This is a genomic window from Streptomyces sp. NPDC090106, from assembly GCF_044747265.1.
Classification (GTDB): Bacteria; Actinomycetota; Actinomycetes; order Streptomycetales; family Streptomycetaceae; genus Streptomyces.
This window is the reverse complement of record NZ_JBIVDS010000005.1, coordinates 556040-612101: the sequence shown is the minus strand read 5'-3', so window position 1 is coordinate 612101 and position 56062 is coordinate 556040. Positions and strand designations below refer to the sequence as shown.

The 56062-nt window shown below is 71.6% G+C and carries 51 protein-coding genes and 1 pseudogene (2 of these 52 cut by a window edge); 15 read left to right on the top strand and 37 right to left on the bottom strand.

Features of this window, described 5'->3' with window-relative positions; genetic code table 11:
- The 6 genes from ACIPSE_RS19810 to ACIPSE_RS19785 all read right to left on the bottom strand — a co-directional run.
- A protein-coding gene (locus ACIPSE_RS19810; protein ID WP_401664347.1) for a maleylpyruvate isomerase family mycothiol-dependent enzyme crosses the window boundary here: on the bottom strand, positions 1–173 show its beginning. It extends 856 nt beyond the left edge of the window; only the first 173 of its 1029 coding nucleotides appear in the window; its start codon is at positions 171–173; the stop codon falls past the left edge of the window.
- Between the two features lie 24 nt (positions 174–197).
- Complete coding sequence (locus ACIPSE_RS19805; RefSeq protein WP_401664346.1) at positions 198–806, bottom strand: RNA polymerase sigma factor; 609 nt, start codon at positions 804–806, stop codon at positions 198–200.
- A gap of 73 nt (positions 807–879) precedes the next feature.
- Positions 880–1926: an aminotransferase class V-fold PLP-dependent enzyme gene (locus ACIPSE_RS19800; protein WP_401664344.1), complete on the bottom strand. Its 1047-nt coding sequence runs from the start codon at positions 1924–1926 to the stop codon at positions 880–882.
- A gap of 96 nt (positions 1927–2022) precedes the next feature.
- The gene (locus ACIPSE_RS19795; RefSeq protein ID WP_401664343.1) at positions 2023–2742 is read right to left on the bottom strand and encodes a DsbA family oxidoreductase; all 720 of its coding nucleotides are present in this window, start codon (positions 2740–2742) and stop codon (positions 2023–2025) included.
- A 156-nt stretch (positions 2743–2898) separates the two neighbouring features.
- Positions 2899–3507, bottom strand: coding sequence for a DUF1349 domain-containing protein (locus ACIPSE_RS19790; protein WP_401664341.1), 609 nt, complete (start codon positions 3505–3507; stop codon positions 2899–2901).
- Between the two features lie 55 nt (positions 3508–3562).
- On the bottom strand, positions 3563–5092 hold the full coding sequence (locus ACIPSE_RS19785; protein WP_401664339.1) for an aldehyde dehydrogenase (NADP(+)): 1530 nt from the start codon (positions 5090–5092) through the stop codon (positions 3563–3565).
- Between the two features lie 132 nt (positions 5093–5224).
- On the opposite strand from ACIPSE_RS19785, the gene ACIPSE_RS19780 reads away from it, so the two are divergent.
- From ACIPSE_RS19780 to ACIPSE_RS19770, 3 genes are all read left to right on the top strand, one after another.
- On the top strand, positions 5225–5998 hold the full coding sequence (locus ACIPSE_RS19780; RefSeq protein ID WP_401664337.1) for an IclR family transcriptional regulator: 774 nt from the start codon (positions 5225–5227) through the stop codon (positions 5996–5998).
- Positions 5999–6002: 4 nt separating this feature from the next.
- Positions 6003–6482, top strand: a complete 480-nt coding sequence (locus ACIPSE_RS19775) for a GNAT family N-acetyltransferase (protein ID WP_401664335.1) — start codon at positions 6003–6005, stop codon at positions 6480–6482.
- Between the two features lie 164 nt (positions 6483–6646).
- Entirely contained in the window at positions 6647–8098 is a 1452-nt protein-coding gene (locus ACIPSE_RS19770) for a peptidoglycan D,D-transpeptidase FtsI family protein (protein ID WP_401664333.1), read from the top strand.
- Between the two features lie 56 nt (positions 8099–8154).
- Here the strand turns inward: ACIPSE_RS19770 and ACIPSE_RS19765 are convergent, their stop codons facing one another.
- The gene (locus ACIPSE_RS19765; RefSeq protein WP_401664331.1) at positions 8155–9609 is read right to left on the bottom strand and encodes an NCS2 family permease; all 1455 of its coding nucleotides are present in this window, start codon (positions 9607–9609) and stop codon (positions 8155–8157) included.
- Positions 9610–9896: 287 nt separating this feature from the next.
- Here ACIPSE_RS19765 and ACIPSE_RS19760 point away from each other — a divergent pair, with 287 nt between their 5' ends.
- From ACIPSE_RS19760 to ACIPSE_RS19750, 3 genes are all read left to right on the top strand, one after another.
- Positions 9897–10463, top strand: coding sequence for a SigE family RNA polymerase sigma factor (locus ACIPSE_RS19760; RefSeq protein ID WP_401664329.1), 567 nt, complete (start codon positions 9897–9899; stop codon positions 10461–10463).
- Positions 10460–11350 carry a hypothetical protein gene (locus tag ACIPSE_RS19755; protein WP_401664327.1) on the top strand — a complete coding sequence of 297 codons (891 nt, stop codon included), beginning with the start codon at positions 10460–10462 and terminating at the stop codon, positions 11348–11350. Before ACIPSE_RS19760 ends, ACIPSE_RS19755 begins: the two co-directional genes overlap by 4 nt.
- 83 nt (positions 11351–11433) lie before the next feature.
- Positions 11434–12264 (top strand): pectate lyase, encoded by an 831-nt coding sequence (locus ACIPSE_RS19750; RefSeq protein ID WP_401664326.1) that lies wholly within the window; start codon positions 11434–11436, stop codon positions 12262–12264.
- A gap of 150 nt (positions 12265–12414) precedes the next feature.
- On the opposite strand, the gene ACIPSE_RS19745 is transcribed toward ACIPSE_RS19750, so the two are convergent.
- Positions 12415–13569, bottom strand: a complete 1155-nt coding sequence (locus tag ACIPSE_RS19745; protein ID WP_401664325.1) for a right-handed parallel beta-helix repeat-containing protein — start codon at positions 13567–13569, stop codon at positions 12415–12417.
- Positions 13570–13688: 119 nt separating this feature from the next.
- Here ACIPSE_RS19745 and ACIPSE_RS19740 point away from each other — a divergent pair, with 119 nt between their 5' ends.
- The gene (locus ACIPSE_RS19740; protein WP_401664324.1) at positions 13689–15812 is read left to right on the top strand and encodes a family 43 glycosylhydrolase; all 2124 of its coding nucleotides are present in this window, start codon (positions 13689–13691) and stop codon (positions 15810–15812) included.
- Here ACIPSE_RS19740 and ACIPSE_RS19735 read toward each other — a convergent pair.
- The 20 genes and pseudogenes from ACIPSE_RS19735 to ACIPSE_RS19640 form a co-directional block, all read right to left on the bottom strand.
- Entirely contained in the window at positions 15805–16602 is a 798-nt protein-coding gene (locus ACIPSE_RS19735; RefSeq protein WP_401664323.1) for an HAD family acid phosphatase, read from the bottom strand. The two genes, ACIPSE_RS19740 and ACIPSE_RS19735, sit on opposite strands and share 8 nt — an antisense overlap.
- 137 nt (positions 16603–16739) lie before the next feature.
- Positions 16740–17852, bottom strand: coding sequence for a pectate lyase (locus tag ACIPSE_RS19730; RefSeq protein WP_401664322.1), 1113 nt, complete (start codon positions 17850–17852; stop codon positions 16740–16742).
- A 53-nt stretch (positions 17853–17905) separates the two neighbouring features.
- Positions 17906–18967, bottom strand: coding sequence for a dienelactone hydrolase family protein (locus tag ACIPSE_RS19725; protein WP_401664321.1), 1062 nt, complete (start codon positions 18965–18967; stop codon positions 17906–17908).
- Positions 18954–19985, bottom strand: a complete 1032-nt coding sequence (locus ACIPSE_RS19720) for a pectinesterase family protein (RefSeq protein ID WP_401664320.1) — start codon at positions 19983–19985, stop codon at positions 18954–18956. Before ACIPSE_RS19720 ends, ACIPSE_RS19725 begins: the two co-directional genes overlap by 14 nt.
- 1 nt (position 19986) lies before the next feature.
- Positions 19987–21117, bottom strand: coding sequence for a pectinesterase family protein (locus tag ACIPSE_RS19715; RefSeq protein WP_401664319.1), 1131 nt, complete (start codon positions 21115–21117; stop codon positions 19987–19989).
- A gap of 299 nt (positions 21118–21416) precedes the next feature.
- The gene (locus ACIPSE_RS19710; RefSeq protein ID WP_401664318.1) at positions 21417–22742 is read right to left on the bottom strand and encodes a polysaccharide lyase family 1 protein; all 1326 of its coding nucleotides are present in this window, start codon (positions 22740–22742) and stop codon (positions 21417–21419) included.
- 95 nt (positions 22743–22837) lie between these two features.
- Positions 22838–23632: a rhamnogalacturonan acetylesterase gene (locus ACIPSE_RS19705; protein WP_401664317.1), complete on the bottom strand. Its 795-nt coding sequence runs from the start codon at positions 23630–23632 to the stop codon at positions 22838–22840.
- 85 nt (positions 23633–23717) lie between these two features.
- On the bottom strand, positions 23718–25061 hold the full coding sequence (locus tag ACIPSE_RS19700; protein WP_401664316.1) for an ABC transporter substrate-binding protein: 1344 nt from the start codon (positions 25059–25061) through the stop codon (positions 23718–23720).
- A gap of 54 nt (positions 25062–25115) precedes the next feature.
- Positions 25116–26180 (bottom strand): annotated as a pseudogene (locus tag ACIPSE_RS19695) (polysaccharide lyase family 1 protein); the annotation flags it as partial.
- Positions 26181–26347: 167 nt separating this feature from the next.
- Positions 26348–27871, bottom strand: coding sequence for a family 43 glycosylhydrolase (locus ACIPSE_RS19690; RefSeq protein WP_401664459.1), 1524 nt, complete (start codon positions 27869–27871; stop codon positions 26348–26350).
- Positions 27872–27909: 38 nt separating this feature from the next.
- A complete protein-coding gene (locus ACIPSE_RS19685; protein ID WP_401664314.1) occupies positions 27910–28755 on the bottom strand; it encodes a PmoA family protein in 846 nt (281 codons plus the stop codon).
- Positions 28752–29912, bottom strand: coding sequence for a Gfo/Idh/MocA family protein (locus tag ACIPSE_RS19680; protein WP_401664313.1), 1161 nt, complete (start codon positions 29910–29912; stop codon positions 28752–28754). Before ACIPSE_RS19680 ends, ACIPSE_RS19685 begins: the two co-directional genes overlap by 4 nt.
- A 652-nt stretch (positions 29913–30564) precedes the next feature.
- Positions 30565–31461, bottom strand: coding sequence for a carbohydrate ABC transporter permease (locus tag ACIPSE_RS19675; protein ID WP_401664311.1), 897 nt, complete (start codon positions 31459–31461; stop codon positions 30565–30567).
- Positions 31458–32393, bottom strand: coding sequence for a carbohydrate ABC transporter permease (locus ACIPSE_RS19670; protein ID WP_401664310.1), 936 nt, complete (start codon positions 32391–32393; stop codon positions 31458–31460). The genes ACIPSE_RS19675 and ACIPSE_RS19670 overlap by 4 nt, the downstream gene beginning before the upstream one ends.
- Before the next feature lie 199 nt (positions 32394–32592).
- The gene (gene araD, locus ACIPSE_RS19665) at positions 32593–34365 is read right to left on the bottom strand and encodes an L-arabinonate dehydratase (RefSeq protein WP_401664308.1); all 1773 of its coding nucleotides are present in this window, start codon (positions 34363–34365) and stop codon (positions 32593–32595) included.
- Complete coding sequence (locus ACIPSE_RS19660) at positions 34362–35273, bottom strand: dihydrodipicolinate synthase family protein (RefSeq protein WP_401664307.1); 912 nt, start codon at positions 35271–35273, stop codon at positions 34362–34364. Before ACIPSE_RS19660 ends, araD begins: the two co-directional genes overlap by 4 nt.
- Positions 35270–35926: a GntR family transcriptional regulator gene (locus ACIPSE_RS19655; RefSeq protein WP_401664305.1), complete on the bottom strand. Its 657-nt coding sequence runs from the start codon at positions 35924–35926 to the stop codon at positions 35270–35272. The genes ACIPSE_RS19660 and ACIPSE_RS19655 overlap by 4 nt, the downstream gene beginning before the upstream one ends.
- Positions 35927–36108: 182 nt before the next feature.
- Entirely contained in the window at positions 36109–36702 is a 594-nt protein-coding gene (locus tag ACIPSE_RS19650) for a TIGR03086 family metal-binding protein (protein ID WP_401664304.1), read from the bottom strand.
- A gap of 111 nt (positions 36703–36813) precedes the next feature.
- Positions 36814–37980 carry a hypothetical protein gene (locus ACIPSE_RS19645; RefSeq protein ID WP_401664302.1) on the bottom strand — a complete coding sequence of 389 codons (1167 nt, stop codon included), beginning with the start codon at positions 37978–37980 and terminating at the stop codon, positions 36814–36816.
- Positions 37977–38936 (bottom strand): 5-dehydro-4-deoxyglucarate dehydratase, encoded by a 960-nt coding sequence (locus tag ACIPSE_RS19640; protein ID WP_401664300.1) that lies wholly within the window; start codon positions 38934–38936, stop codon positions 37977–37979. Before ACIPSE_RS19640 ends, ACIPSE_RS19645 begins: the two co-directional genes overlap by 4 nt.
- 142 nt (positions 38937–39078) lie before the next feature.
- Here ACIPSE_RS19640 and ACIPSE_RS19635 point away from each other — a divergent pair, with 142 nt between their 5' ends.
- The 6 genes from ACIPSE_RS19635 to ACIPSE_RS19610 all read left to right on the top strand — a co-directional run bounded on the left by ACIPSE_RS19635 (position 39079) and on the right by ACIPSE_RS19610 (position 45188).
- Positions 39079–39900: an NAD-dependent epimerase/dehydratase family protein gene (locus ACIPSE_RS19635; protein WP_401664299.1), complete on the top strand. Its 822-nt coding sequence runs from the start codon at positions 39079–39081 to the stop codon at positions 39898–39900.
- Between the two features lie 309 nt (positions 39901–40209).
- The gene (locus ACIPSE_RS19630) at positions 40210–40977 is read left to right on the top strand and encodes a DeoR/GlpR family DNA-binding transcription regulator (RefSeq protein WP_401664298.1); all 768 of its coding nucleotides are present in this window, start codon (positions 40210–40212) and stop codon (positions 40975–40977) included.
- Between the two features lie 77 nt (positions 40978–41054).
- A complete protein-coding gene (locus ACIPSE_RS19625; RefSeq protein ID WP_401664297.1) occupies positions 41055–42425 on the top strand; it encodes an ABC transporter substrate-binding protein in 1371 nt (456 codons plus the stop codon).
- The gene (locus ACIPSE_RS19620; RefSeq protein WP_401664296.1) at positions 42422–43360 is read left to right on the top strand and encodes a carbohydrate ABC transporter permease; all 939 of its coding nucleotides are present in this window, start codon (positions 42422–42424) and stop codon (positions 43358–43360) included. Before ACIPSE_RS19625 ends, ACIPSE_RS19620 begins: the two co-directional genes overlap by 4 nt.
- Positions 43357–44202 carry a carbohydrate ABC transporter permease gene (locus tag ACIPSE_RS19615; protein WP_401664294.1) on the top strand — a complete coding sequence of 282 codons (846 nt, stop codon included), beginning with the start codon at positions 43357–43359 and terminating at the stop codon, positions 44200–44202. Before ACIPSE_RS19620 ends, ACIPSE_RS19615 begins: the two co-directional genes overlap by 4 nt.
- Entirely contained in the window at positions 44199–45188 is a 990-nt protein-coding gene (locus ACIPSE_RS19610; protein WP_401664293.1) for a zinc-dependent alcohol dehydrogenase family protein, read from the top strand. Before ACIPSE_RS19615 ends, ACIPSE_RS19610 begins: the two co-directional genes overlap by 4 nt.
- On the opposite strand, the gene ACIPSE_RS19605 is transcribed toward ACIPSE_RS19610, so the two are convergent.
- Entirely contained in the window at positions 45172–46230 is a 1059-nt protein-coding gene (locus ACIPSE_RS19605; RefSeq protein WP_401664292.1) for a helix-turn-helix domain-containing protein, read from the bottom strand. The genes ACIPSE_RS19610 and ACIPSE_RS19605 overlap by 17 nt on opposite strands.
- Positions 46231–46353: 123 nt before the next feature.
- On the opposite strand from ACIPSE_RS19605, the gene ACIPSE_RS19600 reads away from it, so the two are divergent.
- Positions 46354–47403, top strand: coding sequence for a saccharopine dehydrogenase family protein (locus ACIPSE_RS19600; RefSeq protein WP_401664290.1), 1050 nt, complete (start codon positions 46354–46356; stop codon positions 47401–47403).
- Between the two features lie 165 nt (positions 47404–47568).
- Positions 47569–48759, top strand: a complete 1191-nt coding sequence (locus tag ACIPSE_RS19595; protein ID WP_401664458.1) for a TerD family protein — start codon at positions 47569–47571, stop codon at positions 48757–48759.
- 206 nt (positions 48760–48965) lie between these two features.
- Here ACIPSE_RS19595 and ACIPSE_RS19590 read toward each other — a convergent pair whose 3' ends face one another.
- The 8 genes from ACIPSE_RS19590 to ACIPSE_RS19555 all read right to left on the bottom strand — a co-directional run.
- Entirely contained in the window at positions 48966–49235 is a 270-nt protein-coding gene (locus ACIPSE_RS19590) for a hypothetical protein (RefSeq protein WP_401664288.1), read from the bottom strand.
- 24 nt (positions 49236–49259) lie between these two features.
- Complete coding sequence (locus ACIPSE_RS19585; protein ID WP_401664286.1) at positions 49260–49994, bottom strand: VanZ family protein; 735 nt, start codon at positions 49992–49994, stop codon at positions 49260–49262.
- Positions 49995–50081: 87 nt separating this feature from the next.
- The gene (locus ACIPSE_RS19580; RefSeq protein WP_401664284.1) at positions 50082–50951 is read right to left on the bottom strand and encodes a carbohydrate ABC transporter permease; all 870 of its coding nucleotides are present in this window, start codon (positions 50949–50951) and stop codon (positions 50082–50084) included.
- Positions 50941–51960, bottom strand: a complete 1020-nt coding sequence (locus tag ACIPSE_RS19575) for a carbohydrate ABC transporter permease (RefSeq protein WP_401664282.1) — start codon at positions 51958–51960, stop codon at positions 50941–50943. Before ACIPSE_RS19575 ends, ACIPSE_RS19580 begins: the two co-directional genes overlap by 11 nt.
- A 1-nt stretch (position 51961) precedes the next feature.
- Positions 51962–53263: an ABC transporter substrate-binding protein gene (locus ACIPSE_RS19570; RefSeq protein WP_401664281.1), complete on the bottom strand. Its 1302-nt coding sequence runs from the start codon at positions 53261–53263 to the stop codon at positions 51962–51964.
- A gap of 266 nt (positions 53264–53529) precedes the next feature.
- The gene (locus tag ACIPSE_RS19565; protein ID WP_401664278.1) at positions 53530–54573 is read right to left on the bottom strand and encodes a LacI family DNA-binding transcriptional regulator; all 1044 of its coding nucleotides are present in this window, start codon (positions 54571–54573) and stop codon (positions 53530–53532) included.
- 29 nt (positions 54574–54602) lie between these two features.
- Complete coding sequence (locus ACIPSE_RS19560; protein WP_401664275.1) at positions 54603–55619, bottom strand: 1-aminocyclopropane-1-carboxylate deaminase; 1017 nt, start codon at positions 55617–55619, stop codon at positions 54603–54605.
- Between the two features lie 18 nt (positions 55620–55637).
- A protein-coding gene (locus ACIPSE_RS19555; RefSeq protein WP_401664272.1) for a GntR family transcriptional regulator crosses the window boundary here: on the bottom strand, positions 55638–56062 show its 3' portion. The gene runs 226 nt beyond the window's last position; only the last 425 of its 651 coding nucleotides appear in the window; the start codon falls outside the window, past its right edge; it ends in the stop codon at positions 55638–55640.

Here is a 56062-nt window from a genome sequence, read left to right as displayed (position 1 = left end):
AGCCGTACCGTCGCGCGCAGCCGCTCGGCCTCGCTCGCGCAGCTCTCGCAGGTGGCCAGGTGGGCGGGCACCGTCCGGCGTTCGGCGGGCTCCAGCGCCCCGAAGGCCCAGGCGGCCAGCAGCTCCCGCACGTCCTCGTGTTCGGCGCGCACGCCCTCGTGTTCAGCGCTCACCGCAAGCACCTCCCCTACGGGCCATCATGCGCCCCTTTCGAGCGCCGGGTCGGGCGGGTCGGCCAAAGTCTCGGCCAAGGAGCGCAGCGCGGTGCGCAGCCGGGTCTTGGCGGTGCCCTCGGGGATGCCGAGTTCGACGGCGGCCTGCCGGTAGGTGCGGCCGGCGAAGTAGGCGAGGTGGACGACCTCCCGCTGGTGCTCGGGGAGTCCGGCGACGGCGGTGTGCAGGAGCAGGGAGCGTTCCCGGTCGACGACGGTCTCGTCGGGGCCGGGTCCGGCGTCGGGGATGGCCTGGAGGGCGGTGTCGTCGGCGCCCGGGTCCTTGCGGTGCCGGGCCTCGCCGCGCACCCAGTCCACGGCCCGCCGGTGGGCGAGCACGGACAGCCAGGTGCGCAGCGTGCCGCGGCCGGCGTCATAGGCGTAGGGCCTGCTCCACAGCTGGGCGAAGACCTCCTGGGCGACGTCCTCGGCGGCGGCCGGGCTGCGGGTGACGCGCACGGCGACGGCGCGCACCAGGGCGCCGTACGCCTCGTAGGCGTCGGCCAGCGCGGACTCGTCGCCGTACACGAGCCGCCGGTGCAGCTCCGTGTCGCCGGGCAGCCGCCCGGCCGTCGTCCCGTCCGTGGACTCCACGGCACCACCACCCCCGGTGCCCTTCCTAGCGTTCCGGCGGGGCCCGCGCCAGTGGTTCGGGAAGACAGCGACGTCAGGACAGGGCGTCCAGGAGGCGGTCCACGTCGTCGGCGGTGTTGTACAGGTGGAACGCGGCGCGCAGGTTGCCCGCGCGGTGGGACACCTCGATGCCTGCCTCGCTCAACTGCGGCTGTCGTGAGCCGAGTTGGGGGACGGAGACGATCGGTGAGCCGGGCGCGGGGACGGGCCGGTGGCCGAGGGTGTCAAGGCCCGCGCGGAACCGGTCGGCGAGGGCGAGGTCGTGGGCGCGCACCCTGTCCACGCCGAGCTCCTCCAGCAGGGCGAGGGCGTGCCGGGCGCCCGCGTAGGAGAACAGGGCGGGGCTCTCGTCGAACCGGCGGGCGGAGCGGGCGAGTTCCTCGACGGGGCCGTAGCAGGAGTCCCAGGGGCGCTCCCCGGCCACCCAGCCCGCGAACAGCGGGGTGAGCGCGCCGAGGTCCTGCGGGACGACGAGGAAGGCCACGCCGCGCGGGCAGCCGAGCCACTTGAATCCGACGCAGGTGACGTAGTCGTGGCCGTCCGCGTCGAGGTCGAGCCAGCCGGCGGACTGGGAGGCGTCGACGAAGGTGCGCGCTCCGTGCGTGCGGGCCGCCGCGCGGATCGCGGGCAGATCGGCGACGCGTCCGTCGGCGGACTGGGCGGCGCTGACCGCGACCAGCGCGGTGCCCGGGCGGACGTTCTCGGCGACCCGTTCCAGCGGCACGGTGCGGACCTTGAGGCCGGCGCGGACGTGGAAGGGGTTGACCAGGGAGCTGAAGTCGCCCTCGGCGGTGAGCACTTCGGCGCCCTCGGGCAGGGAGGCGGCGACCAGGCCGCTGTAGACGGCGACCGAGGCGCCGGCCGCGACGCGGCTCGCGGGCACGCCCAGCAGCCGGGCGAAGGAGGCGCGGGCGGCCTCGACGTCGCCGAACATGTCGGTCGGCCGCCCCTCGGCCGCCGCCGCCACGGCGGTGCGCAGGGCGGCGACGGTGCGGGCGGCGAGCAGGCCGCTGCTCGCGGTGTTCAGATAGGTGTTCTTCGGGGCGAACTCGGAACGGACGAGGCTCTCGAAGGTCTCCATGGCTCCACTGTGGGCCCGGCGGACCTCAAGGTCCATTGCCGACTTCTGCGTGGATCCGGTAAGAACCGCTTATACAAGGGCCCTGATCAGCGGTTATCAGGACTGCTGCGGCACCGCGCACCCGTCGGGTCCGCAGGCCTCCGCGTCCGCCTGGTCGATGAGCCGGAGCGGCGAGCGGGCGCCCCACGCCTGGGTGAGGGCCTGGGTGAAGACCTCGGCGGGCTGGGCGCCGGAGACGCCGTACTTGCGGTCGAGGACGAAGAACGGGACGCCGTTCGCGCCGAGCTCGGCGGCCTCGCGCTCGTCGGCGCGGACCTCGTCGGCGTAGGCGGTGGGGTCGGCGAGGACCGCGCGGGCCTCGTCGGCGTCGAGTCCGGCCGCGACGGCCAGCCCGACGAGCCGCTCGTCGCCCTCGGTGAAGACGGAGCGCTCCTCGGCGAAGTTCGCCGCGTACAGGCCCTGGACCAGCTCGTCCTGCCGGCCGCGCTCCTTGGCGAGGTGCAGCAGCCGGTGCATGTCGAAGGTGTTGCCGTGGTCCCGGCCGCGGGTGCGGTAGGGCAGCCCCTCGGCGGCGGCCTGGGTGCCGAGGTTGTCCTCGGCGGCCTCGGCCTGGGCCTCGCTCATGCCGTACTTCTTCGCCAGCATCGGGATGACCGGTCCGGCGTCGTCCTTGGCGCGGCCGGGGTCCAGCTCGAAGGACCGGTGGACCACCTCGACCTCGTCGCGGTGCGGGAAGGCCGCGAGCGCCTTCTCGAAGCGGGCCTTGCCCACGTAGCACCACGGGCAGGCGATGTCGCTCCAGATCTCGACGCGCATGTTCTCGGCTCTCCAGGTCGGACGGTCCGGAGACGCCCTCCGGTTACTCGGTGAACATTCAAGGAGTCCGGTTCATTCCCAGGTCGGGGGTCATCCCCAGATGGTGCTCCCCGGCCTCCGGCGGACGGCACCGGCCCCCTCCCGGTTCCCCGGGGTTCAGCTTCCGTCTCTGAGGTCCTTCGGCCAGGCGGGCAGGAACTTCAGGTGGTCGTAGGTCACCACGCAGCCCTCGCCCATCGGGGACTGGGTCATGAAGCCGACGAGCGCGGCGTCGCTCTCCTTCTCGTCGCCGAGCGTGAACAGCCGGACGAACGTCCAGTGCTCGCCGTCCCGTGAGGCGTGGAAGGCGAAGGCCCGTCCGGTGCGGCTCACCCGGAGCCAGACGGAACTGCCGTCCACGGTGAAGGAGTTGGCGTCGTCGGAGTGCCCCCGGGTGACCACCGTGCACACGGTGGCCACGTCCGGGGAGTACTCGAGGCAGAGCTTCGCCCAGGCACGGTCGCCGACATGGACGTACAGCACCCCGGCGTCGAAGGCCGCGGCGAAGCCCACGGTGACCCGTGCGATCAGCTGGAAGTCCCCCTCGGGCGCCCCGAGGAGCCGGGGCGCGTCGGAGGCGGGGTCGAGCGCCTCGGCGGTCGGCGGCACGAACCGGTCCTGTCGGGGACCGGCCCAGCCGCTGAGCACACCGCCGTCATGGGACCAGTGCCCGTCGGGTCCGTATGTGCGCAGGGCGAAGGGGAGTTCGGGGAGTTCGACGTCCATCAGCCGATTGTCCCAGGTTCGGCCGGCGGTGAACCGGCCGCCCCTGGTACGGAGTTCAGCGCTCCAGCCGTCCGTTGAAACGCCGGGGCAGACCGAGCGCGTTCTCGTCCCGCAGTTCGACGGGCAGCAGGGCCTCGGGCACCGTCTGGTAGGCGACCGGCCGCATCCAGCGCTCGATCGCGGTCCCGCCCACCGAGGTCGAGGTGGACGTCGTGGCCGGGTACGGGCCGCCGTGGTGCTGGGCCGCCGCCACGGCGACACCGGTGGGCCAGCCGTTGACGAGCACACGGCCGGCGAGCGGCGTCAGCTCGGCCAGCAGCTCGGTGCCGCGCCCCGCGCCGGCGGTCTCCTCCTCGGAGAGGTGGACCGTCGCGGTCAGGTTGCCCGGCAGCCGCGACAGCACGGCACTGGCCTGACCGGCGTCGTCGTAGCGGACCACGACGGTGACCGGGCCGAAGCACTCCTCCAGGAGCAGGTCGTAGGCGCCCTCGGCCGCGAGCTTCTCGGCGGGGACGGTCAGGAAGCCGGGGCTCACCGTGTGCTCGCCGCCCGCGCCGGGGGTGACGGGCGAGTCGACGTCGGTGAGTTCGGCGCGCTCGGCGACCCCGGCGATGAAGTTGTCGCGCATGCGGTGGTCGAGGAGGACCCCGGCGTCGACGTTGCTGACGGCGTCGGTGAGGGACTTGAGCAGGCCGTCACCGGCGGCGCCGGAGGGGACCAGGACCAGGCCGGGCTTGACGCAGAACTGGCCGACGCCGAGCGTCATGGAGCCCGCGAGGCCGGTGCCGATGGCCTCGCCGCGCTCGGAGGCGGCGGCCTCGGTGACCACGACCGGGTTCAGGGAGCCCAGTTCACCGTGGAACGGGATCGGCACGGGGCGCGCGGCGGCGGCGTCGAAGAGGGCGCGGCCCCCGCGGATCGAGCCGGTGAAGCCGGCGGCGGCGACCAGCGGGTGCCTGATCAGCTCGACGCCCGCCTCGAAGCCGTGGACGAGCCCGACGACGCCCTCGGGGATGCCGTGCTCGGCGGCGGCGGTGCGCAGCACCTTGGCGACCAGCTCGGACAGGGCCGGGTGGTCGGGGTGGGCCTTGACGACGACCGGGCAGCCCGCGCCGAGCGCGCTCGCGGTGTCGCCGCCCGCCACGGAGAAGGCGAAGGGGAAGTTGGAGGCCGAGTAGACGGCGACGACCCCGAGGGGCACCTTGTAGCGGCGCAGGTCGGGGACGGGCGGCGTCGCGGTGTCGTCGGGGTGGTTGATGACGACGTCGAGGAAGGCGCCCTCGTCGACGATCGAGGCGAAGGCCCGCAGCTGGTAGCAGGTGCGGGCGAGCTCGCCGGTGAGCCGGACGGGGCCAAGCGCGGACTCCGCGTCGGCGGCCTCGACGAGCTGTTCCCTGGCCGCCTCCAGCCGGTCGGCGGCGGTGCGCAGGAAGGCGGCGCGGACGGTGCGGTCGGCGAGCGCGGACCGTGCGTCGTGCGCGGCGCGGACGGTGGCGTCGACCTCCTGGGCCGTGGCCTCCACCGCAACCTGTTCACGCTGCTTCCCGGTTCGGGGGTCGACACTCCAGACTGGTGCTGCTGCCACCGCGGGTCCCTCCACGTATATCTGGGTCACCCACCAGAGCCGGTACGGAGTCGTTCGATATACTGAACGCCGTCTCTGATGGTGAATATGCTGTTGGAGAGTATTTCCCGCCGAACGAAGGGGTCAAGGGCGATGTCGGCTGGCGAGACGGGGGGCGGCGCGCAGGTCAAGTCCGCCGTACGGACGGTTGAACTGCTCGAATACTTCGCCGGAAGCCCCGGTATGCACTCCCTCGCCGCGGTCCAGGAGGCCGTCGGATACCCCAAGTCCAGCCTCTACATGTTGCTGCGCACCCTGGTGGAACTGGGCTGGGTGGAGACCGACGCGACGGGCACGCGGTACGGCATCGGGGTGCGGGCGCTGCTCGTGGGCACGTCGTACATCGACGGCGACGAGGTGGTGGCCGCCGCCCGGCCGACGCTGGACCGGCTCTCCGACGACACCACGGAGACCATCCACCTCGCGCGGCTGGACGGGACCAACGTGGTCTATCTGGCCACCCGGCAGTCCCAGCACTACCTGCGTCCCTTCACGCGCGTGGGACGCCGGCTGCCCGCGCACTCGACCTCGCTGGGCAAGGCGCTGCTGAGCACGTACCCCGACGAGCAGGTCCGCAAGATGCTCCCGGAGACGCTGCCCGCGCTGACCGAGCACACGATCACCGACCGGGAGAAGCTCATCGAGGAGCTGCACCTGGTCCGTGAGCAGGGCTTCGCCGTCGACCGCGAGGAGAACACCCTCGGGCTGCGCTGTTTCGGCGTGGCGATCCCCTACCGCACGCCCGCGCGGGACGCGATCAGCTGCTCGGTGCCGGTGGCCCGGCTGACGCCCGCGCACGAGCAGATGGTCAAGGACGCCCTGTTCGACGCCCGCGACCGGCTGACACTGGCGACCCGTAGGCTCTGACGCCATGGACGTCGTACTGCGTGAGGTGCACGACAGCGATCTGCCCGTCTTCTTCCGGCAGACGAACGATCCGGAGTCCGCGCACATGGCGGCCTTCACCGCCCGGGACCCGGCCGACCGGGACGCCTTCGACGCGCACTGGCGGCGGGTCCTGGCCTCCGACGCCGTCACGCGCGCGGTCCTCGCCGACGGGGACGTGGTGGGGACGGCGGCGGTGTACGGGGAGCCGGGCGAGCGCGAGGTGACGTACTGGATCGACCGCGCGTACTGGGGGCGGGGCATCGCGACGGCCGCCCTGCTCGGGCTGCTGGCCGAGGTCCCCGAGCGCCCGCTGTACGCGCGGGCCGCGGCGGACAACGCGGGCTCGCTGCGGGTCCTGCGCAAGTGCGGCTTCCGGGACCGGGAACACACGCGGGGGTTCGCGAACGCGCGGGGCGAGGAGATCGACGAGATCGTCCTGGCCCTCGGACTCCCGGCCCTCTGACTCCCGGCCCCTCTGACTCCCAGACTTCTGACGCTCGCCCCGCCCCTGACGTCCGGCCACGCCCGCACGAACGTGCCGACATGAACGTGCCGGCATGAACGTCCCATGAGAAAACCGGACGCTTGGGAACGATTCGCTCCCGCCCGCTCGTCTGACCTGTCGGAATGAACAAGACGATCAGGCGCACTTCGGTCTTCGTGCTGCTCCTGGTGTTCGCCCTGCTGGCGCGGGCGACCTGGGTGCAGTTCTACGACGGCCAGGCACTCGCGGACGACACCGACAACCGGCGGAACGCGATCGAGACGTACTCGTCGCCGCTGGGGAACATCATCGTGGCCGGTGAGGCGATCACCGGTTCCGCGAAGACGACAGGGAGCGACCTCAAGTACAAGCGCACCTACAAGGACGGCGAGCTGTACGCCGCGGTGACGGGCTACGCCTCGCAGGCGTACGCCCCGACCCAGCTGGAGGGCATCTACCAGGACCTCCTCAACGGCACGGACAGCCGGCTCAAGGGCGTGATGGACACCGTCACCAACCAGCGGGCCGAGCCGGGCAACGTGATCACGACGATCGACCCGGACGTCCAGAAGGCCGCCTACGAGGCGCTCGGCGACAAGTTGGGCGCGGCCGTCGCGATCGACCCGACGACCGGCCAGATCCTCGCGGTCGTGTCCACGCCGTCCTACGACCCCTCCTCGCTGACGGACGCCAACACCGCGGGCAGCGCCTGGAAGAAGCTCACGACGGACTCCGACAAGCCGCTGACCAACCGCGCGCTGCGCCAGCCGGTGGCGCCGGGTTCGACGTTCAAGCTGGTCGTGGCCGCCGCCGCGCTGGAGAACGGGCTGTACGACTCGGTCGACGAGAAGACCGACAGCCCCGACCCGTACACGCTGCCGGGCACCACCACGGACCTGAACAACGAGAGCGCGTCCGCGCCCTGCGAGAACGCCACGATCCGGGTGGCGCTCCAGTACTCCTGCAACAACGTCTTCGCGAAGATGGCCTACAACCTGGGCCAGGACAAGCTGAGGGCGATGGCCGAGAAGTTCGGGTTCAACGACAGCGAGCAGGACGTGCCGGTGCGCGCGTACACCAGCGTCTACCCCTCGGACATGGACGACTCGTCCACGGCGCTGACCGGTATCGGCCAGTTCGACGTCACCGCGACGCCGCTCCAGATGGCGATGGTGTCGGCGGCCCTCGCCAACGACGGCAAGATGGTCTCGCCGCACATGGTGTCGCAGATCACCGACAGCGGCGGCGACGTCCTCCAGGACTACGACAGCGAGGCGTCGACCGAGCAGGTCGTCAGCTCCGGCACGGCCGAGCAGCTGCGCTCCGCGATGCAGACGGTCGTCGAGGACGGCACGGGCACCAACGCGCAGATCGCCGGCGCCACGGTCGGCGGCAAGACGGGTACGGCCCAGCACGGCGAGAACAACAGCGAGACGCCGTACGCCTGGTTCACCTCCTACGCCGAGTCGGGCGACAAGAAGGTCGCCGTGGCGGTGCTGGTGGAGCAGTCCGACGCCGCCCGCTCCGAGGTCAGTGGCAACGGGCTGGCGGCGCCGGTGGCGAAGGCGATGATGAAGGCGGCGCTCAAGAAGTGAGCCGCGACCCCCGGGGCTTCACGAAGTGAACCGAGGCCTCAGGGGCCCCAGGGGCCTCACTTGACGCCGAGGAGCTGCTCGATCGGGTCGATGGCGAAGTAGATCAGGAACAGCGCCGAGGTTCCCCACAGGAGCCAGTGGATCTCCTTCGCCTTCCCGAGCACCGCCTTGATCACGACGTAGGCGAGGAAGCCCGCGCCGATGCCGTTGGTGATCGAGTAGGTGAACGGCATCACGGCGATGGTCAGGAACGCCGGGATGGCGATCTCGTACTTGTCCCAGTCGATGTTCTTGACCTGGGTCATCATCAGGAAGCCGACGGCGACCAGCGCGGGCGCCGCGGCCTGGAGCGGGACGATGGTGAGCAGCGGGCCGAGGAACAGGGCGAGGCCGAAGAGGCCGCCGGTGACGAGGTTGGAGAAGCCGGTGCGCGAGCCCTCGCCGACACCGGCCGCGGACTCGATGTACGAGGTGGCGGAGGACGCGGAGGCGGCGCCGCCCGCGACGGCCGCGGCGCCGTCGATGAGCAGCACCCGGCCGAGGTTCGGGACCTTGCCCTCCTCGTCGAGGAGTCCGGCCTCGGCGCTGATGCCGACGACGGTGCCCATGGTGTCGAAGAAATCGCTCAGCACGAGCGTGAAAATGAGCAGGACGACGGTGATGACGCCGACGTCGGCCGCGCCGAAGGCGCCGAACAGGCTGAACTGACCGAGCAGCCCGAAGTCCGGGGTGTCGACGACCTGGTCGGGCCAGGCGGGGGTCGTCAGGCCCCAGCTCTTCACGTCCGCCACGGCGTTGATGATCATCGCGAGGACCGTCATGGTCACGATGCTGATCAGGATGGCGCCCTTGACCTTGCGGGCGAGCAGCCCGATGGTCAGCAGAACTCCCAGGCAGAACACCAGGATCGGCCAGCCGCCGAGGGTGCCGGTGCCGCCGAGCTGGACCGGGACGGTGGTGTTGGCGGCGTCGGGGATGCGGCTGACGAACCCGGCGTCGACGAAGCCGATGAACGCGATGAACAGGCCGATGCCCACGCTGATCGCCTGCTTGAGGCCCTGCGGGATCGCGTGCATCACCGCCTCGCGCAGACCGGTGACGACCAGGACGCAGATCAGCAGCCCCTCCAGGACCACCAGGCCCATCGCGTCGTCCCAGCTCATCAGCGGCGCGATCTGGAAGGCGACGACCGCGTTGAGGCCGAGTCCGGCGGCGAGGGCCAGGGGCAGATTGCCGCCGACGCCCATGACGACGGTCATCACGGCGGCCACCAGGGCGGTGGCGGTGGTGAGTTGGACCGGGTCGAGGGTGTCGCCGAACTTGTCCTTCGCGCTGCCCAGGATGATGGGATTCAGGACGAGGATGTAGGCCATGGTGAAGAACGTGGCGAGACCGCCGCGTATCTCACGGCCGAACGTGGACCCCCGTTCGGAGATCCTGAAGTACCGGTCGACGCCGTTCACCGCGGTCGGTGGGGATGTGCTGTCGGCCGCCTTCTGGGTATCGGACATGGCTGTGCTCCCTGATGCCTGAATGATCGGTGCGCGGATGCTGGCTGGATTGTTCCCGCGTTGAACCTGTTTCAGGTTTTCTCCGTGTTACGGAATCGGGGTCGGGCCCACGCACGTTGTTCGAAGCCACGTACGAACCGCGCGGATGATCACTGCTACGCTTCCGGATCTCGTCCCGGCGAGCCCCGGACGGCCACATGTCATTCACATGACACTCACAGCCGGAGCGAGCGGCGCCCGCCGATGCGGACGGCACCGTCAAGCGACAGCAAGGAGAGGGGCATCCCGTGGGCACAGTCGTCGACGACGCGGCCTCCGTGGAGTTCCATGTCTTCTTCGAACGTCACTACGCCGAACTCTCGCGCCTGGCCCACCTGCTGACGGGTGAGGCGGACGCGGCCGACGATCTGGCCGCGGACGCGCTGCTCGCCCTGTGGCACCGCTGGGACCGGGTGCGCGCGGCCGACCATCCGGTGGCGTACGCCCGGGGTGTGGTCGCCAATCTGGCCCGGACCCGTATACGCAGCGCGGTGCGTGAGCGCCGCCGGGTCGCCCTGTTCTGGTCGCAGCGCGAGGAGCGCACGGAGAACCCGGACATCGCGGGGGTCGTCGACGTCCAGGAGGCCCTGCGCAGGCTGCCGTTCCGCAAGCGGGCCTGTGTGGTACTGCGGCACGCGTTCGACCTGTCGGAGAAGGACACCGCGCTCGCCCTCGGTGTGTCCGTGGGTACGGTTAAGTCCCAGACGTCCAAGGGGATGGCCGAACTCCAGCGGTTGCTGGGCTCCCAGGGCGTACCCCAGAAGGTGCACGCGGCGATGGCGCGCGGCGGCGAGACCGGAGGACGGAACCGATGAGGCAGCAGGACGTGCACGACGAGCTGCGCGCCCGGCTGCACGAGGCGGCCGGGGAGCACGAGCCGGACCGGGCCTACATGCTGGCGCGGATCGAACGCGGGATGGCCGCGCAGGACCGTCCCGGCCACCGGGCCGTCCTGCCGCCCGTGTGGGGCTGGCTGCGGGTGGCGGGCGCCACGGCGGCGGTCGCGGGGATGCTCGCGGCCGGAGGGTACGCGGTGGCGTCCGCGGTGAAGGACGACGACCGGGTCGAGCAGACGGTGGCCGTCTCCCCGACGCCCGAGGACTCCCCCGGCGCGACGAGCCGGCCCCCCGCCACCCCGCAGGCGACGCCCAGTTCGGGCTCGGCCGACGGCGCCGCCTCGGCCACGCCGCGGCGGCCCAGCGGTTCCGCGTCCGCCCCCTCCTCACCGTCCGCGTCCGCCCCCTCGGTGGTGCTGCTGCCCGGCACCGACGACGATGACGACGGCCCGCTGTGGTCGGACGGCTCCGTGGACCCGCACAGCAACGAGTTCTGGGCGCAGAGCAACGTCACCATCAGGGCCAAGCAACCGGCCACGAAGCTGACGGTGCAGCTGCGGATCGCGCAGACCGGCGGCGTGACGGACGCCGGTTCCTGGCGCTCGCTGCCCGAGGACGACTTCGACCTCACGGTCACCGAGCAGGGCGGCTACCTCGTCTACACCTGGGTGCTGAAGGCGGGCCGCACGGTCCCGGTCGGCGAGTGGGTGTTCGCGGGACAGTACGACCACGACCGCGGCGGCCGGGACGCGAACGGCGACAGCTATGTCGTCACCGGCCGGTCGGACGACCGGGACCGGGTGCTGGGCGGTGACTTCGCGGTCCACGACGACGACGTGGACGCGTCCTCGACCGGGGACTCGTAAAAAGATCCGGACGTGCGGCAACCCTTTCCCGTTCCGCGGCGACCAGGAGACGCGAAGACCATCTCCCCACGCAAGGAACGGGCATGACTGCACGAGCTGAACACCGCGTCCGCCACCGTCGCCGGGTCACCGGACGGCGGGCGGTGATCGCGGGCGTGTCCGCCCTCGGCCTCACGGGCGCGGCCCTCGTCACCACGACGCTGCTGTCCACGGCGGGCGCGGCGACGGCCTGGCCGACGGCGACCGGCAGCAAGGCCGTCTCCTCCACCATCAAGGTGTCCGGCACCCTCGACGGCAAGAACGTGAAGTACTACGGCTCCGGCGATCTGGGCAGCGACAGCCAGGACGAGGACCAGGGCCCGATCTTCGAACTCGCCGACGGCGCCACCCTGAAGAACGTCGTCATCGGCACCCCCGCGGCGGACGGCGTCCACTGCAAGGGCTCGTGCACGCTCCAGAACGTGTGGTGGCTGGACGTCGGCGAGGACGCCGCCAGCTTCAAGGGCACGTCCTCCTCGGCCGTCTACACGGTGTACGGCGGCGGCGCGAAGAACGCCTCCGACAAGGTGCTCCAGTTCAACGGAGCGGGCAAACTGGTCGTCACCAAGTTCCAGGTGGAGAACTTCGGCAAGCTGGTGCGCAGTTGCGGCAACTGCAAGAAGCAGTACCGCCGCACGGTCGTCATCAACGACGTCGACGTCACCGCGCCCGGCAAGTCGATCGTCGGCATCAACCAGAACTACGGCGACACCGCCTCGCTGCGCAACGTCCGTATCCACGGGGACAGCGGCAAGAAGATCAAGACGTGCACGCGCTTCAAGGGCAACGCCACCGGGGCGGAGCCGACCGAGATCGGTTCGGGCCCCGACGGAACGTACTGCCGCTTCACTGCGTCTGACATCTCGTACGAGTGATCGAGTGACCCCAGGAACCTGCTGAACCGAGCCCCCCTCGGTCGGCAGCGGCCGGCGAGCCCCCCTCGGCCGGCACGGGGAACGCCCCGCCGGTGACGACCGGCGGGGCGTTCTCGGTCCGTGAGGCGTTCTCGGTCCGCGGGGCGGCGCTCAGTCCATCGTCGAGCCGATCGCGGTCGAGCCGGTGGTGAGGAAGGTGGTCGCCGGCAGCGACCCGTCCGCGCCCCGCGCGCCGTAGGCCGTCGTGGCGTCGGTGGAGACGAAGGAAGGGGTCGTCACCCCGCTGTCCCAGTTGTTGGCGGCGGAGACGGCCGGTGAACCCAGCTCGGACAGACCGCCCTTGTTGCCCACCGCCAGGTTGCGGGCGAGACGGGCCTTGCCGGTGGCGAAGTAGAACCCGGCCTCGGCGTTGGAGTAGGCGGTGTTGCGGTTCAGCACGATCGCGCCGGTGTTGGAGTTCTCGGTGAACCCGTTGAGCGTGTTGTCCCAGGCCGCGTCGTTGTTGACGACATGCGCGACGGCGACGCCCCCGCCGCCGAGCTTGAACCCGTTGCCGTTGCCCTCGAACGCCGTGTCGCCCCAGCGGTTCTTGCCGTTGCCGAAGGCCCAGGAGTGCTCGACGGTGACCGGCGAGGAGAACTGCCACAGGTCGAGACCGTCGTCCGAGTTGTTGTAGAGGCGGGCGCCGGTGACCTTGTTGCCGGTGCCGGAGCCGAACTTGATGGCGATGCCGTCGGCGTTCTGGCCGTGCCCGGACGGGTCGTAGTTGCCGTGGCTGTCCAGGTTCTGCACGAGGTTGCCGCTCGTCCCGTCGCCGCGCAGGGTGAACCCGGAGTCGCCGTTGTCCGCGGTGACGAGGTTCTTGAAGACGCCGCCGACGGACGAGGTGGCGACGAAGCCCTGGGCCGGGGAGTTCCGGAAGGTGATGTCCTGAACGGTCCAGTAGTCGCCGTAGATCCCGGCCAGCCAGGAGCCGTCGGGCAGCTTGGAGCCGTCGACCTTGACCTTCTCGCCGTCGTACGCGGCGAGCGTGATCCGTGCCGAACTCGTGCCGTTCGCCGTGGACTTGAGGGTCGCCGTCGGGTAATAGGTGCCCGCGCGGACCTGGATGAGGGTCCCGGCGACCGCGTTCGCGACGGCCGCCTGGAGCTGGGCGGTGGTGGAGACGGTGACCGTCGAGGTCGCGGCCTGCGCGCCGCCGCCCGACAGGCCTAGGTAGACGCCCCCGGCACCGGCGGAGAGGGCGATCGCGGCGGCGACGGAGAGTGTGCGGGTACGGCGGTGGCGTCCGGCGCTGATCGGCACGGAGTGCTCCCTTCCTGGGGGACGGTGACGTGATCCAGTCGCCACCGCGCCCCCGGGGGTTGCCGCGCACCGGCGAAAACGAACGAAACTTTCGCCCCGCCGCGTCCCGCCGACAGCGGTTGACGTGCGGTTTCCCCTCTGGTGAGACTCCGGACGTGAACGATCCCCAGTACGCCGGTCATGTCTTCTTCTACTTCACCGGCGAGGACACCGCCGACGGCGAGCAGATCCGCTGCGCCCTGAGCCGGGGGGACGATCCGCTGCACTGGCGGGAGCTGAACCAGGGCCGGCCCGTCGTCGTCTCGGACATCGGCGAGCGGGGGGTGCGCGACCCGTTCGTGCTCCGCTCCCCCGGCGGCGACCGGTTCTTCCTCCTCGCCACCGATCTGCGCATGTACCGCGAGAGCAGCGGCAGTTGGGACGAGGTGCAGGTGCGCGGCAGCCGGTCGGTGGTGATCTGGGAGTCCACCGACCTGGTGCACTGGACCGACCGCCGCCTGGTCGTGCTCGCCCCCGAGGGCGCGGGCGACGCCTGGGCCCCCAAGGCCTGCTACGACCCCGCGCTCGGCCGGTACGTCGTGTTCTGGGCGTCCCGGCTCCGGGGCTCGGACCACCACACGATGCTGTACGCGACCACCGAGGACTTCCGTACCTTCAGCGAGCCGGAGGTCTGGCACGACCCCGGTCACTCCGTGATCGACTCCGCGGTCGTGGCGCACGACGGCGCCTTCTACCGGTTCACCAAGGACGAGCGGGACCCGTCCTCCGCCGCGCCCGGCTCGAAGTTCATCACCGTCGAGAAGGCGGCGTCCCTCACCGACCGGTCGTACGCCCTCGTCGCCGACGGGGTCGGCGCGGGGGTGCTGGAGCGGGGCGAGGGACCCGCGGTGTTCCGGTCGAACTCCGGTGACCGGTGGTACCTGTTCATCGACGAGTACGGCGGTCGCGGCTATGTCCCGTTCGAGACGGACGACCTGGACTCGGGGCGGTGGACGCCCTGTTCCGCTCATCTTCTCCCGGCGGGCGCCCGGCACGGCAGTGTGCTGCCGGTGACCCGGGAGGAGTACGACCGGCTGCTCGCCGCCTTCCCGGCCACCCCGGCCTCGGTGGTGGACGCGACGGTGGCGGGGCAGACGCGGTACGCCGTCGTCACCGAGGCCGCCTCCAGGGTCGTCCTGCCGGTGGAGCCCGACGCCGATCTCACCGCTCTCGCACCGGAGTTCGCCGTGTCCGAGGGTGCGAGCACGCACCCCGCGTCCGGGACCCGGCTCGACCTGAGCACGCCGCGGACGTACACGGTGACGGCGGCGGACGGTACGCGCCGCGACTGGACCGTGGAGGCCGTGCGCACCCGCGGTCCGGTCCTGCCCGGGCTGCTCGCCGACCCCGATGTGCGTTTCATGGACGGCGGGTTCTGGGTCTATCCCACGACCGACGGCTTCCCGGGCTGGGGCGGGACCCGCTTCTCGGCGTACTCGTCACCGGACCTGGTGAACTGGACGGACCACGGGGTGATCCTCGACCTCGCCGCCGACATCAGCTGGGCGGACCGGTACGCGTGGGCGCCCGCGATCGCCGAACGCGACGGCAGGTACTACCTCTACTTCTGCGCGGAGCAGCAGATCGGTGTGGCGGTGGCGGACTCCCCCGCCGGTCCGTTCACCGACGCGCTGGGCAAGCCCCTGATCGCGAAGGACGGCGCGTGGCAGGGGCAGATGATCGACCCGGCGGTCTTCACGGACGCCGACGGGACGTCGTATCTCTACTGGGGCAACACCCATGGGTACGTGGTGCCGTTGAACGACGACATGGTGTCGTTCGACGCGGGTCTGGTGCGGGACATCACGCCCGAGGACTTCCGCGAGGCGTTCTTCGTGATCGAGCGGAAGGGCACCTACTACCTGATGTGGTCCGAGGACGACACCCGCAGCGAGGACTACCACGTGGCGTACGCGACGGGGCCGTCCCCGCTCGGCCCGTGGGAGAAGCGGGGGACGGTCCTGTCCAAGCGTCCGGAGTACGGGATCCTCGGCACCGGCCATCACTCGGTGGTGAACGTCCCCGGCACGGACGAGTGGTACGTCGTGTACCACCGGTTCGCGCTGAACGGGCCCGGCCGGCCCGGCGGGGACGGTGTGCACCGCGAGACGACGATCGACCGGCTGTGGTTCGCCGCGGACGGTACCCTTCAGCCGGTCGTGCCGACCCTGGAGGGCATCGGACCCGTACGGCCGGTTAGCTGACGAAGTACGTCGGGTTCGGGAGCTTGTACGTCCGGTCGGCGTGGCCGCCGTCGAGGTCGGAGTACTGGTCGCCGAAGTTGGCGATGATCTCGTACCCGAGGTCGTCCTCGATGTGCTTGCGGGTGCCGCCCTTGTACTGCACGGTCGTGCAGGTCCAGGTGCCGGGCGTCGCGCAGGCGCTCAGATAGGACGGCGGGTTCGCCTTGTCCTTGAGGAACATGTGGGCGGCGTCGAGGTTCACGTCGGCGCCGACCTTCTCCAGGTTGGCGACGGCGGCGGCGCGCTGCGACTCACTCAGGCCCGAGTTGTAGAAGACCTCGACGCCCTTGGACTCGGCGTAGCGCACGAGTTCGGGGCTGCCGAAGACGGCCGGGCGGTCCGCCTTGTTCACGTAGTCGGCCCAGGTGGCCGAGTTGTACGTGTAGTTGGTCTTCTTCTCGTAGTCGAGGCTGAGCAGCAGCGTGTCGTCGATGTCGAAGACGACCGCGGGCTTCTCGCCCTTGTGGTGGGCCTTGCGGGCCGCCTGGTCGATGTACTTGCGGGCGGCCTTGTCGACGGCCGCCAGGTCCTTGGCGTACTGGCTGTCCGAGGACGCCTGGTAGACACCGTTCGCGTCGAGCGTGGTGCCGTAGTAGGTGTCGATGTCCTTGACCAGGACGCCGATGTTGTACGGCTCGTGGGTGCTGTTCGCGGTCGACTGACCGGCCGTGGCGGCGCCGGCGCCGTAGAGGCCGGCACCGGCGACGGCACACGCGGCGACCATGGCCGCGATTCGCAGTGGCTTATGCATGACAGAGTTCTACGCGCGTCACCCGGGCGGGCGCGAGACCCGTTGCCCGATCGAGACCTCCTGCACGGGCAAAAAACGGGTCAAGCGCCCTGGGGCGTGGTCCGGTTCGCCGGTGTCGGCCGGTTCACCGGTGCCGGCTAGTTCATCGTCGCGCCGATGGTGGAGCTGCCCGTGGTGAGGAAGGTGGTGGCGGGCAGGGTGCCGCTGGAACTGCGGGCGTTGTACGTGGTCGTGGCGTCCGTGGAGACGAACGCCGGGGTGGAGATCCCGGAGTCCCAGTTGTTGCCCGCCGAGACGACCGAGGAGCCCTTGCTGACCTGGCCGCTGCCGTTGCTCACGGCGAGGTTCTTGCCGAGCCGCGCCGCGCCGGTGGCGAAGTAGTAGCCCCACTTGGCGTTGGCGTAGGCGGTGGTGCGGTTGATGACGATGGCCCCGGTGTTGGAGTTCTCGGTGAAGCCGTTGCCCGCGTTGTCCCAGGCGGCCGAGTTGTTGACGACGTGCGCGACGACCTCGCCGTCGCCGCCCAGCTTGTAGCCGTTGCCGTCGCCCGCGAACGCCGAGTCGGACCAGCGGTTCTTGCCGTTGCCGAAGGCCCAGGTGTGCTCGACGGTGACCGGCGAGGAGAAGGACCAGAAGTCGATCCCGTCGTCCGAGTTGTTGTAGAGGCGGGCCCCGGTGATGAGGTTGCCGGTGCCGGAGCCGTACTTCACGGCGATGCCGTCGGCGTTCTCCCCGTGGTTGGCGGGGTCGTAGTTGCCGTAGGAGTCGATGTTCTTGACCGTGTTGTTGGTCGTGCCGTCGCCGGTGAGGGTGAAGCCGGAGTCGCCGCCGTTGATGGTCTTGATGTTGTTCCAGACGGTGCCGACGCAGGAGGTGCAGACGACCGCGCTGTCCGGGGAGTTCTGGAAGGTGATGCCGGAGACGTTCCAGTAGTCCGCCGTCAGCTTGAAGATCCAGTCGCCGTCGGGCAGCGACGAGCCGTCGATCTTCACGGTCTCGCTGCCGTAGGGCTGGAGGTAGATCATGTTCGACGAGGTGCCGTTGGTCGTCGACTGGAGGGTCGCGGTCGGGTAGTAGGTGCCGGCCCGGACCTGGATGACGGTGCCGGCGGTCGCGCTGGAGATGGCGCTGGTCAGCTCGGCCGTGGTGTCGACGACGACGGTCGCCGCCTGGGCCTGGGTGGGGAGGACGGCGAGGCCGGTGGCGAGGGCGAGGGCCGTCGCCGCGGAGAGTGCGGTACGACGAGACATGGAGTGCGGGTCCCTTCTCGTATGGGGGGATGGGGGGGGGTTGCACGTGTGGATCACGGGACGTGGCCGTGCCAGTGGTCGAGCCAGTGGAGGACCTCGTCCTGCATGCGGTCGACGAAGACATGGCCGAGGTCGGGCCAGGTCCTGAGGTGCAACCGCTCCCCGGCGTGGCGGGAGCGCCAGACGGCGCGCAGCCTGTCGTAGGCCGCCTGGACGCCGTCGGGCGGGAACAGCGGGTCGAGCCCGCCGCTGTGGAACAGCATCGGCCTGGGGGCGGCGATGCTCGCCACGTCGGGGAAGTCGAGGAACCGGGGCAGGCCCGGGTGGAGCATGTAGTAAGAGGACTGCCCGCGCAGGGTGTTGTTGCCGGGCACCATCATGTCCCTGAGGCCCGTCATCCAGCAGACGGCCACCGTCGCGGCGACGGTGTCGGTGAGCGCGGCCGTCTGCCAGGCGCGGAAGGCACCCATGGAGAACCCGAGCGTCGCGACCGAGCGCACCCGGGCGAGCCCCGCGAGGAACTCGGCGGCCCGGACGTCCTCCCGGGCCATGAGCCCGGCGAGCGAGGCGCCCAGGTTGAAGTAGTTCGAGGCGAGGGCCTGTTGGTCCTCGTAGGCGATCGGCCCCCGGTCGCCCCAGCCGGGCGCGTCCAGGCAGAGCACGACGTAGCCGCGCCGCGCCAGTTCGTCGCCGACGAACCGTCCGCTGAAGTACCGGTCGGCCCACGCCCGCGCGGAGGCCAGCCGGGTGTCGTCGTACCAGGGCTCGACGAGTTTCTCCTTGCCGATGTCGAACCTGGCCCCGTGGTCGTGGAACAGGAGCACCGCGGGGAAGGGTCCCGGGCCGTGCGGGGTGAGCAGGGCGCCGCGCACCCGCTCGTACCGGGTGAGCGAGAGGGTCACCGACTCCCTCGTGTAGGTGGCGGTTCGGGACGTGTCGGCGTACTCGGGGGCGTACGGGGTGCCGTGCTGCCGGTCGGTCAGCAAGTGCCGCTCGACCGTCGCGCGGGCGGCGCGCCGCCACTCGCCGAAGTCGCGGATCGGTGAAGTGCCCCAGGCCAGCGGGAAGTCGAGCTCCTTCTTCAGCGCCGGGTAGAGGCCGTCAGGGGTGCTCATGGGGGCGCCAGTCGCCGAGATAGGTCTCCTTGGTGTGCGCCCGCGCTTCCTCGGCGGTGAGTTGGGGCCGGTTCTCCGGGACGGTGATCACCGCGCCGGGGCCGGTGTTGCCGTACTCCCTGAACCGCATGGTCTGCCAGGGGTACTGCACCCGCATGTCGGTGTAGGGCGCGACGGGGTCGATGCCGGGGCCGATCCAGCTGTCGCGCACGACGAGGGAGGGCCAGGCGGTCGTCTCGTACGACGGCACCCACGGGCGGGCCAGCTTGTACGCGGCGTCCTCGGCGCCCGAGGTGATACGGGAGCGGATCGCGAGGAGGCCGCGGGGGTTGGCGCGGGCGGTGGACGGGGCGAAGACCATGCCCTTGGGGGTGAAGGCGACGTCCCGTTGCAGGGTGTGGAACCGGCAGTCCTCGAAGACGGCGGTGGCCCGCCCGAAGACGAAGTCGACGTCGCCCTCGATGTGGCAGTGCCTGAAGTACTGCCGGTCGAAGGAGTCCAGGGCCGTCGTCTCGACGAACAGGGTGTCCTGGTGGGCGAGGAGACGGACGTTCTCGAAGTGGGTGCGGTCGCCGTAGGTGTACGCGGCGACCGCCTGGGTGCCGGTGATGTCGGGGTGGTCGGCGCGCAGCCAGTCGTTGGCGAGCGTGAGGTCGCGGACGGTCAGCCCCGGTGCCGCCGAGGTGAAGGTGGCCGAGCCCGCGGTGCCGTAGGTGCCCGAACCGTCGGGCTTCTGGGTGCCGTTGGCGTTGTCGAAGACGATGACGGTGTCCCGGGCGCGGCGGGTGGCGCCGCGGATCGTCAACCCGGCCCTGTCGGCGGGCACGTTGACGACCTCGCGGTAGGTGCCCGGGTGGACGACGACGGTCCGGCCGGGTCCGGTCGCCGCGTCGACGGCTGCCTGGACGGAGTCGCCGGGGCGGACGTGCAGGACCGGGCCGGTGTGCGCCCGCGCGGGGGCCGCCGCGACGGCCGTCAGCCCACCGGTCAGGCCTGCCAGCAGGGTGCGTCTGCGCATCTCAGCACTCCCCCTTCCATGGTTCCCAGTCCCCGAGGTAGGCCTCACGGGTCGCCGACTCGGCCTGTTCGTAGGTGAGTTGGGGCCGGTTCTCCGGGACGGTGACGGCGGCGCCTGGGCCGAGGTTGCGGTACTCGGCGAAGCGCTGGTTCTGCCACGGGAAGGCGTCGGACATGTTGGCGTAGGGCGCGACCGCGTCGATGCCGGGACCGAGGTGGGTGTCCCGGACGGTCAGGGCGGGCCGGGCGGTGGTGTCGGAGCTGGGCACCCAGGGGCGGGCCAGCTTGTAGTAGGCGTCCGGGGCCTCGCCGCTGACGCGCCCGCGGGTGACCAGGTAGCCGAGCGGGTTGGCGCCGGCCGTGGATGGCGCGAAGACGAAGCCGTAGGGCGCGGAGGCCAGGTCGGTGCGGTCCAGGGTGCGGAAGTGGCAGCGCTCGAAGACGGCGGTGCCGCGCCCGAAGACGAAGTCGACGTCGCCCTCGACGTAGCAGTGCGCGAAGTACTGGCGGGCGAAGACGGTGAGCGCCGAGGAGTCGGCGTACAGGGTGTCCTGGTGGCCGAGGAACCGGCAGTGGTGGAAGGCGGAGCGGTCGCCGAGGACCTTGATCGCGACGGCCTGGGTGCCGGAGACACCGGGGTGGTCGGCGCGCAGCCAGTCGTTGGCGAAGGTGATCCAGCGGGCGGTGAACCCGTCGGGCCGGACCAGGGTGGTGGCCGAGCCGGTGGTGCCGTAGGTGCCGGAGCCGTCGGGCTTCTGGGTGCCGGCCGCGTTGTCGTAGACGATGACGACGTCACGCGGGTCCTCGCTCGCGCCGATCCAGGTCAGTTCGGTGGCGGTGGCGGGGACGGCGACCGTCTCCCGGTAGACGCCGGGGGCGATGACCAGGGTCTGGCCGCTCGCGGCGGCGGTCACGGCGGCCTGGACGGTGGTGTGGTCGCCGCGCCCCTGGGCGTCGACGTACAGCGTGGCCGGGGTGAGCCGGGCCGCCGGTGAACCGAACCGGCCGAAGGGCGACCGGGTGCCATGGGCCCGGGCGGGGGCCGCCGTGAGGCTCAGCGCCGCGGCGGCGCCGGTGCTCACGAGGAGGAATACCCTTCTGGAGAGCGGGAGTTGACGGTGGGGCGAGGGCATGCGGGGGCTCCTTGGATGCGGGTCGGTCTAGGGGGTGTTGCGAGAGTCCTGTGCGGTGCCCGCGGTGTTCGGTGCGTGGCCTCGGTGTGCCGGACGAAGGCCCTCGTAGCGGAGCTACGAGGGTCTTCGTCCGGTGCGGCGAGGGCGCGTGCCGGGCGCCGCGGGTGCTGTGCGGGACTCTCGCAACACCCCCTACGGGTCTTCCTCGCCGTGGGGGGTGGGGGCCGGGGCGGACGCACTCCGGAAGGTGAGTGCGGTGCGGACCGCCCCGGCCGCTCAGGGGGTGCGCGGGGCGCGGATCAGCAGACGCGTCCGGCGCCCGCGCCGCGGTCGACGATGCCGGGGACCTTCCGGACCGGGTCGACCTCGGTGCGCAGGGTCGGGGTCCAGCCGGCGCCGGACTCCAGGGTCTCGGCGGGGATCTCGGCGTTGTGCACGGCGATCAGGTCGGTGAGTTCGCCGTTGACCCAGTTGTCCGCGGCGGTCAGCGGGGAGACGTTCCACCGCTTGAGCACCTTGGCCGCGCTGACGCCCTCGGGGAGCGTGAACGCGTTGTGCTCGGCGACGAGTTGGGACTCCTTGCCGACGCCGAAGCTGTAGGAGTAGTCGTCGGCGGCGACGAAGTGGTTGTTGTAGGAGTCGACCTGCCCGAACCGCACCCGGGGCGCCCGCTCGACGAGGTGCGAGAACAGGTTGTGGTGGAAGGTGACCTTGAGCTTGCCGCGGTCCCCGACGGCCGTGGACTCGCTGTCGCTGTTGCCGATCAGGATCGTCTTGTCGTGCTCGGTGAAGACGTTCCAGGAGGCGGTGACGTAGTTCGCGCCGCGCACGATGTCCAGCTCGCCGTCGTGCTGCTGGTAGAGCATGCCGAAGTAGGTGGGCGCGACGCTGTCGGGGTGGGCACCGTCGGTGAACGTGTTGTGGTCCAGCCACACATGGGTTGCGCCGTAGACGACGGCGGTGTCGTACTCGGAGTTCCAGTTGCCGCTGGAGCCGTCGGTCGGGTCCCACTGCGGGAAGCAGTCGATCGGGCTCTCGAAGGCCAGATTGCGGACGATGACGTTGTCGACGGCCTTGATCTGGAGGCTCGCGCCCTTGATCCCGGCGTTCTTGCCGATGCCGATGATGGTGGTGTTGGAGGGGACGTTCGCCTTGATCGCCTTGTCCTGGGCGGCCTGGGAGACACGGCGGAGCCCTTCGGGGCTGTCGTCGGGCTCGGCGCTCAGATCGGTGTCCAGGCCCCAGGTCTCGGGGGCGTACGCGGCGAGGTAGGCGTCGAAGTCGTAGCCGTCGGCGGCGAAGGCGTCGCACCCTTCCGACACGGCGTCGATGGTCCCCTTGACCTTGATGATCTTCGGCGCGTCGCCCCCGGCCGCCAGGGCGGCCTTGAACCCGGCCCAGTCGGTGACGGTGTAGACGTGCGCGGCGTCGGCGGCGGAACCGCCGGTGGTGCCGGTCCCCTCCGAGGCCCAGCCGTCGTTCGCCGGGAGCACCTGCCGGGCGACATCGGCCCGGCCGCCCGCCTCGGCGCTGGGGCCGGTCACGGTCAGCACGAGCGCGGTGCAGCCGACGAGGGCGGCGGCACGGGCGGCCATGGCATGCCCATGCCAGATCTGTGTGTTCATGGTGCGGCTCTCTCTTCTCGGTACGGGGGGTGGGTGCTCTTCTCGGTGTGGGGGGACGCTGCCCGGCGCGGGGGTGTCCCCGCGGGGCGGACCCGCTAGGCGGTGGCCTCCGGCCAGGTGATCCAGGACGTGGGGATCTCGTCGTCGAGCCGGCACACGTCCCTGGGACGCAGCACGCGCGTCCGCAGCGACTCCCTCACCACCAGCCGCGCCACGGCGATCGCCCCCGGCGGGTTGAAGTGCGTGTTGTCCTGCTCGGTCCCGGTCCAGTTGAAGTACGTCTTCGTCTCCTCGACGCCCAGCTCCTGCCACAGGGCGAGCGACAGCGCCTGGACGTCGAGCAGCGCCACGCCCTCCTCCGCGGCGAGCGCCCGCATCGCCGCCGGGTACTCCCCGTGCGTCGGTACGGCGTTCCCGTCCGCGTCGAACCTGCGGCGCTCGACCGGCGTGACCAGCACCGGACGGGCGCCGCGGGCGCGGGCGCCGTCGACGTACAGCCGCAGGTGGTCCTGGTAGGTGGTCCAGGGCTCGGTGTAGCGGGTCGGGTCGGCGGACTTCTCGTCGTTGTGCGCGAACTGGATGTACAGGAAGTCGCCGGGGCGGATCACCGCGAGGATGGCGTCGAGCCGGCCCTCGTCGACGAAGGACTTCGAACTCCGCCCGTTCACCGCGTGGTTGGCGACGGACAGACGGCGGTGCAGGAAGAAGGGGAGCGCCATGCCCCACCCGGTCTCGGGCGCGGCGTCGGCGTACTTCTGGGCGGCGGTGGAGTCACCGGCGAGGTAGAGCGTGCGCGGGCGGTCGGCGGCCTCGGCGGTCCCGCCCGCCGCGAGGGCGAGAGGGACGGCGGCGAGCGCGGCGCCGGTGACCTGTCTGCGGGTGAGTGACACGGGGGTGCCTTTCCGGCGGGGTGGAGTTGCTCGGCCCGAGGGCGCGGGGCGGAGCCGCGGGAGCGGCTCCGCCGCGGGGGTGTGGCTAGCCGTTCTGCTGCTTCCACTCGGCCTGCGCCTCGTCGAGCTGCTCGGCGAGGGTGTCCAGGAAGTCCTTCGCGCTCATCTTCCCGAGCAGCACCTTCTGGAAGTTCGGCTCGTTGTCGGCCTTCGAGATGGTGCCCCAGTCGGGCAGGTAGTAGGGCAGCTGGACGATCGTCGTGGAACCGTCCGTGAGCGCGGCGGCGGCCAGCTTCGTCGGCTCCGCCTGGGAGATCCACGGGTCGCCGGCGGCCTCGTTGTTGGCGGGCACCTGTCCGGCGGACTCGTTGAACTTCGAGTTCTCCGTGTGGGAGACGGCGAACTCGATGAACTTCCAGGCGGCCTCCTTGTTCTTGGAGCTCTTGAACAGCCCGATGCCGTCGACCGGGTTGGAGACCTGGACCCGCTTGCCGTCGGCACCGGTCGGCTGCGGGATGCCGCGGAACTTGCCGACACCGAACGCCTTCACATGGTCCTGGTAGGAGCCCAGGTTGTGGTTGAGCATGCCGATGGTGCCGGAGTCCCACTGCGCGACCATCTTGGTGAAGTCGTTGTTGAGGTCGGCGGACGGCGTGACCTTCTTGAACAGCGCGGCGTACTTCTCCAGCGCCGCCACGTTCTTCGGGTCGTTGACGGTGGTCTTGTCACCGTTCCAGAAGGAGGTGATGCCGCTCTGGCCGTACATCGCGTCGAGGGCCTGGGCGATGGAGCCGGCGCCGCCGCGGATGGTGTAGCCGAACTCGTTCTTCTTGGCGTCGGTGAGCTTGTCCGCCGCCGTGTAGAACTTGTCCCAGGTGGTCGGCTCGTCCAGGCCCGCCGCCTTGAACAGGTCGGTGCGGTAGTACAGGACGCCGTTGTTGGCGGAGGTCGGGATCGAGTAGAGGGTGCCGTCACCGCCGCCGGCCGCCTTCAGGGACTCGACCATGTCCTCGTTGAGCTTGCCGCTCAGGGAGGACTTGGAGAGCCGGTCGTCTAGCGGGTCCAGCGCGTTCTGGGCGGAGAAGCCGGCGAGCATGGCCGCGCCGACGCCGCCGACGTCCGGCAGGCCGCCGCCCTGGATCGCGGTGTCGACCTTGGACTGGTAGTCGGTGGAGGCGATCCCGACGTACTCGACGTCGATGCCCGGGTTCGCCTTCTCGAAGTCGGCGATGATCTCCTTCCAGACGTCGGTGCGGACACCGCCGTTGTTGTCCCAGAAGACGATCTTGCCCTTGCCGCTGCCCTCGTCGCCCTTGTCGCCGCCGGTGCCGCTGCCGTCGTCACCGCAGGCGGTGGCGGTCAGGGCGAGGACGGATCCCAGGGCGACGGCCACGGCGGCACGCCTGCTTCTGCGAATGCTGATCTTCATTGGTCGGCTCTCTCTTCTGGATCCAACTGAGCTGTGAAGTTGTGGGGGTCAGTGACCGATCCGCCGCTGCGGGCCGGAGAAACGGGCGAGCAGCGCGGGCACCGCGGCGGCCGGGTCCAGCCGGTAGTCGTAGAACTCCCGCGGATCGAAGGCCGCGCCCCACTCGTCGGTGCGTCCGGCCGTGTTGCGCAGGATCGACCCGCGCTGCACCAACTCGGCGGTGGCGTCGGCCTGGTAGGGGTGCTGGACACCGTCGTAGTAGCTGTTCTCGATGACCATCCGGGTCCGTCCGCGCGACCAGTTCCCGTACGTCCACACCGGGTCCCCGTCGGCGACCTGGGACGACAGGTAGTTGTTGTAGAGGTGCGCGTAGGCGCAGTTGTCGGCGGAGGGGTTGCGCTGCTTGGTGCCGGTGAACCAGTTGTGGTCGATGGTGATCTGGGTGAGCGTGTTGCTCGTCCAGCCGATCCCGAACGCCTTGTTGTGGTCGCGGAAGCGGTTGTAGGAGACGGTGACGTACTGGCTGTCCTTGCGGATGTCGAGCAGCCCGTCGCCCATGTGCTCGAAGGTGTTGTGGTCGATCCAGACGTGGTCGGCGGTGTCCATCTGGATCGCGTCGAAGTCGGTGGTCTTGCCGTCCCAGTCGCCCTCGACGTACGAGTCCCTGATCGTCAGGTTGCGGATGATCACGTTGCTCGTGCCGGGGTTCAGATGCAGTTCCCCGTGCACGATCGCGCCCGAGTCGCCGACCCCGATGACCGTCTTGTCCGAGGCGACCACGATGTCCGAGCCGAACGGCTCGACGGCGACGGCCCCGGACACCCGGATGACGTACGGCTCCTCGGCCGCCGCGTACCGCGCGAGGGAGGCCTGGTCGGTGACCGTGACGACCTTCCCGCCCGCTCCGCCGGTGGTGCCGCCCGCGAGGGAGGCGAAACCGTGGGGGGTGTCGGTCCAGCGGGAGACGGCCGCGGTCCGCGGGGCCGAGGGGGCGTCGGCCCGCGCCTCCACCGCGCCGAGCCCCAGCGCGGCCACCAGGCCGAGCACGGCGGCGAGCACGGCGCCGCGGCGACCGGTGGACCTCGGTGGTGGCGGGCGTGTGCCGAGGAGTTGCGTCATTGCGGCTCCCAAGTGGCTTACGTGCGGGACGGGTTGCGGGTGGGACCGGATTGCGGATGGGACCGGGTTGCGGGTGGGACCGGATTGTGGGTGGGACCGGATTGCGGGTGGCGCTGGTGATCGATGGCGCTGGTGACGGGTGGGACCGGGTCCGGTGGCGGCCGGTCCTACGGGGAAGTGATCCTGAAGCGCGAGAAGGTTGCCGCCCCGGCGTGCCCGTTTCCCTCGGGTGCGAGGGCGACGAGGCCGAGCAGGGCGCCGACCCAGCGCCAGGGCGTGGCGGCGAAGACGGGGCCGGAGGGGCGCGGGCCGTCGCCGGTGTCGAGGAGGAAGCGGCAGCGGGCGCCGGCACCGATCTCGACGCGCAGCCGGACCCGGCCGTCCGGGGCGGGCCGCGGACGGTCCGCGTCCCGCTCGCGTTCGGCGACGCTCTCGGCGAACCGGTGGACGACGTGCACGGCCCCATCGGTGCCCCGCTGGAGCCCGATCCAGCTGAACGCGTCGCCGAGCACGGCGAGTCCGGCGCGGGCCCCCGGTTCCTCGCTGTCGAGCCGCAGGTCCACCTCCACCACCGCCGGCCTGCCGGGCAGGCGCTGGGTGAGGACGTGGGGCAGGGTGCGCAGGTCGTGCGCGCGGGGCGTGCGGACACAGGTCAGCCGCAGTCCGTCCGCGGAGTGCTGGGTGGCCCAGCCGTCGCGCGGGTTGGCGGTCCACGACCACTGACGGCCGAAGCGTCCGCCGGGGAAGTCGTCGTCGGTGGCGGGCGCGGCGGGCGGCTGCGGCGGCAGTGCGGGCCGGGTGTGCACGGCGACGGGAGCGCCGTCGTCGCCCACCACCGGCCAGCCGTCGGCGCCCCAGCGCAGGGGCTGGAGATGGACGACCCGGCCGTAGGCGCCGCGCTGCTGGAAGTGCAGGAACCAGTGCTCGCCCGCGGGGGTGTCCACCCAGGCGCCCTGGTGGGGGCCGTTGACGTCGGTGTCCTTCTGCTCCAGGACGATCCGCTCCTCGTAGGGCCCGAAGAACTCGCGGGAGCGGAAGGCGCCCTGCCATCCGGTGTCCACTCCCCCGGCGGGGGCGAGGATCCAGAACCAGCCGTCGTGCCGGTGGATCTTGGGGCCCTCCAGGGTGAACCAGCCGGGTATCCGGTCGCCGTCGACGATCACCTTGCCCTCGTCGAGGAGCGTGCCGCCGTCGGGGCTCATCCGGTGGCCGGTGAGACGGTTCTTGACGCCGGAGCGGGACTTTGCCCAGGCGTGCACGAGATATGCCTCGCCGGTCTCCTCGTCCCACAACGGGCAGGGGTCGATCAGGCCCTTGCCGGCCTTGACGAGGTGCGGCCGGCTCCAAGGTCCTCTGATCTGCGGGGCGTTGACCTGGTAGATACCCGCGTCGGGGTCGCCCCAGAAGATCCAGAACCGGTCGTCGTGGTGCCGCAGCGCCGGTGCCCAGACCCCGCAGTCGTGCCGTGGGACGGCGAACTCGGCGGCCGGCGCGAGGCGTTGGAGGGCGTGGCCGATGAGGGTCCAGTTGACCAGGTCGCGGGAGTGCAGCAGGGGCAGGCCCGGGACCCGGCCGAAGCTGGACGCGGTGAGGTAGAAGTCGTCGCCGACGCGGATGACGTCCGGGTCGGACCAGTCGGCGTCGAGGACCGGGTTGGTGTACGTGCCCTCACCGGTGGCGGCGCCGGTCACGCGGCGGGGCCCGGTGGTGTCCGTGTCGCGGCCGGTGCTCACAGGCTCACCGCCTTGCGGACGAGGGCCGCCGCCGCACCCCGGTCGAGGCGTCCGTCCGCGACGACGGTGACGACCCGGCGTACGACGGTGTCGCCCGGGCCGATCGGCAGCCGCTCGGTGTGCGCGAGCGACGAGCCGACGCCCGGGTACTCGGCGGTGCGCACGAACCACGGGTCGCGGCGCGTCTGTTCGGTGGCCCCGGCGAAGACGAGGGTCCAGGTGGCCCCGGCGAGGGCCAGCCAGTCGGCGCGGTGACCGTGCGCCGCGGCCTCGCCCTCGGTGTCCTGGGTGAACACCTCGGGGGCCCGCGCCTCCTTGCGTGCCCGCCAGAAGAAGCCGCCGTACGCGGCGCCGGGGCGGCCGTTGGTGGCCGGGCTGCCGATCGACAGGGCGCCCTGGGTGACGTTGGTGAGCGAGAACGTGAAGTCCAGCGCCCAGGCGGTGTCGGTGAGTTCGGTCGCGGCGACCGTACGGCGTTCGCGCAGCAGCTCGTTGCCCGCGGCGACCCAGCGCAGCTCCTCCACGAAGCCGTCGGGGTCGCGGAGCTGGAACATGGTGTGGCGCTGCGCCCCGTGGTTGTCGAGCTCGGTGGGGCCCTGGTCGCGGACGTAGGTGCGCCCGCCCCAGAAGTTGAACCCCTCGACGTCGGGAACGGCGACACCGACGCCGAGGTGGTGGGGATGGTCGGCAGGGCTGAGTTCGGTGACCGCCGTGCCGGACAGGGTGGTGACGGGGTGGAGGTAGGGGCGCGGCGAGAGCCGGGGGGCCAGCTCGGGCCGGATGGCGTAGCGGCCGACCGGGCGGCTCGCGACACGCAGGACCGGGGAGTCGTTGGCCGTCATGGGCTGCTCACCTCTTTCGGTAGCGCCCAGGGGGCGCCCAGTTCGGAGTACAGGGCGAGGGTGTCGGCACTGGCGGTGACGAGGGCGTCGACGCCGGGGACGACGCGGCGGTCCGCCTCCGGGGCCGCTCCGGGGATCAGGTGCCAGGCGGTGCCGGGCAGCGGGGCCGGGTCGGGGGCGGTGCGGATCGCCTCGACGACCTTCATGAAGGCGCCCGTGTCGTCCGGGGGGACCAGGAGGGCGGTGCCGTCGGTGAGGTGGTCGACGAGGTTCTCCAGCAGGTCGGCGCGGCCGTAGCGGAGTTCCTCGGGGCCGTGTCCGGCGCGCTGGAGCAGGACGCGGTCCTGCTTGTACCAGAAGGTGATCCGGCCGCGGTCGCCGTGCACGAGGACGTACGGGTCGTCCGGGTGCTCGGCGCACAGGGTCGCGGCGACGGTGACCGGGCGGCCCTGCGCGGTGGTGACGCGGACGCAGGAGGTGTCGTCGGACTCGATGGCGTTGGCGCGCAGCAGTTCGGTCTCGATGGCGGTGACGTCCTCGGCGCGCGTCGAGCCGTTCAGGGCGAGGCCGGTGGCGACAGCGTGCGCGAGGGGGTTGGTGAGGGCGCCGTCGACGACGTCGACGCCGTTCAGGCGCCGTCTGCCGGCCCAGGGGGCGCGCCGGTAGTAGGACTCGGGACGGCTCCAGGCGCCGGCGCCGCCGATGCCGGTGACCTCGCCGACCGCGCCGTCCTCGACGAGCCGCCGGATCGCGGGCACGGCGTGCGAGCCGAGCGACTGGAAGCCGATCTGGCACACGGCACCGGCCGCGGCGACTCCGTCGGCCATGCGGCGGAACTCGGCGTAGGACGGGGCGGGCGGTTTCTCCAGGAGGAGGTGGACACCGCGCCTGGCCGCCACGAGGGCGAGGTCGGTGTGGGTCGGGATGGGTGTGCAGATCACGGCGATGCGGGCGCCGGTCCGGTCGAGAAGCGTGCCGAGGTCGGCGTCCTGATCCGGTGTGCCGAGCCCTTCGGGAATCTCGCCCTCGGCCAGCGGCGTCAGTTCGCAGACACCGGCCAGCCGCACGATCCCCTTGTCCTGGAGCCGGCGGATGTTGTCCAGGTGCCAGCGCCCGTGTCCGCGCGCGCCCGCCAGCACGATGTCGACCGTACTCATACCGACCTCCCGGCCTCGGCGCCCCGCGCCGCCCCGCGGCCGGCGCTCCGGGCGCTGTGGATCTCCGCCAGCAGGCTAGAAGCCCGCCCCGCCCGCACCGGGCACCCGACGCGCGTCCCGCACCCGCCGACCGTGTGACCGGGGGCCGCGGAATACGAGGACATGGGCCCCACAGGCCCCGGGCGACCGGAGGTCACGAGGCACGAAGGCATGAGTCCCGCAGGGCCTGCGCCACCAGGAGTCACGGAGTACACGGAGTGCACGGACGCCTGCCCCACACGACCCCCACCACCGGAAGCCACGGGGCACGGAGGCATCGGCCCCGCACGATCGACGCCACCGGTGGTCACGGAGTACGCGCATGACTGCCCCGCACGACCCACACCCCCGAGGCACCCGGGATACGCGGCCATCAGCCCCGCGACGCCCGCGTGCCCGGGAGACCCGCGTCCAGCGGCACCGCCCGCGCCGCGCGGAGCGGCTCGCCCCGTACCGCCCCCGCGGACGGGGTCGGCCACGGTGCCCGCGCCCGGGGTTCGGCGCCCGCCCGCGGACCCCTCGGTCCCGTCCGCGCCTACCGCGGACCCCCCGGTCCCGTCCGGGCCCGCCGCGGACCTCACGGCCGCCTCCACATCCGTCCGCCCCGGTCGCATCAGCCCTTCACCGCCCCCGCGCTGAATCCGGTGATCAGCCACTTCTGGATGAAGGCGAACACGATCACCACGGGTACCGCGGCGATGATGCCGCCCGCGGCGAGCGCGCCGAGGTCGACGCTGTCCGCGCTCATCAGGGTGTTGAGACCGACCGGGATGGTCTGCTTGTCCTGGTTGTTGAGGAACATCAGGGCGAACAGGAAGTGGTTCCAGGAGTGCACGAAGGCGAAGGAGCCGACGGCGATCAACCCGGGCCGCAGCAGCGGGAGGACGACGATGCGGAACGCGGTGAAGCGGTTGCATCCGTCGACCCAGGCGGCCTCCTCCAGGGAGTACGGCACGTTCTTGATGAAGTTGCTGATCAGGATGATCGACAGCGGCAGCTGGAAGACCGTCTCGGCGAGGATGACACTGCCGAGGGAGTTGATCATCTGGAGGTTGGCGAAGATCTCGAACAGCGGCACCAGCAGCAGCGCCCCCGGTACGAACTGGGAGCACAGCAGGGCCAGCATGAAGCCCTTCTTGATCCTGAAGTCGAAGCGGGCGAGGGCGTATCCGCCGGCCAGCGCGACGAGTGTCGTCATGACCAGCGTGGCGACCCCGACCAGCACGCTGTTCTGGAAGTACGTCCCGAAGCTCCGCTCGTTCCACACCTTCTCGAAGTGGTCGGAGGTGACCGGCCAGGGCACCAGCGAGGTGGAGCCGGCCGGGCGGAGCGCGAAGAGCAGGATCCAGTAGAAGGGGATGAGGGTGAAGAGGAGGTAGACGCCGAGCGGGAGGTAGATCTGCCAGCGCGGGGCCTCGTCCCAGGCACGGTTGCGGGTCCTCACGGGGCGGGGCGGCTGCGAGGGCCTGCGGGCCGCGGGCACGGCGGGGGCGGCTTCCTTGATGCTCACTTGCTCTCGCCTCCGAACTTGCTCAGGCGCAGATAGACCATCGAGCAGAAGAGAAGGATCACGAACGCCACCGTCGTCAGGGCCGACGCGTAGCCGAAGTCATGGGCGTCGACGCTGGTGTTGGCGATGTAGAGGGGCAGGGTCGTCGTCTCCCCGGCCGGGCCGCCGCCCGTGAGCGTGTAGAGCAGGTCGACGTTGTTGAACTCCCACACCGCGCGCAGCAGCGTGGACAGGATGATCGCGTCCTTGAGGTGCGGCAGCGTGATGTGCCAGAACTGCTTGATGCGGCTGGCCCCGTCGACCTCGGCGGCCTCGTAGAGGTCCTTGGAGACGGACTGGAGGTCGGCGAGGATGAGGATCGCGAAGAAGGGCACCCCGCGCCACAGATCGGCGACGATCGCCGCCGGGAAGACGGTGGAGGTGTCCGAGAGCCAGCTGGTGCCGTACGAGCCGATGCCCATGTCGGCGAGGTAACGGGTCAGGCCCGTCTGGGAGTTGAAGAGCAGCACCCAGATCGCGGAGGTCAGCACCCCGGACACGGCCCAGGGCGAGAAGACCATGGCCCGGCCGAGCCCGCGCCCGACGAAGGTCTGGTTGACGATCAGCGCGAGCGCGAGTCCGAACAGCAGCTGGAGCCCGACCTCGACGAAGACCCACTTGGCGCTGAAGGTCAGCGTGTCCCAGAACTGGGGGTCCTTGGTGAAGATCTCGACGAAGTTGTCGAAGCCCGCGAACCCGTTCCGCCAGGGCTTGGTGGGGTTGTACTCCTGGAGGCTGTAGTAGAAGACGCTGATCACCGGGTAGGCGATGAAGCCCAGCATGAGCAGGGCGGCCGGTGCGATCAGCAGGTACGGGAGCCTGCGCGGGGTGGCGGAGGCACGGCGTCGCCGGTGTGGCGCGGGCGGTTTCGCCACGGCTGCGGCTTGGGCCATGACACTTCTCCGATCTGGTACGGCGTGCGTACGGCCTGCGTACGGCGTGCTTCTTGCTTGGGGTTAAGCGCTTTCTCCATGTGCAGGGCTGTGCGAAGTGCGGTGCTGAGCGAGGTGCGAGGTGGTGCGAGGCGCAGATGCGGTGCGAGGTGCGGCGTGCGGTGCTGTGCGGCGTGCGGGGGCGAACCGGTGACCGGGTTCAGCCGGCGTACGGGTCGGCGACCTTGCCGGGGCGTGCGAGGAACTCGAAGTCGCAGCCGGTGTCGGCCTGCGTGATCTGCTCGTTGTAGAGCGCGCCGTAGCCGCGCTCGTCGCGCACGGGCGGCGGCGTCCACCGCTCCCTGCGCCGCTCCAGCTCCTCGTCGTCCACGTGGAGATGGAGGCTGCGGCCCTCGACGTCCAGGGTGATCAGATCCCCGGAGCGGACCAGGGCGAGCGGCCCGCCGACGTACGACTCGGGCGCCACGTGCAGCGCGCAGGCGCCGTAACTCGTGCCGCTCATCCGGGCGTCGGAGATCCGGACCATGTCCCGCACCCCCTGCTTGAGCAGATGGCCGGGGATGGGCAGCATGCCGTACTCGGGCATGCCGGGACCGCCCTTGGGTCCGGAGTTGCGCAGCACCAGCACACTGTCGGCGGTGATGCCCAACCCGGGGTCGTCGATGGTGCGTTGCATGGTCTTGTAGTCGTCGAAGACGACCGCGGGACCGGTGTGCTTGAGCAGATGCCGCTCGGCGGCGATGTGCTTGATGACCGCGCCGTCCGGGCAGAGGTTGCCGCGCAGCACGGCCACCCCTCCCTCGCTCGCGACCGGGTTCTCCCGGGTGCGGATGACGTCGTCGTCGTGCACGACGGCGTCCGCGAGCTGCTCGCCCAGGGTGCCGTTGACGGTCGGCCGGTCCAGGTGGAGCAGATCGGTGATCCGGGAGAGGAAGGCGGGCAGTCCGCCGGCGAAGTGGAAGTCCTCCATGAGGTACGTCTGTCCGCCGGGCCGTACGTTCGCCAGCACCGGCACGGTCCGTGCGATGCGGTCGAAGTCGTCGAGGGTGAGCGGGACCCCGCTGCGGCCCGCCATCGCGATGAGGTGGATGACCGCGTTGGTGGAGCCGCCGAGCCCGAGCACCGTGGTCACGGCGTCCTCGAAGGCCTCGGGGGTGAGGATCTCGGAGGGCCGCAGCGCGGTCCAGGCCAGTTCGACGGCGCGGCGCCCGGAGGCGGCGGCCATGCGCTCGTGCCCGGAGTCGACGGCGGGGATCGAGGAGGCGCCCGGCAGGGTCATCCCGAGGGCCTCGGCGGCGGCGGTCATCGTGGACGCGGTGCCCATGGTCATGCAGTGACCGGGAGAGCGGGCCAACCCTCCCTGGAGTTCGCGGAGTTCGCAGTCGGTGAGGTTGCCCGCCCGGTGCTCGTCCCAGTACTTCCACATGTCGGTTCCGGAGCCGAGGGTCTCCCCGCGCCAGTGTCCGGGCAGCATCGGCCCGGCGGGCACGAAGAGCGAGGGGACGTCGGCCGAGGCGGCGCCCATGAGCAGCGCGGGCGTCGACTTGTCGCAGCCGCCGAGCAGCACCGCCGCGTCGATCGGGTACGACCGCAGCAGTTCCTCCGTCTCCATCGCGAGGAGGTTGCGGTAGAGCATGGGGGTCGGCTTCTGGTAGGTCTCCGAGAGGGTGGAGACCGGGAATTCGAGCGGGAAGCCACCGGCCTGCCACACGCCCCGCTTGACGGCCTGGGCGCGTTCGCGCAGATGGACGTGGCAGGGGTTGATGTCGGACCAGGTGTTGAGGACGGCGACGACGGGGCGTCCGCGGTACTCGTCGGCCTCGTAACCCAGCTGCCGCATCCGGGCGTTGTGCGACCAGGTGCGCAACTGGCCCTCGGTGCCGTACCACTGGTGGCTGCGGAGCTCCTCGGGGCTCAGCCGGCGGCGCTGCCCGCCGTCACCCGTGCCGGCCCTCCCACGGCTGTCGCTCATATCGACCACCCCGCGGCTATCGCGGCGACCTCCGCGCGTTCTTCCTGGGGCAGCGGCTTGCTGGGCGGGCGGACGTCGCGGCGGCACAGGCCGAGGGAGGAGAGGGCCTCCTTGACGACGGTGACGTTGTTGGCGGAGCCGTTGGCGGCCCGGAGCTCCTCGAAGCGGCGGATCTGCTCCCAGACCTTCATCGCGGTCGGGTAGTCCCCGGATCGAAGCGCTTCGATCATGTGCAGCGAGACGGACGGGGCGACGTTCACGAGCCCCGAGGTGAAGCCGGTGGCGCCCGCCGAGAAGTACGAGGGCGCGTACGGCTCGGCGAGCCCCGCGACCCACACGAACCGTTCCAGGCCCGCGTCCCGGGCGAACGCGGCGAAGCGCGCGGCGTCCGGGACGGCGTACTTCACGCCGATGACGTTCGGGCAGGCGTCGGCGAGTTCGGCCAGCCGGTGGCCGCTGAGCTGCGCGTTGCGCAGGTAGGGCACGACGCCCAGCTCGGGCACCGCCTCGGCGATCGCGCGGTGGTAGTCGACCCAGCCGCCCTGCGAGACATAGGGGTGGACGGGCTGGTGGACCATCACCATCTCGGCGCCCAGCTCGCGGGCGTGCCGGGCGGAGGCGACGGCGGTGGGCACGTCGTGCCCGACGCCGACGAGGATCACCGCCCGGTCGCCGGCCTCGTCGAGGGTGGACTCGGTGACGAGGGTGCGCTCCTCGGGGGTGAGGGCGTAGAACTCGCCGGTGTTGCCGTTGGGGGTGAGGGTGGTGATCCCGCCGTCGAGCAGCCGGCGCAGCAGGGCCCGGTGGGTGTCCTGGTCGACGGTGCCGTCCTCGGCGAAGGGGGTCACCGGGATCGCCACCACGTCGGCCAGGGCCGCCCGCTGGGTCTCGAAGCTCTCGCTGCTCATTCCTGACCTTCCTGGACCCCGGCGCCGGGGAACGCTCGTTCGACGAAGGACGCGATGTGGGCGTGCAGGGCACGGCCCGCGCCGTCCGCGTCGCCGTCCAGGGCGAGTCGCAGGATCTCCCGGTGCTCGCCGGCCTCCCGTTCCCAGGAGGGCTGGCTGGCCCAGGCGACGGCGGAGACCAGGGCCGCCTGGTCGCGGACCTCGTCGAGCATCCGGCCGAGCAGCGGGTTGCCGCAGGGGAGGTACAGAGCGCGGTGGAACTCCCGGTTGGCGAGGGAGCGTTCGGCGGTGTCGGTCGCGGCGTCCGCCCGGGTGAGGGCCTCGCGGGCGGCGTCCAGGGAGGCCCCGAGGCGCACGGCCCGCTTCAGCGCCTCCGGTTCCAGGAGCAGTCGCACGTCGTAGACCTCGCGCGCCATGTCCGCGTCCACCATGCGCACCGTGACGCCCTTGTACTGGCTCATCACGACGAGTCCGGTCCCGGCCAGGGTCTTCAGCGCCTCCCGCACCGGGGTCTTGGACACCCCGAACTGCGCGGCGAGTTCGGTCTCGACCAGGGCCTGACCGGGCGTCAGCTGTCCGGTGAGGATGCGGCGTTTGATCTCTTCCAGCACGTACTGCGTGCGGGAGGGGATCGGCGTGGGCACAGAGGTCATGCGCGCCTCTCGGATCTCGCGTATCGGATCTCGCGTATCGCGTCTCATATATGACGTACGAAGTACGACGCGATGAAACTAGGAGGGGGCCGTTGTTTCGTCAATGCTTCTGACAGACGAAGTTCACAAGACATGGGTGCCGCGCCGACGCGCGACACCCATGGATCGGGCCGGACGGAGCCCTACGGTTTCGGCGTCCAGCCGGGATCGCGGCCGCTCAGCGCCACCGCCCGGTCCAGCAGCGACGCGTCCGCGGGCACGGGGAGGACCGGGCCGAAGACGCCGCCGCGCCCGGACTCGTCCGCGGCGGCGCGCAGGAAGTCGTACGTGGCCCGCAGCGCGGCCGGGTCGGGCTCGTAGACCTGGCCGGTGGCACGGGCCAGGTCCCAGGCGTGGATGACGAGTTCGTCGGCGGCGACGGCACCGCCGACCGCGCCGGGCAGGTCCACTCCCCCGGCGCGGGTCGTCCCGGTCCAGGCGGCGGGGTCGCGCCAGGCCTCGGCGAGCTCGCCGAGGACCGCGGGCAGGGCCTCGCGCCAGCCCGGGCCGAGGTCCGGGACGGCGGAGTCGGGGGCGGTGTCGGTCGTGGCGCCGAGGTTCTTGCGCGCGGCGTCGCGGAAGGCCACCGACAGGTGGAGCAGGTGCCCCAGCAGGTGGCGCACCGCGTACTCGGGGCACGGCGTCGGGTCCGCGAGCCGCTCGTCGCTCACGGCGGCGGCCAGCCGGGCCACGATCCGTGTCTGGGGGCCGAGATCGAGCGTCGTCGGGCCGGTCATGGGCTGCTCCTCAGGGTCGCCGGGTCCTGGTCCGCGGGGTCGCGCACCAGGACCTGTTCCGCAAGGGTGGACCGCCCGACGGCCCGGAACTCATCGCCCCGCCCCGTGTCCCTACCCGATCGCCCCCAGCGCCTCCCGGACCGTCGCGAGGTCCTCGTCCGAGGCCAGCCCCGCGTGGTAGAGCCGCAGCTCCGTCGCCCCCAGCTCGCGCGCGCGGGCCGCGTCGGCGGCGAGGGTGGCGGGGCTGCCGCCCATGCCGGAGACGACGGTGAAGTTGGCGGCGAGGACCGTGCCGTCCGTGGCATGGTCCGCGAAAGGGGTCAGGAGGCCGGGGCCGCCCGCGCAGGGGACGACCACGCCGTCCGCGACGGTCAGGATGTGCGCCGGGTCCACGCCGGGGTTGGCGCCGACGTGGTACGTCACCGGGTCGGCGTGCAGGAGGACGCGGAAGCCGTCGGGCGCCGCGGCGCGTACGGCGGCGACGGCGTCCTCCTGGAGGGTGCGGGCGGTGGTGTCGCGCCACGCGCGCGTGGCGGCGGCGGTGGTCTCACCGAGCAGCTTCTCGACGCCGGGCCAGCCCTCGTCGTCGGCGGCGCCCCGCCACAGCGGTTCCAGCGCGCCGCGCACGGCTGCCGCCAACGCGTCGGCGTCCAGGCCCTGTTCGCCGTAGCCCTGCTTGCAGACGGGGCAGAAGCAGAGCGACATCAGGTACTGGCCGGCGTCGCCGAGGGCGACGCCGGCGGTCTTGTCGTGGGCGTGCAGATGCTGGAGGCCGTACCAGCCGAGCGACTCCAGTTCGGTGCCGAGCGCGCCGGGCCGTACCGCCGCCTCGGCGGCGAGGTCGACCAGGTACGCGCGGGTGGCGGGCTGGGCGAGGCAGGGGGCCCACGGGTAGCGGTCGCCGTAGGCGTTGACGACGGAGGTGCCCGGATGCTCGGCGCCCAGACGGGAGTTGTGCGCGAGGACGACCCAGGTGTGCACCTCGAGGCCCGCCACGGCGAGCGCGGACGCGGCCTCGCCGAACGCGTCGCCCGGCGCCCAGTCCCCGGCCGCGTAGGGGCGCAGCTCACGCCCGCTCCACCGGTCGCCGGTGGGGTACAGCACGGCCGCGTGCTCGGCGGTGACGATGCGGTGGCGCGGATGCCGGGGCGTCAGCGCGCGGGTGGAGTGGTACGCGGAGGCCAGGGTGGCCTGCCGTACGCCGAGCGCGGCGACGCGTCCGGCGGCCTCCGGGTCCCCGTTGACGTCCCAGGGGTAGACGAATGCCGATGCCCTCACGTGCCCTCCACCATCGTCCGGTCCTCCTCCAGCAGCGCGTACCCGCGTTCGATCACCTGCGCGAGCTGCTTGACATGATCCTCGGTCGGCTCGTGCAGCGGGGACCGCACCTGGCCGACGTCCAGTCCGCGCAGCCGTACGCCCGCCTTGACGAGCGCGACGGCGTATCCCCGTCCCTGGGCGCGGAGTTCGACGAAGGGCCGGTAGAACCCGTCGAGCAGCCGCCGTACCGTCGTGGTGTCCCCGGTCTCCAGGGCGCGGTGGAAGGCGAGGGCGATCTCCGGGGCGAAGCAGAACACGGCGGAGGAGTACAGGGGCACCCCGATGGCCCGGTAGGCGACCTGGGTCTGCTCGGCGGTGGGCAGTCCGTTGAAGTAGAGGAAGTCGCCGGGCACTTCGGTGCGCACGGCGCTGACGATCCGCTGCATGAGATCGAGGTCGCCGAGACCGTCCTTGAGACCGACGATCCCCTCGGTGCGGGCGAGTTCGACGGCCGTCGCCGGGGTGAACACGGCGTTGTCGCGCTGGTAGACGATGACGGGCAGGTCGGTGGCGCGCGCGAGGTCGCGGTAGTGCCGCAGCAGCCCCTCCTGCCCGGCGAGCACGAGGTAGGGCGGCAGGGCGAGCAGCCCGTCGGCGCCGGCCTCGGCGGCGATCCGCGCGTACCGGACGGCGAGCGCGGTGCCGTAGCCGGCGCCGGCCACGACCGGGACCCGGCCCGCCGTCTCCTCCACGGCCGCCCGCACGCACTCCTGGAACTCCTCCGGCGTCAGCGCGTGGAACTCGCCCGTGCCGCAGCAGGCGAAGACGGCGGCGGCCCCGGCCTCCACCCCGCGGCGCACATGCGCGCGGTAGACGTCGAGGTCGACGGCGCCGTCCTCGTCGCAGGCGGTGACGGGGAAGAACAGCGGCCCGCTGGGGATGCCGAGTCGAGCGGCGAGGTCGGCAGGCGTCACAAGCTCTCCCTAGAACGACACATGTGCAGGTTTCTGATCGGAGTTTATGTTTATGAACAACAGCTCCGCCACCCTTGACGCCCGAAGCCGTTGATCCTTACGTTGTCCACGAATGTGAATGCCACCCAGAGGAGATCCGAGGATGCCAGCGCCCGGCACAGCGCCCCGCACCGTTCTGCTCACCGGCGCCGCCGGCGGACTGGGCACCCTCATGCGGGACCTGCTCCCCGCCTACGGCTACGAGCTGCGGCTGCTCGACCTCCACCCCGTCGAGGGCGCGCCGGACGCGATCGTCGCCGACCTCGCCGACCGGGACGCCCTGCGGGAGGCCGTACGGGGCGTCGACGCGATCATCCACCTCGCGGGCATCTCCCTGGAAGCCTCCTTCGACAAGATCCTCCGGGCGAACATCGAGGGCACGTACAACCTGTACGAGGCGGCGCGCGAGGAGGGCGTCCCGCGGATCGTCTTCGCCTCCTCCAACCACGCGGTCGGCTTCACCCCGCGCCCCCAGGGCGACGACCCGCTGATCCCGGTCGAGACCCCGCGCCGCCCGGACACCTTCTACGGCCTGTCCAAGTCCTTCGGCGAGGATCTCGCCCAGCTCTACTGGGACAAGCACGGCCTGGAGACGGTCTCGGTCCGGATCGGCTCCTGCTTCGCCGAGCCGACCAGCGTGCGCATGCTGTCGGTGTGGATGAGCCCCGCCGACGGCGCCCGCCTCTTCCACGCGGCGCTCACCGCCGAGGACGTCCGGCACACCGTCGTCTACGGCTCCTCCGCCAACACCCGTCTGTGGTGGGACCTCTCCTCCGCCCGCGGCCTCGGCTACGACCCCCAGGACGACTCCGAGCCGTACGCCGAGAAGCTCATCGCCGAACAGGGCGAACTGGACCCGGCGAACGAGGCCCACGCCCACCTCGGCGGCCACTTCGTCAACGACCCGCCGATCTGGCCGTACTGACGACAGCCGGTCACCGGACCGCGGACGGGCACCGAACGGGCACGTCCGCGGCATGATCCGGGCAGGGGCGGGGGAACCGGAACCGCCGCTCCGACGGCCGCCCGGGAGCACGGACACCCGCGCCACCAGCGACGACGCCCCCGGCGCCGGCGCCACGAGGGCACCCCGGACGCCCGCCCGCCGTCCGCCCGAACGGGCGCACCCGGTCACTATCACCCCTGTAACAGACCTGGTCACCGCCACCCGCCGGTTGTAGAACTTCCTCCATGAGGCCCGAACGGGCGCCATGACAGGGAAGGCGGGTGACCCATGACCGGAACCGCGGAGGAACGCCAGCGGGAGATCGTCCGAGCCGCCCGCACCACCGGCTCCGTGGACGTCAACGACCTCGCCACCCGGCTCGGCGTGGCCAAGGAGACGGTGCGCCGGGACCTGCGCGCCCTGGAGGACCACGGCCTGGTCCGCCGCACCCACGGCGGCGCCTACCCCGTGGAGAGCGCCGGCTTCGAGACGACGCTCGCCTTCCGCGCCACCAGCCACGTGCCCGAGAAGCGGCGCATCGCCTCCGCGGCGGCGGAGCTGCTCGGGGACGCCGAGAGCGTCTTCGTCGACGAGGGCTTCACCCCGCAGCTCATCGCCGAGGCCCTGCCCCGGGACCGGCCGCTGACGGTGGTCACCGCGTCCCTGCCCGTGGCCGGCGCGCTCGCCGAGGCGGAGAACACCTCCGTCCTGCTCCTCGGCGGCCGGGTCCGCCCCGGCACCCTGGCCACCGTGGACCACTGGACGACGAAGATGCTGGCCGGGTTCGTCGTCGACCTCGCCTTCATCGGCGCCAACGGCATCTCCCGCGAACACGGCCTCACCACCCCCGACCCGGCCGTCAGCGAGGTCAAGGCGCAGGCCATCCGGGCCGCGCGCCGCACCGTGTTCGCGGGCGTCCACACCAAGTTCGGGGCGGTCAGCTTCTGCCGGTTCGCCGAGGTCGCCGCGCTGGAGGCGATCGTCACGAGCACGCTGCTGCCGTCGGCGGAGGCGCACCGCTACTCCCTGCTCGGGCCGCAGATCATCCGGGTCTGAGCAGCCACCCCACCCCCTCCGGGGCGCACCCATGCCCGGACGCGCCCCTTATCCCCCCATATGTTCAGGAGCGATCCATGCGAACCCCGAGCCGACGGCGGCCTCCGCGAGCCATGCTCGCCCTGGCCGCCGCAGGGACGCTGCTCGCCCCGCTGCTCTCCGGCTGCTGGGCCGGAGCCGGCGGGGCCGGATCGGGCGGCGACTCCCTCAACGTCCTGATGGTCAACAACCCGCAGATGACCGAACTCCAGAAGCTCGCCCCCCGCTTCACCGAAGAGACCGGCATCGAGGTCAACTTCACCGTCCTGCCGGAGAACGACGTCCGCGACAAGATCAGCCAGGACTTCGCCAACCAGGCCGGCCAGTACGACGTGGCCACCCTGTCCAACTACGAGATACCCATCTACGCCCGCAACGGCTGGCTGAAGGCCATGGACCCCTACGTGGCGAAGGACCCGGCCTATGACGAGCAGGACGTCCTCGGCCCCATGCGGGAGTCGCTGACCGGCGACGACGGCAAGCTCTACGGCCAGCCCTTCTACGGCGAGTCGTCCTTCCTGATGTACCGCAAGGACGTGTTCGAGGCGAAGGGCCTGACCATGCCCGCGCACCCCACCTGGCAGCAGGTCGCCGGCCTCGCCGCCGAGGCGGACGGCGCCGAACCCGGCATGAAGGGCATCTGCCTGCGCGGACTGCCCGGCTGGGGCGAGGTGATGGCACCGCTGACGACGGTCGTCAACACCTTCGGCGGCACCTGGTTCGACCAGGACTGGACGGCCCGGCTCGACTCCCCCGAGTGGAGGAAGGCGACGGAGTTCTACGTCGGCCTGGTCCGCGACCACGGCGAGTCGGGCGCCGCCCAGTCCGGCTTCGCCGAGTGCCTCAACAACATGACCCAGGGCAAGGTCGCCATGTGGTACGACGCGACCAGCGCCGCCGGTTCCCTGGAGGCGAGCGGCTCCCCCGTCAAGGGAAAGATCGGCTACGCGCCCGCCCCCGTCGAGGAGACCGAGTCCTCCGGCTGGCTCTACACCTGGGCCTGGGGCATCCAGAACGCCTCCCGCAACCCGGACAAGGCCTGGCAGTTCGTGTCCTGGGCGTCCGGCAAGCGGTACGAGCGGCTCGTCGGCGAGGAGTTCGGCTGGTCCAACGTCCCGGCCGGCAAACGCGCGTCGACGTACACCGACCCGGACTACGTCCAAGAGGCCGCCGCCTTCCAGGAGATGACCAAGGAGGCCATCGAGGGCGCGCGTCCCACCGACCCGGGGGTGCAGCCGCGCCCCGCGCCCGGCATCCAGTTCGTCGGCATCCCCGAGTTCACCGACCTCGGCACGAAGGTCTCCCAGGAGATCAGCGCGGCCATCGCCGGACGCCAGTCCGTCGACTCCGCCCTGCGCAAGTCCCAGGAACTCGCCGAGAAGATCTCCGAGGAGTACGAGGGACGATGACCGCGACGACAACGGCCCCCACGGCCGCCTCATCCCCGCGCACCGCCCGTCCGCCCTCGGCCCGGCTGCGCGCCTGGGCGACCCGCGCCCCGCTGCTGCCCGCCCTGGTCTTCATGATCCTGGTCACCCAACTGCCGTTCGTGGCGACCCTGGTGATCTCCTTCTTCGACTGGAACGCGCTCTACCCCAAGGCCCGCCGCTTCACCGGCCTCGCCAACTACGAGGAGGTCCTCACCGACGCGGACCTGCGCCACTCGGTGTGGACGACGATCCTGCTGACGGCGACGGTCGTCCTGGTCAGCATCGTGCTCGGCCTGGTGCTCGCCCTGCTCCTGGACCGGCGGTTCAAGGGCCGGGGAATCGTCCGCACCCTGCTGATCGCCCCCTTCCTGGTGGTGCCGGTGGCGGCGGCCCTGCTGTGGAAGCACGTCCTGTACAACCCCGAATACGGCCTGCTGAACGGCCTGTTGCACTACGTGGGCGGACCGCAGCCGGACTGGATCTCCAGCACGCCGCTGCTCGCCGTGGAGGCGTCACTGGTATGGCAGTGGACGCCGTTCATGATGCTGATCCTGCTGGCGGGCCTGCAGAGCAGGGACCCGCAGCAGATCGAGGCGGCGAAGGTCGACGGCGCGAGCGACTGGCAGGTCTTCCGCCATCTCACCCTCCCCCACCTGCGCCGCTATCTCGAACTGGGCGCGCTCCTCGGGTCGATCTACATCGTCCAGAACTTCGACGCGGTCTTCACGATCACGTCCGGCGGGCTGGGCACCGCGAACCTGCCCTACACCGTCTACCAGAGCTTCTACCAGGCCCATGAGAACGGCCTGGCCTCGGCGGCGGGCGTCCTCGTCGTCATCGGCTCGATCGTCATCGCGACCTTCGCCCTGCGCGTCGTGTCGTCCCTGTTCCGTGAGGAGGTGGGCCGGTCATGAGCGAGGCGACCGCACGGCGCGGGAAGCGCAAGGGACTTGGCCTCGGCGTGGTGGCCTGGCTGCTGGGCCTCGTGTTCTTCCTGCCCATCGCCTGGATGGCGCTGACGTCGTTCCACTCGGAGACCGACGCCGCGACCAACCCGCCGTCCTTCGGGGCCGCGCTGACCCTGGACGGCTACCGCGAGTTCTTCGGCACGGGCGGCGGCGCGAGCCCCTGGCCGGCGCTGGTCAACTCGACGGTGGCGTCGCTGGCCTCGACGCTGCTGGTGCTGCTGCTGGCCCTCCCGGCGGCGTACGCGCTGTCGGTCAACCGGGTCCGCAAGTGGACGGACGTCCTGTTCTTCTTCCTGTCGACGAAGATGCTCCCGGTGGTCGCGGGCCTGCTGCCGATCTACCTGTTCGCCAAGAACACCGGTCTGCTCGACAACATCTGGCTGCTGGTCCTGCTCTACACCTCGATGAACCTGCCGATCGCCGTCTGGATGATGCAGTCGTTCCTCGCGGAGGTCCCGGTGGCGATCATCGAGGCGGCCCGGGTGGACGGGGCCCGGCTGCCGACGATCCTGGCGCGGGTGGTGGCCCCCATCGCCCTGCCCGGCATCGCGGCGACCTCCCTGATCTGCTTCATCTTCAGCTGGAACGAGCTGCTGTTCGCCCGGGTCCTCACCGGCGTGGTCGCCGAGACCGCCCCCGTGTTCCTGACCGGCTTCATCACCAGCCAGGGCCTGTTCCTGGCGAAGGTGTGCGCCGCGTCGCTCGTGATCTCCCTGCCGGTGCTCGCCGCGGGGTTCGCCGCCCAGGACAAACTGGTCCAGGGCCTGTCGTTGGGAGCAGTGAAATGAAGGCCGCCGTCATCGAGTCCGTGGGCAAGGCCGTCGTCACCGAGGTCCCCGACCCGACACCAGGGCCGAGGGACGTCGTCGTGGAGGTCGCCGCCTGCGGACTGTGCGGCACCGATCTGCACATCCTCCAGGGCGAGTTCGCGCCGAAGCTGCCCATCGTGCCGGGCCACGAGTTCGCTGGCGAGGTCGTCGGCGTCGGCACCCGGGTCACCGAACTCGCGGTGGGCGACCGGGTGGCCGTCGACCCGTCGCTGTACTGCCACGAGTGCCGCTACTGCCGTACCGGCCACAACAACCTCTGCGAACGCTGGGCCGCGATCGGGGTGACCACGGCGGGCGGCGCGGCACGGTACGCGGTCGCGCCGGTGGCGAACTGCGTGAAGCTGCCCGAGCATGTCCGCACCCAGGACGCCGCGTTGGTGGAACCCCTGTCCTGCGCGGTGCGCGGCTACGACGTCCTCAACTCCCGCCTCGGCGCCCACGTCCTCGTCTACGGCTCCGGCACGATGGGCCTGATGATGCTCGAACTCGCCAAGCGGACCGGCGCGGCGAGCGTCGACGTCGTGGACGTGAACCCGGCCCGGCTGGAGACCGCGCGCCGGCTCGGGGTGTCCGGATCCGCCGCGAACGCCGACGAGTTGGACCGCCCTCAGGGCTGGGACGTGGTCGTCGACGCCACCGGGAACGCCGCCGCCATCCAGGACGGCCTGGACCGGGTCGCGAAGGCCGGCACGTTCCTCCAGTTCGGGGTGGCCGACTACGCGACCCGTGTGACGATCGACCCGTACCGCGTCTACAACCAGGAGATCACCATCACGGGCTCCATGGCCGTCCTGCACAGCTTCGAGCGGGCGGCGGAACTGTTCGCGGGCGGGGTCCTGGACCCCGACGTGTTCATCTCCGACCGCATCCCGCTGGAGCGCTACCCCGAGGCGCTGGACCAGTTCGCGGCGGGCGTCGGCCGGAAGATCATCGTGGTCCCGTAGGGGGGAACGGTTCCGTGGCGCGGAGCGGTTCCGTGGCTCGGAGCGGTTCCGTGGCTCGGAGCGGTTCCGTGGCTCGGAGCGGTTCCGTGGCTCGGAGCGGGAGCGGTCCCGTGGCGCGGAAGCTGCGCCGGTAGGCGTCCGGCGGGACGCCCACCGTGCGGTGGAAGTGCCGGCGCAGCGTCGTGGCGGTCCCCATACCGGTGGCCGTCGCGACGCTGTCGACCGTGTCGTCCGTGGTCTCCAGCAACACCTGGGCACGCCGGATCCGCTGGGCCAGCAGCCACTGGAGCGGGGTCGTCCCGGTCACCGTCCGGAAGAGCCGCCCCAGATGCCGCGAGCTCATCCCCGCCCGGCGGGCCAGGTCCTGAACGGTCAGCGGCCGGTCCAGCCGCTCCAGCACCCATGGGAACAGCTCCGCGAGCGGATGGCCGCCCGGCTCGGGCACCGGCGCGGCCACGAACTGCGCCTGCCCGCCCTCCCGGTGCGGCGGTACGACGAGCCGGCGCGCGGCCGTGTTGGCGATCGACGCCCCGTGGTCGAGCCGTACGAGATGCAGGCACAGGTCCATCGCGGCGGCCTTCCCGGCGGAGGTGAGCACGCTGCCGTTGTCCACGTAGAGGACGTCCGGGTCGACACTCACCCCGGGAAAACGCTCGGCGAGCACCCCCGTGTGCGCCCAGTGCGTGGTCGCCCGCCGCCCGTCCAGCAGCCCCGCGGCGGCCAGCACGAACGCCCCCGTGCACAGCGACGCCACCCGCGCCCCCGCCCGGTGCGCGGCCCGCACGGCGTCGACGAGCGCGCCGGGCGGCTCCTGGTCCACGTCCGCCCACCCCGGGACGATCACCGTGTCGGCACGGGCCAGCCGCTCCAGGCCCGCCTCCGGCTCCAGCCGGAACCCGCCGAACCGCACGGGACCCGGCCCGCAGACGACCAGGTCGTACCAGGACGGCACGCCGTCCGGCCGGGAGCCGAACACCTCGTGGGCGACGGACAGTTCGAAGTGCAGCATGCCGTCGGTGACGGCCAGCGCGACAGTGGGCACGTCCGGAATTGTACGGGTGGTGTCGTTCCGGACACTCACACGGAGCGTCCGACGCAAGCCAGCATGGTCGGACAGGCAAGGACGCGGCGCACTCGGAAACTCAGCACTCGGAACGGGGAACCCATGGGATCGGCACTCGAGGTGGCGGTGTTCGGCGCGTACGGGCACACCGGGCGGTTCGTCGTGGCGGAACTGCGCGAGCGCGGGTACGAGCCGGTGGCGTCCGGGCGGGACGCGGCCGGGCTCGGCCTGCTGGCGGACGCCCACGGCGGCGGCCTCGACACCCGCCCGGCCTCGGTCGACGACCCGGCGTCCCTGGACCGCGCCCTCGCCGGGACCGCCGCGGTCGTCAACTGCGCGGGCCCGTTCGCCACGACGGCCGCGCCCCTGATCGAGGCGGCGCTGCGGGCCGGTATCCCGTACGTCGACGTCGCGGCGGAGATCGAGGCCACCGCGGACACGTTCGCGCGCTTCGGGGAACGGGCCCGGGCGGCGGGCGCGGTGATCGTCCCGGCGATGGCCTTCTACGGCGGGCTGGGCGACCTTCTGGCCACGGCCGCGATGGGCGACTGGACGGCGGCCGACGAGGCGCACGTCGCGTACGGGCTGAGCGGCTGGCACCCCACCGCCGGGACCCGCACGGCGGGCGCGGTCTCCCACGAGCGGCGCCAGGGCCGGCGGGTCCGCTTCCGCGGCGGACGTCTGGAGTACCACCAGGACGGCCTGACCACCCTGAAGTGGCCCTTCCCGGAGCCGATGGGCCCCCGGGAGGTGGTGTCCGAGTTCACGATGGCCGACGTCGTCACCCTCCCCAGCCACCTGCGTGTCCCGGAGGTCCGCACCTACATGGCGCTCGAAGCGGCGGGCGACCTGGCGTCCCCCGACACGCCCGCCCCCACCGCGACCGACGCGCACGGCCGCTCCGACCAGACCTTCGTCGTCGACGTCCGCGTCCGCTCCGGCGCCGAGGAGCGCCGCGCGGTCGCCCGGGGCCGCGACATCTACGCCGTCACGGCCCCCCTCGCGGTCGAGGCCACCACCCGCATCCTGACGGGCCGCACCCACAGGGTGGGCGTCGCCTCGGCGGGCGAACTCTTCGACGCGAGGGACTTCCTCCGAGCCCTGTCCCCGCACGTGACGGTGGATGTGCCGTCCAGCCCGTCCGGCGTTTGAGGACGAGGCCCGCGGGGCCGTCGGGGGTCCGGGGCGGCAGCCCCCAGGGCCGGGACGGGAAGGGGTGGCGGGGGCGGGAAAAGACCTGTCCACCCCCGTTCACCGGTTCGGTCCCGGGTAAGGGAACGGTAAAGCGGCCTGGATCGTTCACGGGTCATGACAGCTATGACCCCCGGCTCGAACATCCCGCTCTCCGCCCCGCGCGTGACGGTGGACGTCACCGCCCCCGTGCGGCTCGACGTATCGGGCCTGCTGCTCACCGCCGACGGCAAGGTGCGCTCCGACGACGACTTCATCTTCTACAACCAGCCGGCCGGCCCCGGCGTGACGTACCGCTCGGGCGGCGGCACGTCCCCCGACGCGATCGTCGTCGACACGGCGGCGCTCCCCCCGGGCATCGAGAAGATCGTCGTCACCGCCAGCCCCGACGCCGCGGGCCAGACCTTCCAGGGCATCGAGCCGACGGCAACGATCCGCAACGCGGACGACAACACCCCGCTCGCCACGTTCACGCCCCCGCAGCTCGGCGCGGAGACGGCCTTGGTGGTCGTGGAGATCTACCAGCGCAACGGCGCGTGGAAGGCCCGCGCGGTGGGCCAGGGGTACGCCGACGGCCTGGCCGGCATCGCGACGGACTTCGGTGTGTCCGTGGAGGAGCCGGCCCCGGCCCCCGTGGCCGCCCCGGCGCCCCCGACCCCGACCCTGGTGACCCCGCCCCAGCCGGCGGCCCCGCCCACGATCCAGGCCCCGCCGCCCCCGGCCGCGCCGCCCGCCACGGGCAAGATCAACCTCGACAAGGGCCGGGTCAGCCTCCAGAAGAACCAGACGGTGTCCCTCGTCAAGGGCGGCCGTCCCCTGCTCTCCCAGGTCAAGATGGGCCTCGGCTGGGAACCGGCGTACCGCGGCAAGGACATCGACCTCGACGCCTCGGTCATCGCCTACGGCCCGCAGCGCAACCACATCGACAGCTGCTACTTCGGCAAGCTCTCCATCGTCAACGGCGCGATCAAGCACTCCGGCGACAACCTCACCGGCGAGGGCGGGGGCGACGACGAGACCATCGTCGTCGACCTCGGCAGGCTGCCCCAGGAGGTCAGCGGCCTGGTCTTCACGGTCAACTCCTTCTCCGGCCAGAAGTTCACCGAGGTCGCCAAGGCCTACTGCCGTCTCCTGGACGCCTCCACCGGCGAGGAACTCGTGCGCTTCGACCTGACCAGCGCCGAGCCCCAGACGGGCGTGATGATGGCCAAGCTGATCCGCCAGTTCTCCGGCGAGTGGGAGATGACGGCGATGGGCGACTTCGTGAAGTCCCGCACCGTGCGCGGCATGGTGAAGCCGGCCGCCCAGGCGCTGTAGAGGACCGGCCGCCCGAGGCCCCACCCACTCACCGCTCCAGGACCGGCCTCCGCCCGCCGGGCGCCCGACCCGCACACGCGGCACGGCGTCCACCGGCTGGCGGGCGCCGGTCGGCGGGCGGCGGGCGGCGACCGCCGGAGGGCGCCCTGGCGCGCCCGCGTCAGAAACCCGGGCGGAGTCGCGCGGACCACGGTCTCGAAGCCGGTTCACTGGTTCGGCCCGCGGCTCACGGGCTTGTCGTCCTCGCCGCGCACGATGTCCGGGTCGATGGCGTCGAGATCGGCGATGCACGCCGAGAAGGTCGCGGTGTCCGGCGCCGGCGGCAGCCCCGCTGCCACGCGTGCCACGCAGGCGTCGGGTGCGACCGGGCGTTCGACGAGGAACGGGAGTCCGCCCGCGACCGGGTGCCCGACCGGGCCCGGGCGGGCGACCGTGACCGCGGCCGGCCCTGCCCGGCACCGGGCGACGGTTCCCACCCGGGCAGCCGCTCCCGCCCGGCGTCACCCGGCTCCGCCAGGTCCCGTCACCCGGCTCCGCCGGGCCCCCCCGCGCGCTCCGTCCACCCGCCACCACGGCCGCGACAGCAGCCCGGCGAGCAGGGCCCCGGCCGCGTTGACCAGCACGTCGTCCACCGAGGAGACCCGGTCGAGGCGCAGCGCGTACTGCGCCGTCTCGACCAGCACCGAGCACCCCGCGCCCAGCGCCAGGACCCGTCCCGCGGACGCCATCGCGGCGAACCGCACGGGCGCGAAGAACCCCAGCGCCGCGAAGATCACGAGGTTGCCGAGGATCCCGAGCCAGCCCATCGTGACGAGATCCCGCAGCGGTACGAGACTGACCCGGGCGGGCGCGTCGGTCCCGGCCGCGCCGCCCGGCATCAGGGTGAGCCACACGAGGGGAACGGTCCCGTAGACCATGCCGACCTCGGCGACCGACAGCCGCCACGCCCCGGCGACCCCGGCCGCGCGCCGGCGCCAGGCAAGGGCCCCCGCCACGAGCACGGCCGGCGGCACGGCGGCCACCAGGACGAGCACCACCCCGTTGAACGTGTCGAGGCAGCCGTGCCACCGCCCGGCCGTGCACGCCGGGGCGGCCATCAGGAGCGGTCGCCGCATCACCACCAGGAAGCCGGCCAGGGCGACGAGCACCAGGGCGAGCGGCACGATCCCCCGCGCGCGGCGAGGAGGCGGCGCCGAGGGAGCGGGCGGGACCGACAGAGCGGGGTCGTGGGTCATGCCCTCATTGCAGCCGAGGGGCCGTCGCCTCGCCGTATGCGTTTTCCGATACGCCCGCGATACACCCGGCCCCACCGCCTCTCCCGGTCACATCTTCGTGGCCCCCGCCGCCAGGTCCCGCAGGAAGTGCCGGGCCCCGATGAGGAACACGACGATCAGCGGCACCACGCTCATCAACGCCCCGGCCATCACCACCGCGTAGTCGGTGTTGTAGGCGACGTTGAGGTTGGCGAGGGCGACCTGGAGCGTGACCTTGTCCGGGTCGATCATCACGACCAGCGGCCAGATGTAGTCGTTCCAGAGCTGGATGAAGGTGAAGATGCCGAGGAACGCGAGCGCGGGCCGGAACAGCGGCAGCGCGATCCGCCAGTACAGGCGGAAGAAGCCGGCGCCGTCGATCCGTCCGGCGTCCAGGAGTTCGTCGGGCAGCGCGTTGCTGGCGTACTGCCGCATCCAGAAGATGCCGAACGCGTTGGCGGCCCCCGGGATGACCAGCGCCTTGAGCGAACCGGCCCAGCCGAAGTGCGCCATGGTGACGAACTGCGGGACCAGGGCGAGCTGCGCCGGGATCATGTACGTCGCGAGGAGCACGCCGAAGAGCAGCTTGCGGGCCGGGAAGTCGTACTTGGCGAAGGCGAAGGCGGCCAGCGAGTCGAAGAACAGCACCAGCACGGTCCCGGCCACCGACACCACGACGGTGTTGAGGAGCGAGCCGAAGAAATCGATCCGGTCGATCACCGACCGCATGTTGTCCAGGAGATGCGGGCCGGGGATCAGCTTCGGCGGGTAGGCGAAGATGTCCTGCGTCGTCCCGGACGCCATCACCACCAGCCAGTAGAAGGGGAACAGGGACAGGACGACGCCGAACAGCAGCGTCAGCCGTACGCCGGCCCGGGACAGGCGGCTGCCGGAGCCGATGACCAGTCCGGCGTCGGAGGTGGCGCGTTCAGCGGCCATCGCGCGAACCCCCCTTGCGCAGCAGGGAGATGCGGGAGCGGCTGCCGTCCCGCTCGTTCCCGGACACCAGGCGCCAGTTGACGATCGCGAAGAGCGCGATCAGGGCGAACAGCGACCAGCCGATCGCGGCGCCGTAGCCGAACTGGTGGTCGTTGAAGGCCTTCTGCCACAGATAGAGCACGATGGTCATGCCTTCCTGGCCCGGTCCGCCGGTGGTGCCGGGGTCGTCGGAGTAGAACAGCACCTGCGACTCGGTGAAGATCTGCAGGCCGTTGATGGTGGACGTGATGACGGCGAAGAGGATCACCGGCCGCAGCTGCGGGACGACGACCCGGAAGAGGGTCTGCCGGCTGTTCGCGCCGTCGACCTTCGCCGCCTCGAACAGCTCGGTGGGGATGGCCTGGAGACCGGCGAGGAAGATCAGCGCGTTGTAGCCGACCCACCGCCAGATGATCATGAGGGAGATCGCCGACTTGATCCCCAGCGACGAGGTCAGCCAGTCCACGCCGCCCAGCCCCACCGCCTTGAAGAGGGAGTTGGCGAGCCCCGCCTGCGCGAACACCGACCCGAAGACGATGGTCATGGCCACCATCGAGGTGATGTTGGGGACGAAGTACGCCACCCGGTAGGCGGTCGCGTGCCGCACCTGCGAGTTGAGCAGGAACGCGATGACCAGCGCCAGGAACAGCATCGGCACGGTCGACATGAACCAGATCTGGAAGGTGTTGAGGATCGAGTGCCAGAACACCGGGTCGTCCAGCAGCCACTTGTACTGCTGGAGCCCGACGTACCGCATGCTCCCGATGCCGTCCCAGTCCTGGAAGGACAGGTAGAGCGAGAAGAACACCGGGAAGGCGCCGAACACCGCGAAGAGGATGTAGTACGGCGAGATGGCGAGGTAGGGCGGGAGGTGGCGGCGCAGGCGGCCACCCGGGGCGCGCCGCCCGCTCCCCTCGCGTTCGCCGCCGCGCGCCGCCGGCGCCTTGGACGTGCCCGTGACGGTCGCCATGTCAGCTCACCCCCCACTGGGAGAGCGCCGACTCGGCCGCGTTCATCGCGTCCCGCCAGGCCTTGTCGGGGTTCTTGCCGAGCGTCTCCACGTTGGTCAGCTCCTGGAAGACAGGGGTGTTGGCCGTGTTCTCGTACGGGCTGAAGTAGATGACCGGCGCCTTCTCGGCCGCCGGGCCGAAGACGTCGACCGGTGCCTGGCCGCCGAAGAAGGGGTCCGGTTCCCGCATGGCGGGGCGGGAGTAGACGGACGGGGTGGTGGGGAACAGCGCCATCTCCCGGTAGGCCTTGAGCTGGTTGTCCGGGCCGAGCAGCCACTTCAGGAAGGCGAACGCCCCTTCCGGGTCACGGCAGTAGCGGGTGATCGTGACGTACGAGCCGCCGTAGTTGGTGGGTCCGTCCGGCAGGGAGGTCAGCCGCCAGGCGCCCGACGTCTTCGGCGCGACCTGCTTGAGGCCCGCGAGGTACCAGACGGCGGTGGTCATGGTGGCGACCCGGCCGCCGCTCACCGCCGAGTTGTAGTCCGGCGTGGCGTCCAGGACCCGGGCGCTCAGGCCCTGCCGGTACGTCTCGACCGCCAGGTCCCAGGCACGCTTCACATGGGCCTGGTCGCCGATGAACCGGTTGTCGACGTCGACGAACTGCTTCGGGCTCTGGTAGAGCGCCATCCGGAAGACGTAGCTGATCTGCGAGATCAGGTACGGGTGCGTGGGCGCCTTGGCCTTGAGCTGCTTGCCGACCTCCAGGTACTTCTCCCAGGTCGAGGTGGCCTCGGCGACGTCCTCCGGCTCGGTGGGCAGTCCGGCCTTCTCGAACAGGTCACGGCGGTAGTAGAGGGCGGTGGGGCCGGCGTCGAGCGGGAAGCCGATCATGCGGCCGGTGGGGCTGATGCCGCTCTTCCACTTCCAGTCCAGGTACTGGTCCTCGACCGTGCTCGCGCCGAGTTCCCTCAGGTCCAGGAACTCCTGCTCGTCGGGGAAGAACACCGACACGTCCGAGTTGGCCGCCGCGAGGTCGGGCACGTACGCGCGGGCCGCCAGGCTGGTGCGGATCCGCGACTTGTAGTCGCCGGCGATCGGCGACCCCTTCACCTTCAGCCCCGGCACCCCGGGCACCCCGCGTGCGGCGGTGGCCAGCAGCTTGTCGCTGAGCGCCCCGTTCCAGTACCAGATGCTGAGGTGGTCGGTGCCCGCGGAGACCGAGCCGTCGGTGCTTCCGCAGCCCGACAGCCCCAGCAGCGCGGCACCCGCGCCACCGAGGGAGGCGCCCAGCAGGCGCCTGCGGGACAGGGGTGGATTTGGCATGGGCGGCGCGCTCGCTTTCGGGGACGGCAACAGGGGACAACGTTGTCTCGCAGTGACCCGTGAACGTTCACGTGAACGTTGCCGTCGAGTATCGAGGTGGCCGAAAAGGTGAGTCAAGGCATCTGCGCCCGTTATCTGCGTTCAGCGGGATGTACGACGGTCAGAAGGCCGCACGAAATCGGCAGCGCAGAGCGTACGAAGTCGCGAGAAAAGGGATGGATCTGGCGGGCGGAGGGCGAGGGACCGGCCGGGCGGGCGTACGGCGATCAGGCCGAGGCCCGTACCACCAGTTCCGGGATCACCCAGGCGTCCGCGCCGCCGAGCGGTTCCTCGCCGGCCCGCAGCCGGGCGACCTGCTCGACGGCCAGCATGCCGAGGCGCCGTTTGTCGATGTGCAGGGTGGTCAGCGCGGGCTCCACCAGCTCGCCCAGCGCGAGCCCGTCGAAGCCGAGGACGGCCAGGTCGTCCGGCACCCGGCGCCCCGCGCTGCGGGCGGCCCGCATCGCGCCGACGGCGATCAGGTCGTTGAAGCCGACGACCGCGGTGATCCCGGGCTGTCCGGCCAGCAGCCGGGCCGCACCGGCCTCGCCGCCCGCCACACTGTGCTCGGAGCAGAGCACGATCCAGCTCTCGTCCACGGGCAGCCCGTGCCGTCGCGCCTCGCGCAGGAACGCCGTGCGGCGCGGTCCGGGACCGGAGAGGCCGTCGCCGTCGAGCAGGCCGATCCGGCGGTGCCCGGCGTCCACGAGGTGCGCCATCCCCTGCCGGAGACCGGCGGCCACATCGATGCCGACGGCGCCGAAACGGGTCTGCTGGGGACCGCGCTCCAGCAGCACGAGCGGGACGCCGCCCAGGAGCCGGGCGAGCACGGCGTCGTCGTTCTTGAAGTAGCCGACGACCGCGTCCGCCTGGTGCGAGAGCACGTCGAGGGCCTCGCGCTCACGGTCCTCGTCGGCGCGGGAGTCCCACACCACGACCTGCCAGCCGCGCTGCTCGGCGGCCTCCAGGACCCCGGCGGCCACCTCGGGGAAGAACGGGTTGCGCAGGTCCGGGATGACCAGACCGGTGGTCACCCCGCCCTTGCTGACCATGCCCCGGGCGAACCGGCTCGGCCGGTAGTTCAGCGTCCGGACGGCCTCCAGGACCCGTTCCTTGGTCGCCGGGTCGATCTCGCCCTTGTCGTTCACGGCACGCGACACCGTCTGCCGGGAGACCCCGGCGAGCTGCGCGACGTCATGGATCGTCGTCCGCCGCCGGGTCCCCTCGGACCGCCCGGCTCCCGGCTTACGCTGCTGATTGTCCGCCCGCACGCGTGCACTGTATCCGGCCGCGGGACCTGCTAGAACAGCGCGCTGTACCCGTTCAGCGCCGGCTGGCCGCCGAGGTGGGCGTAGAGCACGGTCGCGTCGCGCGGGATCTCCCCGCGCTCGACCAGGTCGATCATCCCGGCCATGGACTTGCCCTCGTAGACGGGGTCGGTGACCATGCCCTCCGTGCGGGCGGCGAGGCGCATGGCGGCGAGGGTGGTCTCGTCGGGGATGCCGTAGATCCCGGCGTGGTAGCGCTCGTCGAGTTCGACGTCGGCCTCGGTCAGCTCGCGCCTCACCCCGATGAGCCGGCCGGTGTGGTGGGCGATGCGGGCGATCTGCTCCTTGGTGGCGGCGGGCTTGGCCGAGGCGTCGATGCCGAGGACCCGGCGCGGACGGCCGCCCGCCTCCTCCAGCGCGGCGAACCCGGCGATCATCCCGGCCTGGGTGGACCCGGTCACCGAACAGACGACGACGGTGTCGAAGAAGACCCCCGACTCCTCCTCCTGCGCCGCGACTTCGTACGCCCATCCGGCGAAGCCGAGCCCGCCGAGCGGATGGTCGGAGGCGCCGGCGGGAATCGCGTAGGGCTTGCCGCCCGACTCCACGACGTCCCGCAGCGCCTGCTCCCAGCTCTCCTTGAAGCCGATGCCGAACCCCGCCTTGACCAGGCGTACGTCGGCTCCGGCGAGGCGGCTGATCAGGATGTTGCCGACCTTGTCGTACACGGCGTCCGGCCAGTCCACCCAACTCTCCTGGACCAGCACGCACTTGAGTCCGGCGCGGGCGGCGACGGCCGCGACCTGGCGGGTGTGGTTGGACTGGACGCCACCGATGGAGACGAGGGTGTCGCAGCCCTGCGCGAGGGCCTCGGCCACCAGGTACTCCAGCTTGCGGGTCTTGTTCCCGCCGTACGCGACACCGGAGTTGCAGTCCTCGCGCTTGGCCCACAGCGACGCCCCGCCGAGGTGCGCGGTGAGCCGCTCCAGCGGGTGCACGGGCGAGGGACCGAAGAGGAGCGGGTAACGCTCGTAGGAAGAAAGCGACATGGGGACCTCCGAAGGGGTTCAGTCGTGGTCGGCGAGTTCGGCCAGCCCTCGCCAGATCTCCGTGGTGACCCGGACCGCTTCGTCCACGTCACCGGCCGCGCAGGCGTCGATGAGCTGCTCGTGCAGCCCGGCCGAGAGGCAGTGGCCGCCCTGGGAGAAGCGGCGGCGTTCCAGCCTGCGGATGAGGGGGGTGTAGCGGGCCGCGGTCGCGGCGGCGGCCCGGTTGCCGCTGACCACGACGAGGATGTGGTGCAGTTCGTCGTCGGCCTCCAGCGCGGCGTCGACGTCGCCGTCCCCGACGGCATCGGTGAAGCGCTCGTTGGCCGCGCGCATCTCGCCCACGTCCCCCGCGTCCAGCCGGGGCACGGCGATCCGGGTGACCAGTTCGTGCATGGCGCACACGACCGCCGCCGCGTCCCGCACATCGGCCATGAGCAGCGGCG

Excerpts from the sequence above, each read along its gene's own strand:
- ACIPSE_RS19570 (WP_401664281.1), bottom strand. The coding sequence starts at position 53,263 with ATGCCAAATCCACCCCTGTCCCGCAGGCGCCTGCTGGGCGCCTCCCTC.
- araD (WP_401664308.1), bottom strand. The coding sequence starts at position 34,365 with ATGAGCGACAGCCGTGGGAGGGCCGGCACGGGTGACGGCGGGCAGCGC.
- ACIPSE_RS19725 (WP_401664321.1), bottom strand. The coding sequence starts at position 18,967 with ATGAGCACCCCTGACGGCCTCTACCCGGCGCTGAAGAAGGAGCTCGAC.
- ACIPSE_RS19770 (WP_401664333.1), top strand. The coding sequence starts at position 6,647 with ATGAACAAGACGATCAGGCGCACTTCGGTCTTCGTGCTGCTCCTGGTG.
- ACIPSE_RS19775 (WP_401664335.1), top strand. The coding sequence starts at position 6,003 with ATGGACGTCGTACTGCGTGAGGTGCACGACAGCGATCTGCCCGTCTTC.
- ACIPSE_RS19800 (WP_401664344.1), bottom strand. The coding sequence starts at position 1,926 with ATGGAGACCTTCGAGAGCCTCGTCCGTTCCGAGTTCGCCCCGAAGAAC.
- ACIPSE_RS19765 (WP_401664331.1), bottom strand. The coding sequence starts at position 9,609 with ATGTCCGATACCCAGAAGGCGGCCGACAGCACATCCCCACCGACCGCG.
- ACIPSE_RS19575 (WP_401664282.1), bottom strand. The coding sequence starts at position 51,960 with ATGGCGACCGTCACGGGCACGTCCAAGGCGCCGGCGGCGCGCGGCGGC.
- ACIPSE_RS19650 (WP_401664304.1), bottom strand. The coding sequence starts at position 36,702 with ATGACCGGCCCGACGACGCTCGATCTCGGCCCCCAGACACGGATCGTG.
- ACIPSE_RS19700 (WP_401664316.1), bottom strand. The coding sequence starts at position 25,061 with ATGAAGATCAGCATTCGCAGAAGCAGGCGTGCCGCCGTGGCCGTCGCC.
- ACIPSE_RS19720 (WP_401664320.1), bottom strand. The coding sequence starts at position 19,985 with ATGCGCAGACGCACCCTGCTGGCAGGCCTGACCGGTGGGCTGACGGCC.
- ACIPSE_RS19660 (WP_401664307.1), bottom strand. The coding sequence starts at position 35,273 with ATGAGCAGCGAGAGCTTCGAGACCCAGCGGGCGGCCCTGGCCGACGTG.
- ACIPSE_RS19755 (WP_401664327.1), top strand. The coding sequence starts at position 10,460 with ATGAGGCAGCAGGACGTGCACGACGAGCTGCGCGCCCGGCTGCACGAG.
- ACIPSE_RS19655 (WP_401664305.1), bottom strand. The coding sequence starts at position 35,926 with ATGACCTCTGTGCCCACGCCGATCCCCTCCCGCACGCAGTACGTGCTG.
- ACIPSE_RS19600 (WP_401664290.1), top strand. The coding sequence starts at position 46,354 with ATGGGATCGGCACTCGAGGTGGCGGTGTTCGGCGCGTACGGGCACACC.
- ACIPSE_RS19685 (WP_401664314.1), bottom strand. The coding sequence starts at position 28,755 with ATGACGGCCAACGACTCCCCGGTCCTGCGTGTCGCGAGCCGCCCGGTC.
- ACIPSE_RS19630 (WP_401664298.1), top strand. The coding sequence starts at position 40,210 with ATGACCGGAACCGCGGAGGAACGCCAGCGGGAGATCGTCCGAGCCGCC.
- ACIPSE_RS19620 (WP_401664296.1), top strand. The coding sequence starts at position 42,422 with ATGACCGCGACGACAACGGCCCCCACGGCCGCCTCATCCCCGCGCACC.
- ACIPSE_RS19670 (WP_401664310.1), bottom strand. The coding sequence starts at position 32,393 with ATGGCCCAAGCCGCAGCCGTGGCGAAACCGCCCGCGCCACACCGGCGA.
- ACIPSE_RS19790 (WP_401664341.1), bottom strand. The coding sequence starts at position 3,507 with ATGGACGTCGAACTCCCCGAACTCCCCTTCGCCCTGCGCACATACGGA.
- ACIPSE_RS19615 (WP_401664294.1), top strand. The coding sequence starts at position 43,357 with ATGAGCGAGGCGACCGCACGGCGCGGGAAGCGCAAGGGACTTGGCCTC.
- ACIPSE_RS19730 (WP_401664322.1), bottom strand. The coding sequence starts at position 17,852 with ATGTCTCGTCGTACCGCACTCTCCGCGGCGACGGCCCTCGCCCTCGCC.
- ACIPSE_RS19595 (WP_401664458.1), top strand. The coding sequence starts at position 47,569 with ATGACCCCCGGCTCGAACATCCCGCTCTCCGCCCCGCGCGTGACGGTG.
- ACIPSE_RS19625 (WP_401664297.1), top strand. The coding sequence starts at position 41,055 with ATGCGAACCCCGAGCCGACGGCGGCCTCCGCGAGCCATGCTCGCCCTG.
- ACIPSE_RS19580 (WP_401664284.1), bottom strand. The coding sequence starts at position 50,951 with ATGGCCGCTGAACGCGCCACCTCCGACGCCGGACTGGTCATCGGCTCC.
- ACIPSE_RS19735 (WP_401664323.1), bottom strand. The coding sequence starts at position 16,602 with ATGCATAAGCCACTGCGAATCGCGGCCATGGTCGCCGCGTGTGCCGTC.
- ACIPSE_RS19780 (WP_401664337.1), top strand. The coding sequence starts at position 5,225 with ATGTCGGCTGGCGAGACGGGGGGCGGCGCGCAGGTCAAGTCCGCCGTA.
- ACIPSE_RS19610 (WP_401664293.1), top strand. The coding sequence starts at position 44,199 with ATGAAGGCCGCCGTCATCGAGTCCGTGGGCAAGGCCGTCGTCACCGAG.
- ACIPSE_RS19795 (WP_401664343.1), bottom strand. The coding sequence starts at position 2,742 with ATGCGCGTCGAGATCTGGAGCGACATCGCCTGCCCGTGGTGCTACGTG.
- ACIPSE_RS19750 (WP_401664326.1), top strand. The coding sequence starts at position 11,434 with ATGACTGCACGAGCTGAACACCGCGTCCGCCACCGTCGCCGGGTCACC.
- ACIPSE_RS19715 (WP_401664319.1), bottom strand. The coding sequence starts at position 21,117 with ATGCCCTCGCCCCACCGTCAACTCCCGCTCTCCAGAAGGGTATTCCTC.
- ACIPSE_RS19635 (WP_401664299.1), top strand. The coding sequence starts at position 39,079 with ATGCCAGCGCCCGGCACAGCGCCCCGCACCGTTCTGCTCACCGGCGCC.
- ACIPSE_RS19585 (WP_401664286.1), bottom strand. The coding sequence starts at position 49,994 with ATGACCCACGACCCCGCTCTGTCGGTCCCGCCCGCTCCCTCGGCGCCG.
- ACIPSE_RS19560 (WP_401664275.1), bottom strand. The coding sequence starts at position 55,619 with ATGTCGCTTTCTTCCTACGAGCGTTACCCGCTCCTCTTCGGTCCCTCG.
- ACIPSE_RS19710 (WP_401664318.1), bottom strand. The coding sequence starts at position 22,742 with ATGAACACACAGATCTGGCATGGGCATGCCATGGCCGCCCGTGCCGCC.
- ACIPSE_RS19680 (WP_401664313.1), bottom strand. The coding sequence starts at position 29,912 with ATGAGTACGGTCGACATCGTGCTGGCGGGCGCGCGCGGACACGGGCGC.